The following is a 57,671-nucleotide window of genomic DNA, read 5'->3' as shown; positions in this document are numbered from 1 at the left end:
ACTCATAAGTAGGTTTGTAATGCACCTGTACACCAATTCCTGCATGAAGTAAGCTTTCAAAAAGTTCTTCTTTTTGACAATAAAATTCAGGAAAAAGCAAAATAGGATATAAATGTCTCGAGCTTTTTTTATAATCTTTGATTTTTATCGTGGAGAAATACGGATTTCTTTCAAATTCCTTATCATAAAAACTTGCGATTTCTTCTCTTTTTTTAAGATTGTGATCGAGTTTTTTAAGCTGGTTTATCCCTAAAGCACAAGCAACATCGCTTAAGCGGTAATTATAGCCAAGTTCTACCATATCGCTATCCCAAAGCCTTTTTTTAATTATGCCATGGCTTCTTAAAAGCTTGATTTTAGCGACAAGCTCTTCATTATCACTCACCACAGCCCCACCTTCAAAGGTGGTAATAGGCTTAACAGGGTGAAAAGAAAAGATAGAAAGATCAGCTTTTTTTCCTACTTTTTCACTTTTATACAAAGCGCCTAAAGCATGACTTGCATCATCGATTAAAGGGATATTGTATTTTTTAGCAAGGTTTGAAATTTCATCCATTTCAACGCTATTACCCGCAAAATCCACTACGCTAATAGCTCCTATATTTTCGCTATCTTTTAAAAGTCTTGCTTCTAGTTTTTTTTCATCGATATTGCCATCGTTTTTAATGTCGATAAACTCTACCTTAGCCCCAGCCATTAAGGCTGCATTAGCCGTAGCAGCGAAGGTTAAAGGAGTGGTTAAAACGATTTTTTCTTTGACACCTAGTGCTGTGTAAGCAAGATGAAGGGCTGAAGTAGCTGAGTTTAATACACAAGCGTGTTTTACGCCCACATATTCACAAAGGGCTTCTTCAAATTCATCTACCTTTTTACCCCCTGTTAAAATTTCATCTTTTAGGGCTTTTATAAGTGTATCTATATCGCTTTGATCGATGTTTTGATGAGAATAAGTAAGCATTTTAAAAACCTTCAGTGTGATTGATGATTTCTAAAAGTTCTTTTTCGCTTGCCCATAAAGGATTATTATCCGAACTATAAGAAAAACCATCTTTTACTTTTTGCCCTTTTTCGCCTAGGGCATTAATGCTAAAGTCATTATCTTTATCCACAAGTTTAATACTCGGGCTTATAGCATAGTAGTTTTCAAATTCGTAGGTTAAATGACTATCATCGCTTGAAATCATGATTTCATGTAGTTTTTCTCCTGCTCTTATACCTATGATTTTATGGCTTAAATTAGGAGCTAAAGCATGGGCTAGATCGGTGATTTTCATAGAAGGAATTTTAGGGATGAAAATTTCTCCTCCATGCATTCTTTCAAAATTACTCAGCACAAATTTCACTCCATCTTCAAGGCTGATCCAAAAACGAGTCATTCTTGTATCGGTGATAGGAAGTTCTTTAGCTCCTTCGCTGATGAGTTTTTTAAAGAAAGGCACTACTGAACCTCTTGAACCTACAACATTGCCATATCTTGTAACACCAAAGCGTGTTTGTTTGTTGCCTGCTATATTGTTTGCAGCGACAAAAAGTTTGTCGCTTGCAAGTTTAGTTGCACCGTATAAATTTACAGGATTGCAAGCCTTATCTGTACTAAGAGCGATACATTTTTTAACTCCATTTTCAAAACAAGCGTCGATGACATTTTGCGCACCGTGTATGTTTGTTTTTATACATTCCATAGGGTTATATTCAGCAATAGGCACATGCTTCATCGCAGCAGCATGTATAACAAAATCCACATCACGCATAGCAACACTTAAACGCTCTTTATCTCTTACATCTCCTATGAAATAACGCATACAAGGAGCGTTAAAAACGCTTGCCATTTCAAATTGTTTAAGCTCATCACGAGAATAAATGATGATTTTATTAGGTTTATAATTTTCTAGCAAAACCTTAGTATAGGTTTTTCCAAAAGAGCCTGTTCCGCCTGTGATTAAGATATTTTTTTTGTTAAACATTTTGCCTTCCTTTGCTTAAGTTTTTTTAAAATTAAAGCAACAAGTGTTCCTATTTTAAAATTCTTGGCAAGGTTATGCCAGTTTGGGCTTGATACTTGCCTTTTTTGTCTTTGTAAGTGGTGTCACATTTTTCATCGCCTTGTAAAAACAACACTTGTGCTATGCCTTCATTGGCATAAATTTTTGCAGGTAAAGGTGTAGTGTTTGAAATCTCTATAGTGATATGTCCTTCAAAACCTGGTTCAAAAGGAGTAACATTGACGATGATACCACATCTTGCATAAGTGCTTTTGCCAAGACAAATAGCTAAAACATCATCAGGCATTTTAAAATACTCTATAGTTCTAGCTAGGGCAAAAGAATTTGCAGGAACTATACATACATCACCTTCAAAATCTACTACATTTTCTTCTACGAAATTTTTTGGATCTACTACGGTTGAATTAACATTGGTAAAAATTTTAAACTCACGCCCTACGCGTATATCGTAGCCATAACTTGAAAGTCCATAGCTTATTACTCCTTTTCCTATATTTGCTTCGCAAAATGGCTCGATCATCTTGTATTCTAATGCCATTTTTCTTATCCAGTTATCTGCTTTTAAGCCCATTTTTAACCTTTTAATATTTGTAATTTTTTATAAGGATTATAACCTAAAAAATCTATATTTTTTATGATTTTTTTCTTTTTTAAAGTTAAATTTTAAGTTTTTTTATATAATACAAGATTAAGTTCTTAAATTTTAGGAGAATTTTATGACAAAAGAAGAAATTAAAGAGTTAGTAAACCTTTTTGCTGAAGCAAATATTAGTAAAATTAAGATCAAAGAACAAGATGGTTTTGAAATAGAACTTGAAAGAGATATGTGTTGCGATGTTCCAGCTCCTGTTTGTCCTCCAGTTCCAGCTCCACAACCTATCAATGTAAGTGTTGTAAATGAAGCTCAACCTAGCCAAAATGCAAAATCAAACAAGCCAAGTATAAACAGCCCTATGGTGGGAACTTTCTATCAAGCTCCAAGCCCAGGTGCAGCACCTTTTGTAAAAGTGGGTAGCACGGTTAAAAAAGGCGATACTATAGCTATTATCGAAGCGATGAAAATCATGAATGAAATTGAAGCGGAATTTGATTGCAGGATCGCTGAAATTTTAGTTGCTGATGGTCAGCCTGTAGAATTTGGAATGCCTTTATTTGCGGTGGAGAAATTATAAAATGGAAATTAAAAGCATATTAATTGCTAATCGTGGAGAAATAGCACTACGCGCTTTAAGAACGATTAAAGAAATGGGTAAAAAAGCAATTTGTGTGTATTCTGAAGCAGATAAAGATGCTTTATATTTAAAATACGCTGATGCAAGCATTTGTATAGGAAAAGCAAGAAGTTCTGAAAGTTATTTAAATATCCCAGCTATTATCACAGCAGCTGAAATTGCTGAAGCAGATGCGATTTTTCCAGGATATGGATTTTTAAGTGAAAATCAAAATTTTGTTGAAATTTGTGCTAAACATAACATCAAATTTATAGGTCCTTCTGTAGAAGCTATGAATTTAATGAGTGATAAATCAAAAGCTAAACAAGTCATGCAAAGAGCAGGCGTGCCTGTAATCCCAGGAAGTGATGGGGCTTTAGCAGGAGCTGAAGCAGCTAAAAAACTTGCTAAAGAAATAGGCTATCCTGTGATTTTAAAAGCAGCTGCAGGTGGTGGTGGTCGTGGTATGCGTGTGGTTGAAAATGAAAAAGATCTTGAGAAAGCGTATTGGTCGGCTGAAAGCGAGGCTATGACAGCATTTGGCGATGGAACTATGTATATGGAAAAATATATTCAAAATCCGCGCCATATAGAAGTGCAGGTTATAGGAGATAGTTTTGGTAATGTGATTCATGTGGGTGAAAGAGATTGTTCTATGCAAAGACGCCATCAAAAACTTATCGAAGAATCTCCCGCGATTTTGCTTGATGAAAAAACACGTACTAGGCTTCATGAAACTGCTATTAAGGCGGCCAAAGCTATAGGATATGAAGGTGCAGGAACTTTTGAGTTTTTAGTTGATAAAAATTTAGACTTTTATTTTATAGAAATGAATACGCGTTTGCAAGTTGAACACTGTGTAAGTGAAATGGTAAGTGGAATTGATATCATAGAACAAATGATTAAGGTAGCAGAAGGTTATGCCTTGCCATTTCAAGAAAGTATTAAGCTAAATGGGCATTCTATAGAATGTAGAATCACGGCAGAAGATTCTAAAACTTTCTTGCCAAGTCCAGGCAAGATTACTAAATACATTCCACCCGCAGGACGCAATGTCAGAATGGAAAGTCATTGTTATCAAGACTATAGCGTGCCTCCTTATTATGATTCTATGATAGGTAAGCTTGTAGTTTGGGCAGAAGATCGCAATAAAGCTATTGCAAAAATGAAAGTAGCTTTAGATGAGTTACTTATAAGTGGGATAAAAACAACCAAAGAATTTCATCTTTCTATGATGGAAAATCCTGATTTTATTAATAATAATTACGATACAAATTATCTTGCAAGACATTAAAATTTCCCTATTAAAGGGAAATTTTAATTGTAATTTTTATCTTAAATATTCTATATTGATTTTAGAGCGGAGTTTATCAAAATAATCCTGTATGAAATTTTGTCTTTGTTCGCTTACATAAGCGTTTAAAACTTCATTTTTAACTTGCTCATATTCAGGAGTTTGTGCTCCATCTTTGCTTTTAACTTCATAAAGTTCATAGCCATTTTTTCCATTTAAAACAGGGGAAAAGCCTCCAACAGGAATTTGCGATAAAAGCCCTAAAAGTCTTGGATCGGCATTGCTTGTGTTTAAAGATGCATTTTGTGGTTTAAGGATTGTTTTTTTTGTATTTTTGATATTTTCTAAAGTTTGAGGATTGTTTGATAAATAAATATTTGCATTAATTTGTGTATAAAAAGTGAATTTATCTTTATTTTGTTCGAAAAATTTTTTTGCTCCATCATCACTAAAATCAGTTTTTGCCATACTTGCGATTTTTTCATAAAGCTTTCTTTTTTCTAAATCTTTTTTTAAATTTGCACGAAATTGTTCATAGCTTTGATTTTTGGATTTTAAATTTGCTTTGAAAGCATTTAAAGTAGTTTTGTTTTGAGCAAGCATTTTATTTATAGCATCATCAAGCTCTAGATCATTGACTACAATACCCAGTTGTTTCATTTGTGAAATTTCCATTTTTTCATTGATGAGTACGCCTAAAGCTTGATTTCTATCAATTTTAAGTACTTTCATAGTTTGATCTATATCATAAGTTGTAATAGGCTCTTTGTCTACAACTACAGCTATAGCATTAATGGTATTTGCACTAGCTAAACTTGCAAAAAATGCAAAACTTAATAAAATTTTTTTCATTTCAAACCTTTATTTAAGTATAAATATCGCATTATATCAATAAAAATTTAAGAAAAGGCAAAAAATGCACGAAAAACTTACAACGCGTTTTGCTCCAAGCCCAACAGGGTATTTGCACATAGGTGGACTTAGAACAGCTCTTTATAATTATTTATACGCTAGAAAAAATGGTGGAAATTTTTTACTTCGTATTGAAGATACGGATTTAAAAAGAAATTCCAAAGAAGCTACTAAAGCAATTATCGAAGCTTTTAAATGGTGTGGTTTAGAACATGATGGAGAAGTAACTTACCAATCAGAGCGTTTTGATCTTTATAAAGAATATGTCAAAAAGCTTTTAGATGAAGACAAGGCGTATTATTGTTATATGAGTAAAGAAGAATTAGAAGAATTGCGCGCCAAGCAAGAAGCCGTCAAAGAGCGCCCAAGATATGATGGAAGATATAGAGAATTTAAAGGCACGCCACCTCAGGGTATAGAACCTGTTGTGCGTATTAAAGCACCTCAAAGCGGCGAGATTATTTTTGAAGACGGGATTAAAGGCGAGGTAAAATTTAAAGCAGAGGATATAATGGATGATTTTATCATTGCAAGAAGTGATGGAACTCCAACTTATAATTTTACTGTTGTTATTGATGATGCTTTAATGGGGGTAAGTGATGTGATTCGTGGGGATGATCATCTTTCAAATACTCCTAAACAAATTGTGCTTTATGAGGCATTGGGCTTTAAAATTCCTAAATTTTTTCATGTGGCTATGATACATGGAGAAGATGGTAAAAAGCTTTCAAAAAGACATGGGGCAACTGATGTTATGGAATACAAAGAAATGGGAATTTTACCTCAAGCTTTACTTAATTTTCTTGTGCGTTTAGGTTGGAGTCATGGTGATGATGAGGTTTTTTCACTAGAAGATTTGAAAAAACTTTTTGATCCTTATCATATCAATAAAAGTGCATCTTGTTATAATGCTAAAAAGCTTGAATGGCTTAATGCTCATTATATTAAAACTCTACCTTTTGAAGAGATTAACCGTCAGCTTAAAGATCTTGGCTTTGATTTATCTGTTTATGAAAAGGCAGGATTTTTACTTGATTTATTAAGAGAGCGTGCAAAAACCTTGCATGATATTATCAATGGTGCAAAAAGCATAGTTAATGCACCGCAAAATTATGATGAAAATGCAGTGCAAAAATTTGTTAACGAAAATAATTTAGAATTGCTCCAAGCATTTGCTAATACACTTAAAGATCAAAAAACAGGTAAAGATTTTGAAGATTTTACAAATGATTTTTTAGAAAAAAAAGAAGCAAAGTTAAAAGATTTGGCTCAGCCTATACGCATAGCTTTAACAGGGAGTGCGGTAAGTCCTAGTATTTTTGAAGTATTAGAATTTTTAGGGGTTGATGAGTGTAAAAAAAGAATAGAAAATTTTTTTAAAAGTTAGAGGAAAATAAAATGAATTTAAAAGAAGAAGCTTTAAAATACCATTTAGGTGGGAAAATTGATATTGTACCAAGTAAGCCGATGGCTACAAGTTATGATCTATCTTTGGCGTATAGCCCAGGAGTTGCAGAACCTTGCCTTGAAATCGCTAAAGATAATGAGCTTGCTTATACTTATACAAATAAGGCTAATTTGGTAGCTATAGTTAGCGATGGTTCTGCTGTTTTAGGACTTGGAAACATAGGAGCACAGGCTTCAAAACCTGTTATGGAAGGTAAGGCTTGTTTGTTTAAAAAATTTGCAAATGTTAATGCTTATGATATAGAAATTGATGTTCATAGTGTGGAAGAGATTGTAAATTTTTGCAAAGCTTTGGCTCCGACTGTGGGTGGGATAAATTTAGAAGATATAGCTGCTCCAAAATGTTTTGAAATTGAAGCGGCTTTGCAAGATTTAGGAATTCCTGTAATGCATGATGATCAGCATGGAACGGCTATTATTTCAACTGCGGGACTTATGAATGCTATGGAGATAAGCGGTAAAAAATTTAAAGACATTAAGGTGGTTGTAAGTGGCGCAGGTGCCGCAGGTATAGCAAGTGCTAAGATGTATAGAAATTTAGGGGTCGAAAATATTATTTTAGTAGATAGCAAAGGTGTTGTTTCTAAGGATAGAAATGACTTAACTCCTCAAAAGCTTGAATTTGCTGTTGATTCTAAGGAAAAGACTTTAAAAGAAGTTTTAAAAGGAGCTGATGTTTTCCTAGGACTTAGTGCGCCAAAAATTCTTGATGATGAAATGGTTTTAAGTATGGCAAAAGATCCTGTAATTTTTGCTTTGGCAAATCCTATCCCTGAAGTGATGCCTGAAGATGTGGCTAGACTTAGAAAAGATGCGATTGTAGGAACAGGAAGAAGTGATTATCCAAATCAAATCAATAATGTTTTAGGTTTTCCTTTTATTTTCCGTGGGGCTTTAGATGTGCGTGCAAGTAAAATCACTGAAAATATGAAAGTAGCTGCTGCTAAAGCATTAGCAGATCTTGCAAAACTTCCTGTAAGTGATGCGGTTAAAAAGGCTTATAATTTAAGCGCTTTAGAATTTGGAAGAGAATATGTTATACCAAAACCTTTTGATGAAAGAGTAAAAGCTGCAGTAAGTACAGCTGTAGCAGCAGCTGCGGTAAAAGATGGTGTGGCTAAGGTGAAAAATTTTAACGAGAAAGCTTATTTTGAAAGCTTAAAATGAAAAATATTCATTGTATCAATCATCCATTGATCGAACATAAATTAGGAATTTTAAGGGCTAAAGAGACAAAGCCCTTTCAATTTCGCATGTTAATCGATGAAATTTCATCTTTTTTGCTTTTTGAAGCGAGTAAAGATTTTTCTTTAAAAGAAATTGAAATTTCAACACCTATACAAAAAACTACAGTAAAAAAACTTGATGAAAAAATTATGATTTGCCCTATTTTAAGAGCTGCATTAGGAATGCTTGAAAGTGTTTTTAAGATGATTCCTGATGCAAGTGTTGGATTTTTGGGATTTGTAAGAAATGAAGAAACTTTAAAGGCGGATTTTTATTTTCAAAAACTTCCCAAAGATGCAAAACAACGCACCGCTATTGTCATAGATCCTATGTTTGCTACAGGTGGAACTGCTATAGAGGCTTGTAATTTTTTAAAAAGCCAAGGAGTTAAAAAAATAAAATTTATATCCATACTTGCTACTCCACAAGGTTTGCAAAAATTTAGCCAAATGCATGATGATGTAGAAGTTTTTGTGGCTTGTATTGATGAAGGTTTAAATGAAAAAGGTTATATTATACCAGGACTTGGAGATGCAGGAGATAGAGTGTTTAACACTCTTTAAAAGAGATGATTTTTGGAAAAATTGATTATATTAATCTTTTGCCTTTACATATATATCTTAAGAAATATCCCTTACCTAATGGTTATAAAGCAAGCATGGAGTATAAAAAAGGAGTTCCAAGTAAGCTAAATAAAGATTTATTTTATAGAAGAATTGATGCAGCTATCATTTCAAGCATAGAAAGTGCTAGAAAAAAATATAAAAATTTAGATTTGGGTATCTGTGCTAATAAAAGAGTTTTAAGTGTTTTAGTAGAAAAAAATACATCAAATGCTAAAGATCCAAGTTCAGCAACTTCAAATGCTTTAGCTAAAGTATTAAAACAAGATGGAAAAGTAATTATAGGTGACAAGGCTTTAAAGCTTTATCTAAAAGATCCTTCTAAATATATCGATTTATGTGCAAAATGGCACGAAAAAACAGGATTGCCTTTTGTTTTTGCTAGATTTTCTTGTGTGCAAAAAAAAGCTTTATATAAACAAATTTTGAAAAAATTTTCAAAAACAAAGATTAAAATTCCTTATTATATACTGCAAAATTATGCCAAAACAAGGGATTTGGATGTAAAAGATGTTAGATATTATTTAGATGAAGTTATATATCATAAAATTTCTACTAAAGAAAAAACAGCCTTAAAGCGTTTTGTAAAGGCTTGCAAGGCTTTAAATCTTACTTAGTATTCAAATTCTCTAAGTTCTTTAACTGTTCCAAGAAGTATTACAACATCTCCACTATAAACTGTTGTGGTTTCTAAATCAGGTAGTATTTCCCAGTCGCTATTTAATTTTTTATAAGAAATCACTTTCATATTTTGTGCTACATGTTTTAAAGAATTTCCTGCTAATTTTTCATCTATATTGATCTTAATAGCTCGTATAGTATTTGCTGAAAGATCAAAAACTTCATAATCGGCATCTTTGGTTAAAAATTCTTTTACTAGTCTTTTAGCGCTTTCTTTTTCAGGATAAATAACCTTTGTTGCGCCTAACTTAGAAAGAATTTGACCATGGATATTAGAGGTTGCTTTAGCAATGATGTTTTTAACGCCTATATCTTTAAGTGCCATAAGAGTAAGGATTGATTTTTCAACATTTTCTCCTATGCTAACAATAACAACTTCAACATCATGAAAGCCTGCTTCTTTTAGAGCTGAAATATTTGTAGAATCTAAAATATAAGCATAGCTTGGAGGATTTTGTATGCTTTTTAAAGTTTCCTCATCTTTATCCGCAACGATAACAGTATGACCTCCAGCAATGAGTTCATCTGCTACAACTGAGCCAAATTTTCCAAGTCCTATAATTCCATAATTAAGATTTTTCACGATTTTACCTTTATAAATTAACCTTTCCTTCAGGGAATTTTAAATGAATAGCTTTGTCTTGTTTGAATACCGAGAGTAAAAAAGCAAAAACACCTATCCTGCCACTTAGCATCATAATGATGATAATCACCTTGCTAGGATCACTAAACAAAGCGCATAAAGATAAAGTTCCACCATTTCCTACTGAAATTCCTACGGTTGCAAAAGCTGAAGAAGTTTCAAAAAGCAAGGCTATAAAATCAAAATTTGACTCTAGCAAGGAAAGCAAAATAACAGCTATTACTATATAAACAGCTGAACCTACAGCTATAATAAAAGCTTTAGATATAGTTTCTCTTGGAATTTCATGTCCAAAAATTCTAACTCTTCCATCTCGGATACTCCAATAAGCATAGAGTAATAAAACCATTACAGTTGTTACTTTCATACCCCCAGCTGTTCCTCCTGGTGCACCACCAATAACCATAAACAATGATCCAAAAAATAAGCTCGCATCATGCAAATGTCCCATATCTAAGGTGTTAAATCCTGCTGTGCGGTAATTAATAGCGATAAAATATGAGCTTAAAATTTTATCAAAAAATGAAAAATGTCCTATAGTTTGAGGATTTGAGTATTCAAAAGCAAAAATAATAAGCGTTGAAGAGAAAATAAGAAAAATACTTGCAATAACAACCATTTTTGTATGTAGGCTTAAATTTTGCAATTTTTTTCTTTGAAAAAAGTATAATTCAACCAAAACAAAATATCCAAGCCCTCCAATAATAATCAAAGAAGTGATAATAAGATTAATTGCTATATCATGTTTGTAAGCTATAAGTCCATGTTCAAATATGGTAAACCCAGAATTATTAAAAGCGCTAATAGAATGAAAAATTCCAAACCATAAAGCTTTCTTAAAATTCATTTCAAGGGCAAAACGCATGGTAAGAAGTATAGCACCTATCAATTCTATAGTAAAAATGAACAGTAAAACCTTTTTAAAAAATTTAAATAAACCATCCATTGATGGATAAAATAAAGACTCTTTTAGTAAATTTCTTGCACTAAATCCCACTTTTTTGCGTATGAGTATATAAACAAACAAACCTATACCCATATATCCCAAGCCTCCAATTTGCACCAAAGCCAAGATAATAATTTGTCCTGCTAAGGTAAAATCAACCGCAGTGTTCTTAACTGCTAATCCTGTCATACTAACAGCAGATGTGCTTGTAAAAAAGGCATCTAAAAAATCAATAGGAGTTGTATGTGCCCAGCTTGAATGTAGCAATAAAGCCCCAAACAATGCAATAATAATATAACCAGCTAGTAAAATTTTAAAAGTTCGTCTATCTAGTCCAAATTGTTTCAAAAAATTTCCATTTGATAATGATCTAAAGCGGGTATTCTATCTTATTAAAACTTTAAGGGAAATAAAATTTTATTTTTGTATTTAAACTTAAATTAAAGAAAAAAAGATATAATTACATTTTTACTTTCATCAAACTAAGTGGTTGGATAGCTCAGTCGGTAGAGCAGCAGACTGAAAATCTGCGTGTCGGCAGTTCGATTCTGCCTCTAACCACCACTTTATCTTTCAAAAAATCACATCACATATTTTTTTATACAAGACCGAAATATTTAAAGGACTAAAAATTATTATTTTAAAGAGAGAGTCTATAGCTTATAATAGAATGGTGGATTTAGCAGGACTCGAACCTGCGACCAACCGGTTATGAGCCGGTTGCTCTAACCAACTGAGCTATAAATCCGCCTAAAGTTGAATTAAAAGATAAAATTATATCTTATTAATGCTTAAAAATATTTTATTTAGCCTTTATATCCGTCCAAAAATATCTAAAAGTGATTAAATGCTGTAAAATTCCAAAAAAAATCATAAAAATAGTAAAAGAACTTCCACCATAACTAAAAAAAGGCAAAGGGATTCCAACTACTGGTGCAAAACCTATAGTCATTGAGATATTTACTGCTGCATAAATAAAAATAAATAATGCAACACAATTAATAGCAACTCTAGTAAAATAATCATCTTTAAGTTTATAATTTAAACTAAGTAGATGAAAAATAAGTAAAATATAAAATATAATTAATGTCAAACCCCCAATAAATCCAAATCTTTCTATCATGTAAGCGAAGATAAAATCACTTGTTGAAATAGGTAAAAATTTAAAATGAGTTTGCGTAGCTTCATCTTGAGATTTTCCAGTTAAACCACCATTTCCAATGGCTATCATTGATTGGGCTACTTGATAACTTGGTTTTTCTGAAATAAAATCATGAATTCTTTGCTTTTGGTAGGGCTTTAAAAGATGTGTATAAATAATAGGAGAACTAATGCTTATAGCTATAACAATACTTAACCAAATTTTATAATGAACTCCCATGATAAAAAGAACTCCAAAACCAACAAGTAGTAAAACCATAGCACTTCCTAAATCAGGTTCTTTTGCAATTAGCAAAAAAGGTAAGATGATGTAAAAGCTAAGTTTGATGAATTGTTTAAGTTTGTATCCATTTTTTGGAGGAGGATTTTGATAAATAAGATAAGCAAGCATTAAAATAAAACTAGGTTTAAAAATTTCAGAAGGTTGTATAGTAAAGTGAGTAAAAGGAATTTCAAGCCATCTTTTAGCACCTAATTTTTCAACCCCAAAAATATCTACGCTTAGCAATAAAAAAATATTAATCCAATAAGCAACAGGAATAATCCAAATAAATTTCCTTATGGGAAAGAAGAAAAAAACCATAAAAGCAAACAATCCCACACAGGCATAAACAAACTGTTTTTCTGCTAAAAAAGGATTAGCTTCAAAGATCAAGAAAAATGAAATAAGAATTATAGGTAAAAATAAAATGGGTTGCATATAGTCAAAATGAGTTAAAATTCTTCTATCTAATCTAAACAAAATTTGCCTTCAGTTAGTAATATAAAGCTATAATTATAAACTAAGATTTTAAATTTATCAAAACCTCCAAGGAAAAAATGCAAACTTTTTTAGTAGATGAAAATTCAAGGCTTGATGTGTTTTTGGCTAAAAAATTAAACCAAAGTCGCAATCAAGTTGCTTTACTTATAGAAAAAGATTGCGTACAGGTTAATGATAAAATTCAAGATAAAAATTCATTTAAGCTTAAAAATGGTGATATCATTTCTATTGCAAGCTTAAAGCTTTATGATGAGATAAAACCTCAGTTTGAAGTGGATTTTGATATTGATGTGTTATACGAAGATGAAGATTTGCTTGTTTTAAATAAACCTTCAAATTTAGTCGTTCATGGAGCAAGTAGTGTTAAAAATGCCACTTTAGTGGATTGGTTAATAGAAAAAAAATATACTTTATCAAATTTAGGAGGAGAGATAAGAGCTGGTCTTGTTCATAGATTAGATAAAGATACAAGCGGAGCTATACTAATAGCGAAAAATAATTTCACCCACCAAAGATTAAGCGAACAGCTTGCAGATAAAAGCATGGGAAGAATTTATCTTGCGTTAATTGATTTGCCACTAAAAGAAGATAAAATTATAGTAGAAAAATTTTTAATGCGTTCGCCTTCTAATGCTATTAAAAAAATAGCCATAGATAAGGAAAATAAATTCAGTAAAAATGCAAAATCAGCTTTCATAAATGTAGTAAAAACTGAAAATTTAACTCTGATGGCTGCTAAGCTTTTTACAGGAAGAACTCATCAAATTAGAGCGCATTTGGCTAGTTTAAATCGCCATATTTTGGGCGATAGTTTGTATGGTTATAAGGGTAAGTATGATTGTAGGATAATGTTGCATGCCTATTTTTTGTATTTTATCCATCCAAAAACTAAAGAGCAAATTTTTGTTAAAGCACCTTTGATGGAAGATTTTAAAAACATTATGTTTGAACAAATTAATTTAGGAGAGAATGATGAAAAGATTTCGCTTGAGTTTTTACTTGAGTTTTTTAACTCTTTTGCTTAGCGCTTGTAGTGTTTCGCAAATGAATTCGCTAGCTTCAAGTAAAGAGCCTGCCGTAAATGAAAGCTTACCAAAGGTTGAAAGTTTAAAAAGTCTTAGTGATATGAGTAATATTGCTTTTGAATGGGAGCCTTTATATAATGAAAATATCAAAGGATTTTATTTGTATCGTTCTAGTGATGAAAATCCTGATTTTAAACTTGTAGGCACTATTAAAGATAAGTTTCAAACTCATTATGTAGATACTAAATTAGAGCCTGGTACTAAGTATCGTTATATGATGAAAAGCTTTAATGAGCAAGGACAAATTTCAGAAGATGGCAAGGTTATAGAAGTGAGCACAGCTCCAAGACTTGAAGCTGTTCCTTTTATTCAAGCTGTGACCAATTTGCCTAATCGTATTAAACTTATTTGGCGTCCGCATCCTGATTTTAGGGTTGATTCTTATATTATTGAAAGAACTAAAGGTGATGATAAAGAATTTAAAAAAATTGCAGAAGTAAAAAATCGCTTAAACGCTGAATACATCGATAGTGATTTAAAACCTAATGAAAATTCAAGTTATAGAATTATTGCTGTGAGTTTTAATGGGATAAAGAGTGAGCCAAGTCAAGTTGTAAGTTCTACAAGCAAGGCTTTACCCCCTCAAGTTGAGCATTTAAGTGCTAGCACAGATGGTTCTAATAAAATCATTTTAACTTGGGATGCTCCTACATATGAAGATTTTTCTTATTATAAAGTTTATTCTACGAGCTCAAGCTTCCTTCCTTTTAGTGTTTTGGCAAAGACTGATAAAAATTCTTATGAGGATATAGTAGAAGGAGCAGGTAAAAGCAAGTATTATAAAGTAACAATAGTGGATAAAGATGGTCTTGAAAGTCCTATGCCAAAAGATGGTGTAGAGGGTAGAACTTTAGATAATCCTTTGGCTCCTAGTATTATTTTGGCTCAAAGCACAAGCGAAGGGATAAATTTAGAATGGAGTGATAATGATACTAGAGCTGTTGAATATGAAGTAAGACGCTATGGTGGAGAGCAAAATGCAGTTTTTAAAGGCATTAAAGAAAAGCGATTAAAAGATGTAAAAGCTTTACCAGGGGTGGAATATAGTTATGAAGTTATTGCTATTGATTCGGCTGGGCTTCGTTCAGAACCTTCAAGCAAAGTTAAGGCGGCTCAGTAGTGCCAAATTTTAGAAGCAAAAAGATCAAAGAAATGAATCTGCCTTATAGCAAGGATGATGTTGAATTTCTTTGGTTTGCTAAGAATGATAATGTTAGTCTTATTTATACAAAGGTTCAAGAAGAGAGTTTTTTTCTGCAGATTAAAAAAACACAAAATGGTTTTGTGATTAAAGGCGATAAACATATAAAACCTTCTAAAATAGGTTATCTACAAAAGGCTTTAAAAATCTTTAAAGAAGGTTTTTGTGAGGATATTATCAATGAAGCTTTTGGACTTAAAAACAATGCTTTAATTGAAAAAACACCATTTATTGTTGATAGCTTTGATGAACTTTTATCTAGACTTCAAGGTAAAATTTATATAGAAATAGGCTTTGGATCAGGAAGACATTTGCTTTATCAAGCAAAAGAAAATCCGAATGTTTTAATTTTAGGGGTGGAAATTTACAATCCAGCTTTAACTCAAGTAGCTAAACTTGCTAAGGCACAAAATGTAAATAATATTTTGCTAATCCAAAGTGATGCGAGATTGTTATTGAGTGTATTAAAATCAAAATCAGTTGAAAAAATTTTTTTACATTTTCCTGTTCCTTGGGACAAAAAGCCTCATAGGCGAGTTATTGGGAAGGATTTTTGCAAAGAATGTGCTAGGGTTTTAGTTCAAAATGGTCGTTTTGAACTTAGAACAGATAGTTTTGAGTATTTTAATTTTACTTTAAAGCAATTTTTGACTTTTCCTGCTCCAAAATTTAGTCTTAGAAAAAATGAAAATTTAGAAATTTCAAGCAAATATGAAGATAGATGGAAAAAGCAAGAAAAAAATATATATGATCTTTGGGTGTGGAATTTTAACCAAGAATGTAAAAACTATGAGTTAAATGAATTTAATCTCTCATCAGTTGAATTTTCTAAAGAGGATTTAAAAAAAATAGAGCAGAACTTTAAAAATATTACTATAAAAAAAGATGATTTTTTCTTGCATTTTGAAAGCATCTATAAACAAGATGAGAATTTGCTTTTAAAGGTTGCTTTTGGAGCTTTTAATAAGCCTGAACATTGTTATTTACATCTTGATAAAACGATTAATTTTGCTTTTAAAGAACCATTTAAAATTCAAGAAAATATTAAAGCGATAAATGAATTAAAAGAAATTTTAAAAGTTCAGTTTAAAATATAATTTTTCTTGAAGATTAAGCAAAAATAAAGCATAATTTAAAAATTTAAAAAGGGAAATTAAGGAAAAAGGATGCCTAATTTAATCCAAGCAAATAAACTTACTTTAGGTTATGATGAACTAGTTATTAAAGAAGCGAGTTTTGCTTTTAAGGATGATGATTTTGTTTTTATTACGGGTAAAAGTGGGAGTGGTAAGAGTACGCTTTTAAAGTCTTTTTATGGAGATTTAGAACCTATTTCTGGTAAGCTTGAAGTATGTGGATCTTTGATGAATAAAATTGGAAATTTAGAACTTTTAAAATTGCGTCAAAGAATAGGGATTATTTTTCAAGATTATAAACTTGTACAAGAATATAGTGTTGAAAAAAATGTTATGTTGCCTTTAATGATTAAAGGTTATAGTAAAAAAGTATGCCATGATCAAGCTGCTAAGCTTTTAAAGCATGTAAATTTAACTTTTAAAGCAGATAAATTGCCTAATCAACTTAGTGGTGGTGAGCAACAACGCGTCGCTATGGCTAGGGCTTTAGCTCATAATCCAAAGCTTTTGCTTTGCGATGAGCCAACGGGAAATTTGGACGAGTATTCTTCTGATATTATATGGACTCTTTTAAAGTCTGCTAGAGAACTTTTAGGAACTTGTGTTATAGTGGTAACACATAGAATTCCTAGCAATTTAAGAGTGGATTATCGTCGTTTTAATATAGAAAATGGAAAAATGAATGAAATTTTTTAAAACACATTTATCTTTAATTTTATCTTTATTGTTTATGATGTTTGCTTTTGAGTTTATTTTGATTACAAATGCAACTTTAAAACATTATGAAGAACTTGTTAATAAAGATTATAATATTATAGTTGTCAGTAAAACTGAACTTGATCAGAATGTGGTAAAAACAAAAGTACCATTTTTTGCTGGACTTGAATCTTTAGATCCTAAGGATTTAATCGATCGTTTGAAAAATGATGTTTCTGAAAAGAATTTGAAAGTTTTAAAAGATTCTCTGCCAAAATTTTATACTTTAAAATTAAATTCTTTGCCTGATCAAAATGAACTAAATTCAATTAAAAATCAACTTTTAAATATTGTAGGTGTTAGCAAGGTTGAAACTTTTTCTAAAACCCATGATAAGATATACTCTTTGCTTATTTTGATGAAATTTGTTTTTTGGTTGTTTTTATTTATCATTATTTTGCTTGCCTTTGTTTTGTTTTTAAAACAGATGAGAATTTGGCTTTATGAACATACCGATCGTATTGAAATTATGTGTTTATTTGGAGCTCCGTTTTGGTTTAGATCTTTTATGCTTTATAAGGTGGTTGTGGTTGATTGTTTTATTGCTTTTGTTATTTTACTTGCCTTTTTTACGCAAATTTTTGATCTTTCTATTATCCAAGAAAGTTTAAAGGCTGTAGATATTATTTTTCCACCTATTAATTTTATTTTACATTTGACTTTAATTTTTTTAGCTACTTTGTTTATTTGCTTGTTGTGTGTAAATACGGTTATGTTTAAGGTTAAAAGATGAGAAAAAATATTCTTATCTTTTTTTGTTTTTTTTTATTTGTTGATATAAGTTTAGCAAACGCTATAAATGAAAAAACAAAAAGTTTAGAAGAAAATAAACGCATACAAGAACAGCTAAATAAAAAACTTGAAGATTTGGCTAGTGATATTTTAAATGGTGAAAAAAGTTTGAAAGATTTAAGTTTGCAAATTGAAAGCTTAAATTCACAAACTTCTAAGCTTGAAGCAAGTGCTAAGGCTCAAAATCAAGAGTTAAACACCCTTACAAGCCAAAATGAAGATTTGCTTAAAAGTAAATCAAATATGGAAGGTAAGCTTATATCTTTAATGGCTAAAGATTTTGCTTATGATTTACCTATCCCTCAAGGCTATATTGAAAGTGAAGAAAGTTTTATGGCTTTTGAAATTTTAGGAAGTTTAAACAAAGTTTTAAATGAAGAAATTTTTAAAATTTCTAAAGATTATGAGGGAGTAAGCAGGCTTATTGATGATAAACAAGCTCAGATTAAGAAAATCAATGAAAGTCTTAAGGATTACAACGCTCAATTAGCCAAGCTTCAAAGTTTAAAACAAAAACAAATTAGCGAAATTAATAAACAAAAAACAGATCGAGCTATATATGCAAAAAAACTCGATGATTTGCAAGCTCAGCAAGAAGAGCTTAGAAAAACATTAAATCAATTAAAAATTATTAATGATAAAGAAGATGCAAATTCAAACAAAAATGATACTAAAATAGTAAAAAATAATCAACAAATAAGGCAATTAGGTTCAAGCTATCAAGGAAGTTCAGTCAAGCGTTACACAGGAAAAAAAACCATAGCTCCATTGGATTCTTTTACTGTGAAGCAAAAATTTGGAAATTATGTTGATCCTGTTTACAATCTTAAAATTTTTAACGAGAATGTAGTTTTAAGAAGCAATAAAAGCGATGCAGTTGTTAAAAATGTGCTAGATGGAAAAATAGTTTTTGCCAAAGATACTAGTATGTTAGCTCGAGTTGTTATTGTTGAACATGATAATGGCATACATACAATATACGCACATTTAGATAAGATTGCTCCTAATATTAAAGTTGGTAAGAATATCAAAAAAGGTGCCGTAGTGGGTAGAATAAAAAATGATCTTACTTTTGAAGTAACTCAAAAAAATTTTCATATCAATCCTTTGGAACTCATTAGCTTAAATTAGCTAAATTTAATGGAATTTAAAATATAATTTCAAGTTAAATAAGGAGAAATAATGCAAGAGAGAAAAAGAGTTTTAGTAAAATTTTCAGGAGAGGCTTTAGCAGGTGAAAATGGCTTTGGTATAGAAAATTCTATTTTAAAATTCATAGCTTCAGAGATTAAAGAACTTATAAAAAATCAAATAGAAGTAGGCATAGTTATAGGCGGTGGTAATATTATTCGCGGAGTAAGTGCTGCTAAGGGCGGATTGATTAAAAGGACAAGTGGAGATCATATGGGAATGCTTGCTACAGTTATCAATGCTATTGCCATTCAAGAAGCCTTGGAAAGCTCTGGGCTTGAAGTGAGGGTTCAAAGTGCTATTCAGATGGAAGCATTTTGTGAAACTTATATTATGAGAAGAGCACAAAGACACTTAGAAAAGGGTCGTGTTGTGGTTTTTGCTGCAGGCACTGGAAATCCTTATTTTACTACAGATACAACAGCTATTTTAAGAGCTGTAGAAATTGATGCAGATATGGTAATAAAAGCTACAAAAGTTAATGGAGTTTATGATAAAGATCCAAAAAAATTTGATGATGCAGTATTTTTAAATACTTTAAGTTATGATGAGGCTATGCAAGATAATATTAAAGTGATGGATGATACAGCGATAGCTTTAGCTAAAGACAACAAACTTCCTATAGTGGTTTGTAATATGTTTGAAGAGGGTAATTTGCTTAAAATTATACAAGGTGATACTAGCCTTTGTTCAATCGTTAAAAATAATTAAGGAGAAAATTATGGATAAAAGAATAGAAGAAGTAGCGGCAAAAGCTTTGGAAAAAATGGGCAATGATAGATATCGTCTTTCTTTAGTGGTGGCAAAAAGAGCAGAGCAATTAGCAAATGGTGCGACTCCTTTAGTGGATTTTGATAAAAATAAAAATAAACTTGCAGATATAGCTTTATATGAAATTGCAGAAAATAAAATCACTTTAGAGGGTTTAGTTGAAACCAATCGATGAAGAATTATTACTTGAACAATTAATCGATAATGTAAAAAATTGTAAAGATTTAGAAGCTGCTAAGGCTTTGCTTTTCGAAATTTGTGGCCATGATGCCATTCTTGAAAAAGCAGTAGATTACTGTATATTTTGCCATGAAGGGCAGTTTAGAAAAAGTGGAGAGCCTTATGCGGTACATCCTATTTTAGTAGCAACACTGGTTGGATTTTTAAGTGAAAATAAAAGCAATATTTTAGCTGCTTTATTGCATGATGTGATCGAAGATACAAACTGCACCGAAGAAGAACTTAGAGAGCAGTTTGGTTCTGAGGTTTTAAAACTTGTTTTAGGACTTACTAAAATTATAGAAATTAGAGAAGATAATCTCATTTCATCAAAATCTAAAAAAAGTTTAACTAAATCAGCCTTGACTTTCAGAAATATGCTTTTAGCAAGTATTGAAGATGTTGGGGTTTTGATTGTGAAGTTATGCGATAGGTTGCATAATATGCTTACTCTTGATATTCTAAGAGAAGATAAGCAAAAAAGAATCAGCGAAGAAACTTTAGTTGTATATGCCCCAATAGCTCATAGACTTGGTATTTCAAGCATAAAAAATTATTTGGAAGATCTTAGTTTTAAATATCTTATGCCAGATGAGTATAAGCTTATTGACAATTATATCAATTCCAATAATCAAGAAATGCAATTAGGTTTAAATGAATTTATTTCCAAAATCGAACTTTTATTTTTGAGCAATGGCTTTAGACAAGGTAGTTTTGAAATTCAAAAACGCATTAAGCATAGTTATTCTATTTATCTTAAAATGCAAAGAAAAGGCATTGGTATTGAAGAAGTTCTTGATTTACTTGGGGTAAGAATTTTGGTTGAAAAAGTAAGTGATTGTTACTTGGCTTTGGGAATTTTACATACGCATTTTAATCCCTTGGTTTCGCGTTTTAAGGATTATATAGCCTTGCCTAAACAAAATGGTTATCAAACCATACATACCACACTTTTTGATACTAAAAGTATTATAGAAGCACAAATTCGAACTTTTGATATGCATAAAATTGCGGAATTTGGTATAGCAGCGCATTGGAAATATAAAGAAGATGGCAGCGTGGTTGCACCTCGTCTTGATTGGCTTACAGATATTTCAATGCAAAGTATAAACAATCTTGAAAATGCAGAAGATTATAATGCTATTGAACTTTATGAATATGCTAAAGATAGTCTTTATGTTGAAGATGTTGCAGTTTATTCTCCTAAGGGAGAAATTTTCACTTTGCCTCGTGGTGCAACGGTTCTTGATTTTGCTTATGAAGTGCATACCAAAGTAGGGCTTCATGCAAAAAGCGCTTATGTAAATCGTATTAAAGTGCCTTTGTTAACTGAGCTTAAAAATGGCGATATTGTGCGAGTGGTTACTAGCAATGATAAATTTTATCGCTGTTCTTGGATAGATAGTGTTAAAACAGGAAAAGCAAAAGCAAGTATAAGGGAATTTTGTAAGCAAAAAATCAGAGAGATTAATCTAGCAAGTTCTATTAATATGTTAAGTTTTATTTTTGGAGTTGATAAAAACAGAATTGAAACTTGGATAGAAAAAGAAAATTTAGCCAGACGTATTAGACAAGTAGCAACAGATAGTGCTTATTTGAAAGATATAGTTAATGGTCTTAAAAAATACGCCAAGAAGTCATATTGGTTTGATAAATATGAGATTAAAGAACAAAAAATAGGAAATTTTACTCTATATTGTAACCATAAAATTGCTAATGTGGATTTTGATTTTTGCTGCCATCCAAAAAGAGGTGATGCTGTTTTAGCTTTTGTTAAAGGTGGTAACGCTATTGTCCATCATAAGCTTTGCGATAGAGCTGATAAAATGATAGATAATAATCAAGATATGGTATTTATAAAATGGGATTCTAACATCCCTAAATCTTATAAATTGATTTTTTCTTTGGAAAATAAAAAAGGTGTTTTAGCGGAATTTTTGGCATTTTTAGCTAAAATGCAGATAAATCTATTAACAATTAATTTATCAAGTGATTTAAATTCGGCGGTAGATTATTTTGAGATTACAATGGAAATTCCTGATAATATCAATCCAGATAGTGTCAAGGATAGGTTAAAATCTCGTTGTAAAATTTTAGATTTTACATCTTTAAATGATGCTTATAAAGAAGGTTAAAAAGGTTTATTATGGATATAAAAAAAATATTAGCAGAAGTTAAGCGTGGCTGTGCAGAGCTTATTGATGAAGAAAGAATAGAAAATTTAATTAAAAATTATTATGAAAAGGGTGAAAATTTCTTTATAAAGGCAGGGTTTGATCCTACAGCGCCTGATTTACATTTAGGCCATAGTGTGGTTTTAACAAAAATGGCTTTTTTGCAAAAACATGGAGCTATTGTGCAGTTTTTGATTGGAGATTTTACGGGACAAATTGGCGATCCAAGTGGAAAAAGTGCAACGCGTAAAAAGCTGGATAAAGAGCAAGTTTTAATCAATGCTAAAACTTATGAAACGCAGGTTTTTAAGGTTTTGGATAAAGAAAAAACACAGATTAAGTTTAATTCTACTTGGCTTAATGAACTTGGAGCTGCGGGTATAGTAGAGCTTACTTCAACTTTTAGTGTAGCTAGAATGCTTGAGCGTGACGATTTTACCAAGAGATTTAAAGAGCAAAGCCCTATTTCGATTTGCGAGTTTTTGTATCCTTTACTTCAAGGATATGATAGCGTGGCTTTAAAAAGCGATATTGAAATGGGCGGAACGGATCAAAAATTTAATCTTTTAATGGGAAGACAGCTTCAAAGGGTTTATAACATAGGAAAAGAACAAGCTGTGATTATGATGCCTTTACTCGAAGGTTTAGATGGTGTAAACAAAATGAGTAAGAGTTTAAATAATTACATTGGTGTTACAGAAAAAGCTAATGATATGTATGCTAAAATTTTAAGTATTAGCGATGAATTGATGTTTAGATATTATGAACTTTTAAGTCAAAAAAGCCTAGAAGAAATCGCGCAAATAAAAAAAGATATAGAACAAGGCAATTTACATCCTAAAAAAGCTAAAGAAAATTTAGCTTTAGAGATTACGGAGCGTTTTCACTCCAAAGAAGAGGCTAATAATGCTAAGTCTGAATTTGATAGAATTCATTCTCAAAATGCTTTACCAAGTGATATGGCTGAGTTTGAAATACAAGGAAAAATTTGGCTTGCTAAGGCTTTGGTTGAATGTGGTTTGGAAAGTTCTACTTCTGCGGCAAGAAGAAGCATCAGTGCTAATGCAGTAAGTGTAAATTCTCAAAAAGTTAGCGACGAGCAAATGCATTTAGAACGAGGAGAATACATCTTACAAATAGGTAAAAGAAAATTTGCAAAATTAAAGGTAAAAGAATGAATTTACAACCCTTACAAATAGGAAAACATACTATAAAATATCCCATTTTTCAAGGGGGAATGGGACTAGGCATAAGCTGGGATAGATTAGCTTCTGCAGTTTCTTTAAATGGTGGACTTGGGATCATTTCTTCTGTGGGAACAGGATATTATGAAGAAAGAAAGTATGCGAGTAAAGAATTAAACGCTAAGCCTTATGGAAGTGAAAATTTTTACTCACGCAAGGGTTTGCAAGCTTTAATTAATAATGCAAGAAAAGTTTGTGGCGATGCACCTTTGGGGTGTAATATCTTATGTGCAAGTAATGATTATGCAAGAATAGCACGCGATGCTTGTGAGGTTGGTTTTAATGTGATTGTTTCAGGCGCTGGACTTCCTACAAATTTACCTGAATTTACTGTAGATTTTCCTGATGTGGCTTTAGTGCCTATTATTTCATCTGCAAAGGCTTTAAAAATTATTTGCAAAAGATGGCAAAGCCGTTACAACCGCCTACCTGATGCAGTGGTTTTAGAAGGGCCAAAAAGTGGAGGTCATCAAGGTTTTACTTATGAGCAGTGCTTAGATCCAAATTATCAGCTAGAAAAATTAATCGCTCCTGTGGTAGAAGAGGCTAAAAATTGGGGATCTTTTCCTGTGATTGCTGCAGGTGGAATTTGGGATAAAAAAGATATAGAAAACGCTATTTCTTTAGGAGCTAGTGGTGTTCAAATGGGAACGCGTTTCATAGGAACTTTTGAATGTGATGCAAGTGAAGAGTTTAAAAGCGTTTTGCTAGCTTCTAAAGAAGAAGATATAGAGCTTATTAAATCTCCTGTGGGCTATCCTGCTCGTGGAGTTAGAACCAATCTTTTAAATTTGGTAGATAAAAGAATGGGTCCAAAGATCAATTGTATAAGCAATTGTGTAGCGCCTTGTGGACGCGGAAAAGAGGCGACTAAAGTAGGCTATTGTATAGCAGATAGGCTTTTTGATGCGTGGTCAGGTAAAAAAGAAACAGGACTTTTCTTTACAGGTGCAAATGGATATCGTTTAGATAAACTTATCAGCGTTAAAGAACTTATGGAAAAATTGGTTAATGGTGAATAATGGCTAAAATTTTTGTATTTTTAGTATTTGTTTTCACAACTCTTTTTGGAGCTTATGAAAATGAACTTGCAAATTTCGATAAAAATTTTATCAGTTCTAAAAGCGAAGTGCAAGTAAAATTTCATCATCAGCTAAAAAGCCTTTATATACAAAGTGTTATCAATGAAGATGAAAAAACTAAAATTGAAATCTTAAAAAGATTGATCATCAGTTCAAATACTTTAAATTTAGACGACAAGTCATATGCTAATGAGTTAAAAGAAAGTGGTATAAGTGAAGCAAGTATCAATGCTTTAAGAAAGGCTGTTATTAAAGATATTAAGGTTCAAAATATTTCTCAAGATACTGAAAAATCAACTTTTAAACCTGTAAAAACAGTTCAAAAAAGTGAAAAAAAATCACCTAATGAACAAATAAAAAATATAGAAAAAATAGATTCTAAAACTTCACAAGAGCCAAAGAGTAGTATCGTTTCTAAAACAAAAAGTGATGATAAAATTTATGTTTTAAAGTCAAGTAAAACAAGCCAAGGTGTAGAGCTTGAATTAAATACAAATTTAGATAAGAATCAATTAAAAAGTTTTGCTTTAGATGAAAAAGGAAACTATCGTTTTATTAGTGATTTTGATGGGGTTTTAGAAGGAGGTAAAAAAGAGTTTAAATTTGATGACTATCGTTTAGTGATTTCACAATTTAATCCCAAAACCATACGCATAGTGGTTTATGCTAAAGAAAAAATTCCTATTGAAATATCTTTTAAAGAAGAAAAAATAATTTTTTCAAAAGAAATTACTAGCCAAAAAAAGACTGAGCAAGTTAGTAAAATTTCAGAGAAAAAGCAAGATCAAAAAACAGAAATTAAAACCAAAGTTTTAGAAATAAAAAAACAAGATAAAAAAACCAATAACGAAAAAGAAGATCAAGGACCTTTATATGTTTTAGATGTGGATAAAATTTCTAACGCTGTGGTGTTAAATTTGAGCGATGATTTGGATGAAAAAGAAATAGCAATATTTGAAACCAAAGATCAAAAATTCCGATATATTGTAAGTTTTAAAGGTGTGTTAGAAGGTAATAGAAAAAGCTTTACCTTTGGACAAAATACAATTGTCGTTACGCAATATAATCCAAAAATTGTTCGTGTGGTTTTGAGTGCTCCTAAAGAATTTAAACTTTTAAAAAAGTTGGATAATAAAAATCTCACTTTAGGTTTTCATGCGCAAACTTCAAGTCAAAGTGTAGATAAAAAAGCAACTCAAAGCTTTAATAAAACCTTAAGTACGAGATACAAATCAGGAAAACTTATAGTTATCGATGCGGGGCATGGTGGAAAAGATAGCGGTGCTCTAAGTGATAAAAAAGGAAGTTTAAAAGAAAAAGATATAGTTTTAAGCGCGGCTTTAAAACTTGGAAATGAACTTAAAAAACGCGGTTATAAAGTGCTTTACACTAGAAGTTCGGATAAATTTATCAATCTTCGCGATAGAACTAAATATGCTAATGATAAAAGAGCGGATTTGTTTATCTCTATACATGCTAATGCAGCACCCAATGCTGCCAAGGCCAAAAGTAGCGAAGGCGTGGAAACTTTCTTTTTAAGTCCTGCAAGAAGCGAAAGAAGTAAAAAAGCAGCAGAAAAAGAAAATAAAGGGGATTTTGAAGAGATTAATTATTTCTCAAAACAAAGTATTTTAAATTTCTTAAATCGTGAAAAAATCGTTGCTTCAAATAAACTAGCCATTGATGTACAAAAAAATATACTCATTCAAACACGCAAAAAGTATAAAATTGTAGACGGCGGTGTAAGAGAAGCACCTTTTTGGGTTTTAGTGGGTGCGCAAATGCCTGCAATTTTGATTGAAATTGGCTATATTACACATCCAAATGAAGGTAAAAGAATCGCCAATAAAGTTTTTCAAGATTTATTGGTTAAGGGTATTGCTGATGGAGTTGAGAGTTATTTTTATAACAACCGATGAAAAAAGCTAAGCTAATTTTTAAGGATAATACTCCTTTTTCTTTGGATTTTGATGATTTTTATTTTAATTCCAAAGATGGCTTAAATGAAAGCAAATTTGTTTACACTCATTCTTTTGAATGGAAAAATCAAGAAAATTTCATTATCGCAGAGAGTGGTTTTGGCATAGGTTTAAATTTTTTTCTTACTTTGAAACGCTTTTTAGAAACCACTCCTTTTAAGCGTCCTAAAAAACTTTTTTATATCAGTATAGAAGCTTTTTATATTGAAAAAGAACAATTAAGAGAAATTTACCAAAAACTAGGATTTTATGAAGAGTTTAAAGAGCTTTTAGAGCAATTTTTAAAATTTTATCCTAAGGCTAAAGAAGGGATTTATCGTTTTTATTTTGAAGATTGTTTTTTAGACCTTGTTTTTGAAGATATTGCTATTTTAAAAGAATTGGATTTTAAAGCTGATATTTGGTATTTAGATGGATTTTCTCCAAATAAAAACTCGCAAATGTTTGATGAAAATTTAATTTTTGAAGTGGCAAGACTTTCTAAAAAAAATACACAAATTTGCACCTTTTCTTCGGCAAGTTTTTTGCAAAAAAATTTAAAAAAATATGGCTTTAGAGTAGAAAAAACCAAAGGTTTTAGAAAAAGAGAAATGATTAAAGCTTATTTGGAAAATGAGCTTGAGTTTAAAGATAAAGAAGCGTATTTTTCAAGAACATTTTCATCTTTAAAAAATAAAAAAGTAGCTATTATTGGTGCGGGTATATCAAGTGCTGTTCTAGCTTATGAGCTTAGTTTAAGGGGTTTTGAAATAGATGTTTTTGAAAAACATTTAGAACTAGGCAAGGGTGCAAGTGGAAATGAAAGTGGAATTTTAAGCTCTTTAATCTTAAAGCCTAAGGTAAATTTAGGGGAATTTTCAGAGCTTTCTTTTATAGAAGCAAGCCGTTTTTATAGACAAATTTTAGATTTAGAATTTAAGGGTGTGGTGGAGTTTGCACATAATGATTTGATGCAAGAAAGATTTGACACACAAAGAGAAAATGTTTTGTTTAAAATTTCAAAAAATCAAGCTTTTTTAGAAGAGGGTGGAGTGATTTTTCCAAAAAATTTGGTTAAAAATCTTTTTGAAAAAAGTAAAGCTTGTATATATTTTAATCATGAATTTCAAGCTTATAAATTTGAAAATGAATGTTTTACTTTAAAATTTAAAAATGATATTGTTAAAAGTGATTATGCGGTTTTGATTTATGCTATGGGTGCAGATACAAAAGATTTTGTTTTTTATGATGAGATGAAATTAAGCAAAGTAAGAGGTCAAGTTACACATCTAAAACCTTTTTTAGACTCTCCATTTCCTTTATCTTCTAAGGCTTATATTTGCCCTATAAAAGATGATTTGCAAGTGATTGGAGCAAGTTATGATAGGCTTGATACAAGTTTAGAATCAAAAGAAGAAGATGATAAACAAAATATAGAAAATATAGCCGAATTTATAGATAAAAATACAAAATTAGAAATCATAGGTTCTAAGGTAGGTTTTAGATCTTATTCGAGCGATCGCTTTATGATAGTTGGAAATGCTTATGATGAAGTGTTTTATAAAGAAGAATATAAAGCTTTATTATGGACAAAAAACAAGGAGCAAAAACCAGCTAAAATGTCTTGTAATTTGTATTTTAATTTTGCTCATGGATCAAGGGGTTTTAGCACAAGTGTTTTAGCGGCAAGGTATTTGTGTGCATTGATAAATAATGAACCCTTGTGTTTAGAAAAAAAATACATCCACGCTATTCACCCTGCAAGATTTTTGATTCGCAAACTCAAAAAAGGTTTATGATTAAACTTTAATTAAGATTGATACTAATATTTGCTTATGAGAGTAAGTTTTTAATTTTATTTTAACTTCCTTTATTTTATTATTATAGAGAATAAATTTCATGTTATAAAGGAAATATAATGATTGATTATCATCAAATAGAGTCGCGTTTATCGGCTCTTGAAAAGCTTCCTTCTTTAAAAGACAATGATAGCATTGCAAAAGCATTAGAAAAGTCAGGTTTTTCTAGAAGGGATTTTATGAAATGGGCAGGTGCTATGACGGCATTTTTGGCTTTACCAGCGAGTTTTACTCCTATGGTAGCAAAAGCTGCTGAGCTTGCTGATAGACTTCCTGTTGTGTGGCTTCATATGGCTGAGTGTACAGGCTGTAGTGAGAGTTTGTTAAGAAGTGATACTCCAACGATTGATAGTTTGATTTTTGATTATATTTCTTTAGAATATCACGAAACAGTGATGGCTGCAGCAGGTTGGCAAGCTGAAGAAAATTTAGAAAGTGCCATTCAAAAGCATAAAAATAAATACATTTTAATGGTTGAAGGTGGTATCCCTATGGGTGATACAGAGCATTTTTTAACCATAGGTGCACATGGAAAAACAGGCTATGAGCTTTCAAAAATGGCAAGTGAAAATGCTTTGGCTATTTTTGCTATAGGAACCTGTTCTAGCTTTGGAGGAATCCAAGCAGCAAGACCAAATCCTAGTAATGCGCAGCCTTTAAGCAAAGTAACAAGCAAAACTGTGATCAATGTTCCCGGCTGTCCTCCAAGTGAAAAAAATATAGTGGGTAATGTGCTTCATTATTTATTATTTGGTGAGTTACCAGCACTTGATGTATATAATAGGCCAAAATGGGCTTATGGCTTAAGAATTCATGATCTTTGTGAAAGACGCGGACATTTTGATGCGGGTGAATTTGTGCATGCCTTTGGAGATGAAGGAGCAAAACAAGGTTTTTGTCTTTATAAAGTAGGCTGTAAAGGGCCTTATACTTTCAATAACTGTTCAAGAGAGAGATTTAACCAGCACACTTCTTGGCCTATTCAAGCAGGGCATGGTTGTATAGGTTGTTCTGAGCCCGATTTTTGGGATACTATGGGACCTTTTGAAGAGCCTATGGCTAGTCGTAAATTTGATACTGTTTTTGGTTTGGGCGCGGATAGTGTTTCAGATAAAATCGGCATAGGCGTGCTTACGCTCACAGGCGTTGCTATAGCAGCGCACGCAGTTATATCTTCCATGCAAAAAGATAAGGAATAAAAATGAGTCAAAAAATAATCGTAGATCCTATTACAAGAATTGAAGGGCATTTAAGAGTTGAAGTTGTTGTTGATGATAACAATGTGGTAAAAGAAGCTTATGCTGGCTCTACTTTGTGGCGTGGTATTGAAACCATAGTAAAAGGGCGTGATCCAAGAGATGCGGGTTTTATGACACAAAGAATTTGTGGAGTTTGCACTTTTTCACATTATAAAGCAGGTATAGTTGCTGTTGAAAATGCTTTAGGTATTACTCCGCCTTTAAATGCCCTTTTAACAAGAACTTTAATGAATGCGGCTTTATTCTTACACGATCATATTGTACATTTTTATCAACTTCATGGGCTTGATTGGGCTGATGTGGTAAGTGCTTTAAGTGCTGATGTTAAAAAAGCAAGCGATGAAGCTTTTAAATACACTCCAAATCCTTATGCAACAGGTGCAGATAAACTTCTTGAAGTGCAACAAAGACTTAAAACTTTCGTAGATAAAGGAAATTTAGGACCTTTTGCTAATGCGTACTATGGTCACCCAACTTATCGTTTAAGTCCTGAGCAAAATTTAATCGTTCTTTCTCACTATTTAGAATGTTTAAGAATCCAAAGAATCATTGCTCAATGTATGGCGATTTTTGGAGCTAAAAATCCACATCCACAAAGCTTAACTGTTGGTGGTGTAACTTGCGTTATGGATTTACTTGATCCTGCAAGAATGGGTGAATATATGGTTAAATTCCAAGAAGTACAAGACTTTGTTAATCGTGCGTATTATCCTGATCTTGTGATGGCAGGAAAAGCTTATGCGCATGAAGCAAGTGTTTTAAACGATATAGGGGTAAATAATCTTTACACCTTTAAAGAATTCCAACTCGGAAGAGATGAATGGCTTTTTGAAAGTGGTATTATCAAAAATGGAGATTTAAGCAAGGTTTATGAAGTAGAAGAAGATAAGATTACTGAAGAGGCAACTCATTCTTGGTATGCAGACAATGAACCTTTACATCCTTATGATGGCAAAACAAATCCAAATTATACAGGACTTGTAGATGGAGAAAGCGTAGATCATCATGGAAATAATGTTCATTCTAAAGTGTTTGATACTAAGGGTAAATATAGCTGGATTAAAGCTCCACGCTATGAAGGAAACCCTATGCAAGTAGGACCTTTAGCAAATATCGTTGTAAATTATGCCAAAGGTAATCAAAATGTTGTTCCTGTGGTAGATGAGTTCTTAAAAGAAACAGGACTTCCTTTAAATGCTGTATTTAGCACACTTGGAAGAACAGCTGCGCGTTGTATTGAGGCAAAAATCGTTGCAAATAATGCTTTAAAAGCGTTTAATAATTTAGTTGAAAATTTAAAAGTAGATCAGAGTACTTGCGCGCCTTATGTGATCGATAATTCTAAAGAATACAAAGGACGCTATATGGGGCATGTGCCACGCGGAACATTAAGTCATTGGTGTAGAATTAAAAATGGCGTCATTGAAAACTGGCAAGCTGTGGTGCCTTCTACTTGGAATGCAAGTCCAAAAGACGCAAATGGCGTAGGTGGAAGTTATGAGCAATGTTTGATAGGACTTAAAATCGCTGATGTAAAACAACCGCTTGAAATTATTAGAAAAATTCACTCTTATGATCCTTGTATTGCTTGTGCGGTGCATGTAATGGATACTAAGGGCAATAATCTAAGCGAATATAAAGTGAATGTCAATTTATAAGGAGGCTTTCATGCAAAACAAAGAAGAAAAATTGCAAAGAAAAGCTGAATATGAATTTAGCATAGGTTTGCGTTTAACACACTGGATAAGAGCTATTGCTATAGTGATTCTTATTGGCACAGGGTATTATCTTTCTTATGTGTTTCAAAGTCCTATTAGTAACGGCGAACCTGTAAATTTTATGCAAGCAAAATACCGTTTAGTACATCAAGCGGTGGGTTTTGTTTTAATCGCTTGTATTATTTTTAAGGTGTATTTGTTTTTTTGCGATAAGGTAAGTGCAAAAGAACGCAGAAGTGCATGGGATATTTTTAATATCAAATTATGGATAGAACAAGTAAAATTTTACATTTTCTTAGGAAAACATCCACATTTAAAAGGGGTTTATAATCCTTTGCAATTTGTAACTTATTTTTTCTTTTATCTTGTGATGCTAGGTATCATTCTTACAGGGCTTATTCTTTATACTCATACTTACCATGAGGGCTTAGGTGGGCTTTTATATCATATTTTAAGACCACTTGAAGCTGCAATGGGCGGTTTGGCTGATGTAAGAACTTATCATAGAATTTTGATGTGGGTGATTATGATTTTTGTACCAGTACATATTTACATGGCGATTTTTAACGCAGTAAAAGGTAAAGATGGTGCTATGGATGCTATTATTAGCGGATATAAATTTGTAAAAGAAGAAAAGCATTGAAATTCTTAGTCCTTGGAATAGGCAATATCATGTTTGCAGATGAAGGCTTAGGCGTTCATCTTTGCAAACAACTTGAAAAAAACTACAAATTTACTCATCCTAAATTTACTTTAGATTTTATTGATGGTGGAACTTTGGCTTTGCAACTTAGCTATATCATCGCTAGGTACGATAGACTTATCGTTTTAGACTGCATAGAAGCGCAAGATGCGAGTATAGGAGATGTATTTTTCTTTCCTTATGATGCTATGCCTAATAAAATTAGCTGGAGTGGAAGTGCTCATGAAATAGAAATGCTTCAAACCTTACAATATATGGAACTTGCAGGAGATTTGCCTAAAACACACATCTTAGCTTGTGTGCCAAAGCGTATTGAAGCGATGAGTTTTAAGCTCTCAGATGAGCTTATACAAGGGGCTAAAATCATGGAAAAAACTTTACTTGATTTTTTAAGCAAGGAAGGTTTTATTTATGAAAAGATTGCGGATTTTTCTTTGCAAGAATTAGCCGATATTTCTTATAAAAATTTCTAAATTTTTGTTCTAAAATTCATAGCTTTATTTAAAGAGATTAAATCCACATTTTCTAAATTTACACCACTTGGAATTCCTTGAGCGATTTTACTAAAAGTTAGGTTTAAATCTTTAAATTTATCTTCTATAAAAAAGATAGTTGCATCAGAATTAATGCTATGTGTCAATGCAAAAATGAGCTCAGAGATATTTAGCTTAAGTATGATTTGCTTTAGTTTTTCAAGTTTTTCTTCATTTAACTCATCTAAAACAAAATATAGCCCATTGTAACTTTGACTCTCTTCGAGCGTTAGTATATCTTTTGGACTTTCAACTATACATAAAATGTTTTTATTTCTTTCTTCATCACTGCAAATTTCGCAAAGCTCATTTTCGCTTAAAGCACCGCATTGCTCACAAGGTTTTATAAAGCGGATAGCATTTTCTATATTGTGTGCGAGTTTCATACCATCGATTTGATTATTTATGCAAAGGTGATAAGCAAGCCTTATGGCGGTTTTTTTCCCTATGGTAGGTAAATTTGCAAAACTTTCAACAAGTTCGTTGAATTTTTCTAGGCCTTTTGCCATTATTTTTCTTTATCTCCAAAGAAAATTTTAAAGCAATGCTTTCCATCATCATAAAAATAAATCAAATCAAAATTATGCAGTTTACATACCTCTGAAACTATATAAAGTCCTAGTCCCATACCTTTGACCTGATTGTGTTTTTCTCTTGCGAAAGCTTCAAGATAATGTTCTATAGGCTCTGCTAAAGGCTTGCCTGGATTTTTAATGGTAAAACATTCTTTACAACAAAAAAGCTCACAAGTGCCATTGTTTGAGTATTTTAAGGCATTATCGATAAGATTTTTTAAAATTACAGAGAAAATTTCCATATCAACATTGATTAAAGCATCATCTCTGATATCGACTTTTACAACTTTATTAAAATCATCTCTCATAAGGTGTTCTTTAGCTTCCTCAAGTATAGTGCTAAAACGACTAGGTTTAAAGTGTAAGTTGTAGTTTTTTGAAAATAAATTTTCGATTTTGGCAAATTCATTGATCAAAGAATCCATACGTAAAAATATAGCGATAAGTCTTTCTTTTTGTCTGTCTTCTTTGATCATTTCAGAAATAATTCTCCCTTTTCCTATAGGGGTTTTTAACTCATGCATGATTGTTCTTAGGAAAAGTTGTCTTGATTGGATTAATTCTTGATTTTTTTTAAAAGCTTTTTGAAATTCAAAGGCGATTTTTCCTACTTCATCTTCTTGATAATCTAAAAAATCAGGTTGCTCCCCATTTGCAACTTTAGCAACTTGCCTTCTTAATTTTTTTAAAGGTTCTAAAGATTTTAATACCGAAAAATACATAAAAACAACCAACAAAGAAAAAGAAAAAAATCCTATTAATAAAAGATTATAAACTCTATCGCTAGTATTTTCTTCATATAAGCCATCAAAATCTTTACATTGAACATCAAAATAAAGATTGCTATGATATTTTAAAGAAGAAAGGGTGCAAAATTCTCCATTTGCTTTAAAAAGTGATTGTCCATTATTTCTTATGCTTTTTACAAGATAGGGATTTTGTATAGTATTAAAACCGCTATTTTCAAGATAGGATCCTATTTTAGCACCTGAAGTGTTTTCATAGGAGATGAGTAAATTTTTTATAAGATTTTCTTGTTTTAAACTTTCTTCTTCGTTGTAAGCACTTCCTTCTATTTTCAAAAGAACGATAAAAAGCACACAAACTAAGAAAAAAGTAACAACAAATAAAATAATTAGCTTGGTATAAATAGAATAATTTTTTGTCATCCTATTAGTTTATATCCTATACCTCTAACAGAAAAAATATGTTTTGGAGATTTTGAACTATCTCCTATTTTTACTCTTAATCGACCAATGATAACATCAAGACTTTTAGAATCTTTATCTTTTAGATTTTTACAGCGACTTACAAGCTGTTCTCTTGAAACGCTATATCCGTGCTGCTGGATAAGGTATTCTAAAATTTCAAACTCAGCAGGAGTAAGTGTTAAAACCTTATCTTCATAGGTGATCTCATGCCTTCTCTCATCGATTTTGAAAGCAGAATTAATATTTTCATTATTTGCGTGTTCAACTCTTTTTGTGCGACGAATAAGACTCATAATCCTTGCATACATTTCTTTTGGATCGTAAGGCTTTGGTAGGTAATCATCAGCACCAATTTGAAGCCCTACAACCTTATCGCTTAAGTCGCCTCTAGCTGATGAGATAATAATGGGAATATTGCTTTTTTGTCTGATTTCTCTACAAACTTCAAGACCATCAATTCCTGGTAAAGTTAAATCCAAGATTAGGCAATCATAGCCTTGAACGCCTACATTTAAGGCGCTTTTAGGATTTTCAAAATTTGTGATTTTAATATTAAACTGCGCTAAATACTCAGATAATAATTGCGCAAAATCAGGATCATCTTCTATCATCAACACATTAATCATTTTAGTATCCTTTAAATTTTATCTAAGATTTATAATATTTGCATAATTTTATTTAAAATTTGATAAATTATTGATTTTATTTTTGCTAAAATTAGATTTTTGAATTTTTAAGATTAAAATTCTAGCAAAATTTTAAATTTTTTAAAGGAATAATGTGGAAATAAGTTATTATGAAATTCTTGAAATCACGCAAAGTGCTGATAAAGAAACCATAAAAAAAGCCTATAGAAAAATGGCTTTAAAATACCATCCCGATAGAAACCAAGGCGATAAAGAAGCAGAAGATAAATTCAAGCTTGTTAATGAAGCCTATGAAGTTTTAAGCAATGATGAAAAGCGAGCTATTTATGATAGATATGGAAAAGATGCTTTAAAAGGCGGTGGATTTGGTTCTAATAGCTCAGGTTTTGGTGGTTTTGAGGATTTAGGAGATATATTTTCTAGTTTTTTTGGAGAAGGCTTTGGCTCATCATCGCGTCGTAGAAAGAGTTCAAATGATGAGAAAATCCCTTCCGATTTTATCGTTAATTTAAAATTAAGTTTTAAAGAAGCGGTTTTTGGTTGCAAGAAAAATATAGATTTTACTTATAAATGTTCTTGTAAAACTTGTAATGGAACAGGGGCTAAAGATGGAAAACTTCAAACTTGTCCAAAGTGTCAAGGTAGAGGACAGGTTGGAATTTCTCAAGGTTTTATCACTTTTGCACAAACTTGCCCTGATTGTCAAGGAAGTGGAGAAAAGGCTAGTGAAAAATGTAGCGATTGTAAAGGTTTAGGTTATAATGAAAGCAAAGATAGTGTAGAACTTAATATCCCAGAAGGTGTAGATACAGGTATGAAACTTCGTGTCAATGCTAAAGGCAATATCTTAAAAAATGGCACTAGAGGGGATATGTATGTTAAGATCATTGCTGCCGAAGATGATACTTTTATCAGAGATGATGACGATATATATATAGAATTTCCAGTGTTTTTTACTCAAGCTATCTTAGGAGAGAGTATAAAAGTACCTACCATACGCGGTGAAGCAAGTTTAAATTTACCAAAGGGTGCTAAAGATGGGCAAAGATTTGTTCTTGAAAAAGAAGGAGTAAAAGATGTTCATAGTTCTCGCATAGGAAATCAAATCGTTCAAATTTCTATCAAATTCCCAACTTCTTTAAACGATGAACAAAAAGAACTTTTAGAAAAACTAAGTGAAAGTTTTGGTATCAAAGATGGTATGCATCAAGAGCAAAAAGGGCTTTTTGAAAAAATCGCTAATTGGTTTAAGTCCTAATTTTCCTAAAGCTTTTTAGCTTGGGAAAATCTTTTTTTATATAAATTTAAGTTTTAAAAATCAGGCATAAAAAAAGGCGGGGTAAAACCCCGCCTTAAAGTTAAACTTGAAAACCCCTTAGAATTTGTAAAGAGCTTGAAGTCTTACAGCATCGTGATGAGTGCTTTCAGGATCTGTATTAACATTTACATAAGAGTAGAATGCTGAGAAGTTAAGTTTTGGAGAGTATTTGTAATCTACTCTTGCAACAGCTTCAAGTTTCTTACCACCATTGCCAATTTCCCCTGTTTTTGTTCCACCGTATACAAAGTCAGCACCAACGCGAACTGTTTCATTAAAAGTATATCCAGCAGTTACATAACCAAAGATATTTCTACCAATATCGCCATTTAAATTAGAACCATTAGTATAGAAAATTTCTTCACCTGCAAGCAAAGAGCCAAGATTACCTTGATCTTCAATTGTGGTTAAAGTAACTTTATCTTTTTTACCATAGTATAAACCACCAAGGCTAGCATCCCAACCATTTAATTCAACACTACCTCTTAAAGCGAAGAAATTACCGTTAGCTGCTTGATTTGAAAGTGCATTTTTAAGTTTGCTATCCAAGGAATTTCCTAGGTAAGCTCCTTCAAGAGTCCAGTTGATTCCATCAAAGATAGTTGTGCTATAAGCTGCATCTAAAGCATATAAGAATGCATTATCACTCATATAAGCTAACCATAATTGTGGGTTGAATTGTCCGCCAGCGATATCATAAGAGCCGATAGCTGCAGCACCATAAAGATTTTTACCCCAGTTTAAAGCACCACTTGTATCGCTATCACCTTGAGGATTTCCATGGTTGAATTCAACTCCTGTAATTTTCATACTTATAGGATCTTGAGTGATTGTTACAGTAGAGTCTGAAGCTTCGTTGAAACTATCTACTGCAAAAGCAGCTAGAGTTAAACCATCGATGCTGTTGTTTACTACTTTAATACCTGTTCCCACTAAACCATCAACTCCATTATCAGTCCAGATAGTGTTTAGTTGTTGTTTACCAGCGATTACGCTTGTTGCAACATCTTCATTTGTATAAGTTAAATATAATTGGCGAACACTTAAGGTATCACTTGTGTTGCTGATGCTATTTTCACCATAACCACCATCTTTCGAATTATAGTCAAATTGAACAAAAGCTTTGAAGTTATCAGCTATAGCGGCATTAAAGTTAACTTGTGCTCTGTATTTATGATCTTGTTTACCAGAAATACCAGAACCATAATTATCATTGCTCCATGGATTGCTACTTTCATATCTGTATCTTAATACTCCAGATACATCGATATCTTTGATCGCTTCTTCAAGTGGAGTAGCGTTAGCTGCTGAAAAAGCACCTGCAGCAAGAGCTGCAACTAAACTAAGTTTAACTAGTTTCATGAGAATTCTCCTTGTCAAAAATTAATAAAACATCGTAATTGTAGCACATAAATTTGGAGTTTTTTCTTAAGAAGCACTTAAAATAGTAAAAATTTTAAATCTGAAGGATAAAAACATCTAAAGAAAAGCCTAGCTAAAGGGATTTAAGCTAGGCGTGTAATTTTAAGGAGTTTTTCTTATGAATGTTTTTCGGTTCGTTTAGAAGTATAAGTCTAAAAAGTAAACGAGAAGTAATGTATAGTTGTTTTAAATTATTTTGATAAAAAAACAAGTAAATTTTTACAAGCTAGGGATAAAATTTTATAAGTTTCATCAAAATTCCCACTATACCAAGGATCAGGGACTTCATTATAGTTTAGACTAGGACTAAAATCAGTGATTTTTAAAACTTTGTTTTGGGTGTTGGTGAAGTTTTTTAAAACATTTTTGAAGTTGGAATTGTCCATGGTGATTAAAAAATCGCTTTCATCGCAAAGCTTTTGAGTGAGTTTTTTGCTTATGAAATTTTTGTGTTCTATGTTAAGTTGGGCAAGCTTGTTTTTGGTACCATAGTGCATACCTTCTCCATCGTGTTCTCCTGAAGTTCCAGCACTGCTTATAAAAAATTCTTTTTCTAAATTTGCTTTTTTGACAAGATCTTTCATGATAAATTCTGCCATAGGTGAACGGCATATATTGCCTAAGCATATAAAGAGTATTTTTTTCATTTTTATCCTTGAGTTTTAATTAAAAATTATAAAAAATATCATACAATAAATCCATGGAAAATTTCAATAGAACTTTGCTTGTGTGTTGGTTTGGTGTTTTTACCACAAGTATGGGGCTTAGTCAAATCGCTCCGATTTTGCCTTTTTATATCAAAGAGCTAGGACATGTTAATACGAGTGAAATAGCGTTTTATTCAGGACTTGCTTTTGGGATCACTCCGCTTTTTATGGCTGTTTTTTCGCCTTTATGGGCTTTTTTGGGTGCAAAGTATGGTTATAAAAATATGCTTCTTCGTGCAAGTTTTGGGATGTCGGTTTTAACCTTATGGCTCAGTTTTGCTCATAGTGCTTTAGAAGTGGTTTTTGTGCGAGGTTTAACAGGGATAATTTCAGGTTTTACTTCTGCTGCTGTTGTGTTTATCGCTGTGATAGCACCTAAAGAAAAAGTGGCTTATGCTTTAGGAACTCTTTCTACGGCTTCTATAAGTGGAAGTTTGCTTGGGCCTTTGTTTGGTGGCTTTGTGGCTGAATTTTTTAGCATTAGTGCGGTTTTTGATGTGGTGGCTTTTTTGATCGCTTGTTCTTTTGTGACGATTTATTTTTTCATCCATGAGAGAAAAATTCAAAAAGAGGCGAAGAAAAATACCCAAAAAGTAAAAGAAAACAAAACCCTTATCATCGTTCTTTTTATCACTACTTTTGTGATACAATTTGGTACTTTTGGAGTGATGCCGATTTTAAGTATCTATGTTGAGCAAATTCATCAAGGTGGAAATTTGGCTCTTTGGGCAGGTATAGTGGTGGCTGCAAGTGGGATTAGCAATCTTTTTTTCGCACCAAAACTTGGAAAAATCGCCGATAAGATAGGGCCTAGTAAGATTATTTTGATAGCTTTGATATTTTGTGGAATTTGCTTTTACTTGCAGGCTGTAGCAAGTAATGTTTATACGCTTATTTTCGTGCGTTTGCTTATAGGTGTAGGACTTGGAGGGCTTTTGCCTTGTGTGAATGCCTTGCTTAAAAAAAGTGTGAGTGCTAAAAATTTAAGTGTGATTTTTGGTTTTAATCAAACTTGTCAATTTTTGGGAAATTTTTGTGGAGCTTTTGGCGGAGGGATTATGGCTTCACATTTTAGTGTGGAATTTGTTTTTACTTTTGTGTGTTTGATTTTTATCATTAATGCTTTTATTTTCTTAGCGTTTGAGAAAAAATATATCTTTTCAAATCAAGGTTTATAAATTTAGAAAGGTTTAGAATGGAAATGATTTTATTTGTTTTAGCGGTGATTTTACTTGTACTTTTGTTTGTAGTGCTTTTTAGGCAGTATAAAAGCCCTAAAATAGAAGAAAAAAGCACGCAAAGTTTTAGCGATATCATGCAGCTTAAATCCATAGGAGAATTAAGTGTTTTTCAAGTTTTTAGTAAAGAGATTGTCACTAAAAAAGATAGCGCTTTTAATGGAATTTGGAAAAATCTTTTAGGATGGTCTTTGAGTGAAAGACAGATTGCTTTGATTTTTGAATTTGAGATCACTTTCTTGTATGATTTAAGGGATAAAAACTTTGATATTTTGCCTTTAGGGGACGATGCTTATAAGATCATCATGCCAGAGTGTAGATATAAACACAGCATCATAGATATGAAATTTTATGATGAAAAAAATGCTAAATTTTTACCTTTTTTACTACCTGATTCTATCAATAGTACGGGGATTAGTTTTAGCGAAAGTGATAAAAACAAACTCATAAAAGAAGCCAAAGATGAGGTTAAAGACTTGTCTTTAAATCTTATCCAAAATTTAGAAAGCAAAATTCATAAAAGCGCTAAGGATACTTTAGAAGCAATTGCTAAAGGTTTTGGAGCTAAGAGAGTGGAATTTGAATTTAAGGATAACACACAAAAGTTAGATGTAAACTAGCTTTTTTTCTTTTCTTGCTTGGGCGATGCTTAGTTTGCTATTTTGTAAATTTTTTGATTATTTCATAGTTTTGTAAAAGCTGTTCAAAAGAAAAATTTAAATTTGCAGGAGAAGTTGAGGGTAGGGCTATGGCTTTTAAATGAGAGTGAAATTTAGTAAAAAATTTATAAGCACTTTGTCCGGTGGTAAAAATGGCTTGGATTTTGGCTTGAGAAAGGATCAGGTTTAAATCATTGGCTTTTGCATAGCTTATGGTTTTATCATCTGAATTTTTTATCTTGCAACTTTGAAGTACATCCCAAAGAGCGATATGTTTTTTTCTTAAAAAGGCTTGTTGTTCTGTGATATTTTCTAATTTTACATCAAAAAGTGTTTCTAGTATAGGCCAAAAACGATTTCTTGGGTGTTGATAATAAAAGCCGTCTTGTCTTGATTTGATAGAAGGAAAAGAGCCCAAAATTAAGATTTTAGAATCCTTGTCAAAAAAAGGCTCAAAAGGGTGAGTTAGAAATTCACTCACTCGCACAAATCCACAGAAATTTTTCCGTTTTTAATTTCGCTGATTTTAACTTTTAAGCTTTGGTTTTCGCTTAAATTAAGATGCTTGCTTTTTGAACTATGCAATAAACCATCAACACCATTTTTAAGTTCCACAAAGGCTCCAAAAGGAGCGATTTTTTTAACAATACCTTGAAATTCTTGCCCAAGTTCAAAGTCTGATATATCTTTGTCTTTAGAGCCTTTTTTAGTTCCTTTTTGAGAGCTTGTGATATTTATGATGTAGTCTTTTGCGGCTTTGATTTGCTCGTTTTGATTACCTGCTATTTTTACTTCACCTTTTTCGCGATCTAAGTCTATAGAAACGCCAAATTTTTCTATGATTTCTTTGATGGTTTTTCCAGCTTGCCCTATGATATCAACGATTTTTGAAGGATCAACGCTAAAAAGCTCAAGTTTAGGTAAAACTTCTTCATTGACTACGATTTCTTTGGCAGCTTCTTCCATGATATTTAGGATGTGAATTCTTCCTTCTTTGGCTTGGTATAAAGCTTGTTTTAGTGTTTCTTGATCGATTCCGCCTAGTTTTATATCCATTTGAAGAGCAGTAACGCCGTCTTTGCTTCCTGCTACTTTAAAGTCCATATCCCCATCATGATCTTCAAGTCCCATGATATCTGTTAAAACAGCAAATTTGCTATCTTCAAAGATAAGCCCCATGGCTACTCCTGCAACAAGTTTTAAGCTTGGCACTCCTGCTGCTTTTAGGGCTAAAGATCCGCCACAAACCGTTGCCATAGAACTTGAGCCATTGCTTTCTAAAATTTCACTGACTAAGCGGATTACATAAGGATAGTTTTCATCTATGCTTGGATAAAGTGCTCTTTTGGCTAAATTTCCATGTCCTAGCTCTCTTCTTCCTGGAGCTTTGATAGGACTTGCTTCGCCTACTGAAAAACCTGGAAAATTATAATTTACCATAAAGCGTTCGCTTATAGGATTTTTTTCTGTAAGCAAGTCTATCATTTGAGCATCGTTTTCTCCGCCTAAGGTTGCAACCACTAGAGCTTGAGTTTGTCCACGAGTGAAAAGACAAGAGCCATGAGCGTTTGGCAAGAGATTGGTTTCTATACTGATAGGACGAACCTCGTTTAAACTTCTACCATCAGCTCTTTTGCCTTCATTTAAAATTTGCTCACGAATAAGTTTGCGTTTGACTTTAGCTAAGGTATTTAATACACTTTCTTCACTCCAGTCTTTAGCGATTTCAAGATTTAAAATTTCTTTAGCGATTTTATTTAGTTCGCTTGCTCTTTCACTTTTTGCCATTTGGTTGATGGCTTCTTTGATTTGTTTTTGGAAATTATTTTCTATAAAAGCTAAAATTTCAGGATGTTCAATCTCATTTTTTAGTTCGATTTGAGAATTTTTTTTGTGTTTGCTAAAGGCTTCTTCATAAGCATTTGAACCATTTAATATAGCTTTTTGAGCTAAATTTAGAGCTTCTAAAATTTCATCTTCGCTAAGTTCATTCATATTTTGTGAAGTGGTTTGAGTTAAAACATCAGCATAAGGAGCTTCGATAAAAATTTCATTTTCTTTTTGATCAGGCAAGGCTCTCATTTCTATCATCAAAAGCTCATCTTTTACACCTGCTACATAGAGATCTAGAGTGCTATTTTGAAGCTCTTCATTGTTTGGATTGAGTATGAAATTTCCATCTATCTTTCCTATGCGAACACCACATACTGGAGCTTTCATAGGTATATCACTAAGATAAAGAGCTACGCTTGCGGCATTTAAGCTCATTACTTGCAAATCTACTTTAGGATCAGCTGAGAGAACCATCACAACGATTTGAGTTGGATAAGCATAGCCTTTTGGAAAAAGAGGGCGTAAGCTTCTATCGATAATACGTGCTGTTAAGGTTTCTGCATCGCTTGGCTTGGTTTCTCTTTTGACATAACCACCAGGGATTTTTCCCGCGGCATAAGCTTTTTCGATGTATTGGACGGTTAGGGGTAAAAAATCTTCTTCAACTTGTTTTTCTTCTCTTGCAACTGTAGCTAGAACAACGCTTTTGCCTTGTCTCATTAAAACAGCACCAGCAGCTTGTTTGGCGACTTTATCTATATCAAATATTTCTGTATTTTTGTTAATTTCTATGCTGTATTGCATTATTTTTCCTTTTTTACCAGATAATAAATTCGTAAAATTTTTTAAAATATTTAGCAAATTTCATCCTTTTTAAATTTTGTTTTCACTTTCTGCTAAAGAGAAATCGTATTTTACTCCTCCTAAAGGATAGAAGTTGAAAATAAAATAAACTCCGCTTTGATTTTTAGCTGTGATACCACCACTTGTGAGTTGTGGATCGATTCTTTCTCTATACATTAAAGAATAGTTCCAACATTTTCTTTGGTAGGTATAGCCAAGTTCCCACATGTTTGCATGAGCTCTTTGAGTATCAAACCAAATTCCACCAAATAAATTGTAATTAGGTGTGGCAATATAATTTGCTCTTGTGCCAATAAAGCTATATTTTCCATACTCATCGTTTTGATAAGCATGAGAAAACATCCAATTAAATTTTGAATTTGTATTGACTTCTATTTGGCTGATGACATTGGTAAAGCGACTTTGCTCATAAGAGTAAAGCACTTCGCTGTTGAGATTGATGTTTTCATTAAAATAATAAGTTAAAAGATTTTCAAGTTCATAGAATTTATTTTGTTTATTGAGATAGTCAAGTGAAAATCTGTGTTTGAGTTTTTTTTGTCCTTCGTTGTTATAGAAATATTGCACAGCATAAAGACTTGTATGTTCGTTTTCTTTGTCGTATTCTTCAAGATAATCTTGCGTGATTTTACCTGATTTTGCTCCTGGTAAAATGTAATTCACTCCTAAATTTAAAGTATGAAAGAAATTTTCATAAGCTTTTGAAAGATCGGTGTAGAGATTAAAATCATGAGTGTTTCTAAAATAATGCTCATGGTTTCTTTCGGGATCGTTGCTATAATTTACAAAAGAAGCATAAAATCTTTCTGTAAAAGTAAAGTGTAAAAAGTCTCCAAAAAAAGCATTGTGATACGAGATAGGCAAGTCTAAATTTAACTCATTTGCATAAGAACCAGCAGGTCGATAAAAATTATGAAATGAAGCATCAAATGAATAACGCAAGCGTTCATCAAAAAGGTTATTTAAAAATCTATGATATTGAAAGCTTGGATATTCTTGCAAGGTTGTATTGTTGCTAAGTTTAGATGTGTCGATATAATATCTTGCATAAGCTCCATAAAAATTGTTTTCATCGGCTAAAAAATAATTGATTTTGGAGGTTACAAGCGAGTTAAGATCTCGATAATCTCTACTTCCTAAATTTAAATAATCCACATCGTTGAGATAGGTTGCATCTATCCATAGGCCTTCTTGAAAATTATCACTGAGTAAAGATTTGATTAAATCATCTCTTGAGTATTTTAGTTCTATTCCATAGTGGGTTTGGTTTTTCAAATTTTCATCGTGAAAATAGGAGCTATTTTCTCTAAAAGCACCAAAATTTAATTCTCCTATTGAATATGGAGAATCAAGAAATCTTAAAGTAGAATAAAGTCCAAAACCACGGTTTGTTCGAATTTGTGGATCAAGTTCTAAATCCCAATTTTCTTGAGTGGCAATATAAATAGGTTGTTCATAGTATAAGCCTTCGCTACTTTTTAAAACGATTTTTGGGATTAAAAGTCCGCTTTGTCTATGAGTATCAGCACTAAATCCAAAATAAGGTAGATAAAAAACCGGGGTATTTTTAACATATAATCTTGCATTGTAAAGATGAACAAAATTGGTTTCCCGGTTAAGCCAGCCTTTTGAAAAACGAATTTCCCAATCAGGATCTTCAACATTGCAGCTTGAAACTGCTGAAATTTTACTTTCAAAGACTTTATCATTTAGATGGCTTGTTTTGCTTTGAAACCATACTTCAAGATTATTATTGGAAAAGAAAAAATTACTAAAATCGGCTTGATTGGAATTTAGGTTGATTTTAGCATAATCAGAATGTGATCTTTCGTTTTGTCCTCTTAGGATGTTAACATCGCCAAAAAGCTCAACATCTCCGGTTTTTTCATTGTAAATTGCTTTATTGGCAGTGATGAAATAAAAATCAGAAAAAATAATAACATCATTGTTCGCAGTAAGAATATCACCTTCTTTTTTTGCATCAAGAGCGTAAATATCAACTTGTGCTGCACTTAAAGCTATGCTAGTTCCTAGCAATAAGGAAAATTTACGCCACATCGACTACTATTGTCCTTGCTAGATAATCCTCCCAAGCTTTGCGCAAATCATTACTTAAAGCCCAAGCAAATCCAAGCATAAATACCATAGCACTAACCTGTCTTATGGCAGATCTGATGCAACTTTGGATGAGATTGGGTTTGTCAAGAAGATTTTCATCCAAGATGATAATTTTGCATAATATTTTTCCCAAACTTGCCCCATAAAGATAAGTAAAAATTGCTTGATAACTAAAATGAAGCAAGATGAAGCCAAGATAAAAATTTCCTATAATTTGAGTTGTTTCAAATAAATCTTTTGCTTGGATTAGACGATCATAAAAAATGATAAACACAATCAAAGAAATAATCATATCATCGATTAAAAAAGCTAGAACTCTTTTTCCAAAACTTGCTATTTTTAGATTTTCACGCTCTAAGCGGTCTTGTAAATTTTCTTTCATTTAAGAACCTGATGAGCGATGTCTTTTCTGTATTGCTTTCCTTTGAAATTTACATTATCACAAAGTTTATAAGCATTTTTTTGCGCTTCTTCTATACTTTTTCCTGTGCCAACACAAACCAAAACTCTTCCACCATCAGCCATTAATTTGCCATCTTCTAGGCTTACTCCAGCATAAGAGATATGAGAGTTTTCAGGAATGTTATTTACAGTAATTTCACTTTTTGGTGAACTTTTGTAAGGATAGTTTTCACTCGCGCATACAACCCCTACTGCAAATTCTTTTTTGATTTTGATTTTTGTGTGTCTTAAGCGTCTTTGAGTAGCAGCTAAAATAAGCTCCAAAGGATTTTCGATTAAAGGCATTAAAACTTCACATTCAGGATCGCCAAAGCGAACATTAAATTCTAATACATAAGGTTTATTTCCAACGATCATAGCGCCTATAAATAAAACACCACAAAATTCCGCTCCTTCTTTTTTCATGCCTGCTAAAGTCGGTAAAATAATATCTTTTTGAACTTTTCTAAGCAAGCTTTCATTCGCTAAAGAGCTAGGAGCGTAAGCACCCATTCCGCCAGTATTTGGCCCTTGATCATTATCGAGTAATTTTTTGTGATCTTGTGCTACAGGAAGTAAAACAAAATCATTGCCATCACATACTGCAAAAATGCTTAATTCATAACCATCTAAAAATTCTTCAATTACAACGAGTTTTCCAGCATCTCCAAAGCTTTCTCCGCTCAGCATTTTAGCTGTTTCTTCTATGGCTTCTTCATGAGTCTTAGCTATGATAACACCTTTTCCTGCGCAAAGTCCATCGGCTTTTACTACTATAGGAGGGGTTAAACTATGTATAAAATTTTTTGCTTTTTCAATATCATTTGTGTTTAAAAATTTGGCTGTTTTGATACGGTATTTTTTAAGAAAGCTTTTCATAAAAGATTTTGAGGTTTCAAGCATTGCAGCAGCTTTACTTGGCCCAAAAATAGCAAGTCCTTGTTGTTTAAAAATATCTACAACACCTTCAGCTAAAAAACTTTCACTTCCTACTATACAAAGATCAAAACCTTTTTCTTTCGCATAGGTTGCTAAAACTACTGGATCTTTTAGGTTTAAATTTGTTCCAAGACTTTCGGTAGCGCCATTTCCAGGAGCAAAATAAAACTCTAAATTTTTGTCTACTCTTCTTAAGGCTAAAGCAATAGAATATTCTCTTGCACCACTACCCAAAATCATTATTTTCATTTATATCTCCTTTTAAACCCAAACAGCCGTTTAACAAAGATTGACCCCAAAAAGTCAAAGAAAACCGCTAGGTAATTTTTAAAGGCTGCAACTTCTCGCTTTTTTCAAAGCTCAAACGATGCCACAGAACACGGTAAATCACACAATCGCAGTTAATAAAAATGTGTTGGATCACTTTAAATACCACAAACTGTTTAGGCAAGGAAATTATAACTTAATTTAGCTTAAATTTCTATGTCTTAAATCAGTTTAAATTTAGTTTTTCCTGATTTGTCAAAATGCTTTCCTTGTAAAATAATATCGGCAACATTTTCCCAAACATGTTTTTCATCAATATAGACTATATCAAAGGTGTTATCACGCATTAAAGACTGATAATTCACTTTTTTAGGTGCGTATTTTACTAAATAATATGGATTTTGTGAAAAGTTTTCAATCTTTAATTTACATAATAAATCTAAATCCGATGTGACAACTAAAAATTTTTTTCTTTGTTCTTTTGTAATTTTTTGAATATACACTAAAAGTTTTTGATCAAAAGGATTTAGAGCGGATTTATTTAAGCGACTTAAGTAATGTTCTGCAAAAGAAAGAGAACAGAAAGAATTTTCTATATTACTCATAGTAAAATAAGAATTTTTAACCCCTGATGATTTTAAAGATAAGTGCCAAATTTTAACATCCATTATGGTTGCACATAGATTTAAACCTGTGACAATTTTTTTAAAGAGCTTTTCTCGTGAAAGCTTAAAAGCATTTTCGAAAATATTGTAATTTTTCTTATAAAAATCTTCCCTTATAGCATCAAGTCTTTTTAGTGTTGTTCTGTAGTATTCTGCTTCTTTTTGTAGCTTAGCCAATCTTTCTTGCCGTGCTTTAAGTTTTTCAGGGTCTGCATTGGCCGCATTACTTTTAAGATTTATTTCAGATTGTAAAGTTTTCATTTGTGCTTCAAGTGAGGCTAGACGATTTTTTCTTGTATCTATGGTGGCTACTAAAGCTTGGTAATGACACTGCAAAGATAAAAAAGTTTCGTTAAAAATTTTAGTGATATTTGGTTTTTGATCAGCTATCATTTGCTTATATGAATTCTCTAAATGCATCATGATGCTTTTTAACGCGCTAAATTGGGTTTGGTCTATGCTATTATCCATAAAAACTAAGGTATCATAAGCTTTAAATAAAAATCTTTTAAGTATAAGATAATCAAGTATGCAAGGAATTTCCTTTTCATCTTGTAGATTGGCTTGAAGTGTTTCTACGGATAAAATTTCATGGGCAAAATATTTTTGTATAGCTTGAGGTATAGTAAAAGAAAGAGGAATTTTTTCTATACTGTCAAAGTCTGTTGTTCTATAGAGTTCTGTTATATAAGCACTTCTTCTTGAGTTTTGCAAGTCTTCTAATTCATCATCATTATCAGTTTTCCAAAAATCATGCTCAGTGATAAAATCCCCTTCTTTAAATTCTTGAAATTTTGAAGGTTTTATACCCGTTATGGTTTTGCTTGTTTGAACGGGCTTGCCGTCTTCTGCTTTTTTTTCGCTAGAAAGAGTTCTAAATTCCACAAGCATACCAACACTTGGCATACTTTTTTTATCATTCCAAATTTGGCGATTGAAGTCAAAAAAGGTATTTGCTGAGTTTGTAACGGTTCCACGTCCTGTAGAATCCATATAAATAGCTATTTTTCCATGCATATTTCTTCCTTGAAATTTCTTAAATAAATTCTAGCCTTATTTTTATAAAAATTTTATAATAAAAATAAGAGCTAGAAAAAATGGATCATTCCCATTCTATGGTTGCAGGTGGTTTGCTTGAGATATCATAAACAACGCGGTTTATACCTTCTACTTCATTGATGATACGGCGACTTATGTTTTCTAAAACTTCGTAAGGTAAATGCGAGAAAGTAGCTGTCATACCATCACTTGCATCTACAACGCGTATGCAAACTGCATTATCATAAGTGCGGTTATCCCCCATAACCCCAACACTTTTAACATTTAAAAGCACACAAAATGCTTGCCAAGTTTTATCATACCAACCTGTGCTTTTAAGTTCTTCAAGTAAAATTACATCAGCCTTACGCAATAGTTCTAAGCTAGCGCGATTTACTTCTCCCATAATGCGTATAGCAAGACCTGGCCCAGGGAAAGGATGACGATAAACTACTTCTTTGCTAAGTCCAAGCTCAAGTCCTAAGGCACGCACTTCATCTTTAAAAATTTCTTTTAAAGGCTCTATGAGTTTAAGATTCATTTTTTCAGGTAAGCCCCCTACATTATGATGGCTTTTAATGGTTTTGCTTACACCTATAACAGAACTTTCTATGATATCAGTATAAAGTGTGCCTTGAGCCAGATATTTTACATCTTTATGTTTTTTTGCTTCTTCTTCAAAAACTTCTATAAAGGTATTTCCTATGATTTTTCTTTTTTGCTCAGGATCTCTAACATTAGCCAAGCGACTTAAGAAAATTTCACTTGCATCAATGCTGATAAGATCGATACCTAAGGTATTTTTAAACATAAATTCAACTTGTTCTTTTTCTCCGCTCCTTAAAAGTCCATTGTCTACAAAAACTACTATAACTTGCTCTTTTATAGCACTGGCTAAAAGTGCAGCAACTACACTACTATCTACTCCGCCACTTACAGCACAAAGCACTTTATCACTGCCTACTTCTTCACGGATTTTTTCTGCTTGAGTTTTTGCAAAAGAACCCATATTCCAAACACTTTCACAATTACAAGCGTATTTAGCAAAATTTTTTAAGATATTTTTGCCAAATTCACTGTGTTGCACTTCTGGGTGAAATTGTAAGGCAAAAAATTTCTTATCTTCATTTCCAAAAACACAAAAAGGGCTATTTTCACTTGTGGCTAAAACTTCAAAACCTTGAGGTAAATTTTCTACTTTATCAGAATGACTCATCCAAACAGTTTGCTTTTTTGGAAGATTTTTAAATAAAGCGCTATCTTTTTTAACTTCTATGTTTGCTTTACCGTATTCTTTATGTCCTGCAGGTGCAACTGTAGCTTTGTAATGATGCGCCATAAGCTGCATACCATAACAAATTCCAAGAATAGGTAAACCTAAATCAAATATGCCTTTATCGCAAAAATACGCATCAGTTGCATATACGCTTGCTGGACCTCCGCTTAAAATAATACCTTTTGGTTCTTTTGCTTTAATATCGGCTAAGCTTACATTAAAAGGTAAAATTTCTGCATAAACTCCTTGTTCCCTTAAGCGTCTTGCTATAAGCTGAGTGTATTGAGAGCCAAAGTCTAAAACTAAAATATCTGCTTTTTTCATTATTTACCACCTATGTAATTGTTCGTATTTTTTAATGGTTTTTACCGAACCATTTTGTTCATAGCTTGTGTATTGAGGGTTGCCTTTATATCCGCAAGCACAGAAGAAAATTAAGAAAAGAAATGCTAAAATCATCTTATGAGAAAAAGAAATAATATTAAGATGACTAAAAACGCTAGTGCTGTTATTAATGAATTGATGGATAAACCTCATTATAAGCCTTTAAAAACCTTATTTTTTTGCAAAGATTTTTTAAGTTCTTTTCCGCTTGCCAAGCAACGTTTGATTGCTAAAATTTATGTAAAAAATCATATTTTAAATATAATAACCTTACATCCAGCAGCTTATCAAGAATTAAATCATGATGATAGCAAAATTTATATTAAATTTCTCATAAAAGCATATGGACAGAAATATCCTTTAAGTGGATTTGTTGATATAAAAGATATAAAAATCTTTTCTCAAAAATACACTTATGCAGTAAATAAAAACAAAAATGATGAAAAACTCTCTAAAAATTCTTATTTGGAGCTTTCTAAGGGTGAATTTAAAAATTGCTTTAAAGATGAAAAATTATTTAAGAAATTTGAAGATTTAAGAGAACTTATAAAAAAAGGTTCTAATCTTGACTAAAGAGAATTTAGAAAATGAGCTAAAAACTCTTCCCAATAGTGCTGGAGTTTATCAATACTTCAATCAAGAAGGAAAACTTTTATATGTAGGTAAGGCTAAAAATCTTAAAAATCGTATCAAATCTTATTTTGCTTTTACTCCAAATTTACATGCAAATCCAAGAAATTCTTTAAGAATTCAAAAAATGATTGAAGAAACAGTGCATTTGGAATTTATCACTACTAATTCAGAAGCCGATGCTTTGATTTTAGAAAATTCTTTTATCAAACAACTGCATCCAAAATATAATATTTTATTAAGAGATGATAAAACTTATCCTTATATTTATGTGAATTTTGAAGAAGAATTTCCACGCTTTGAGATTACTAGAAAATTGGTAAAAAAAAGCAAAATCAAATATTTTGGCCCTTTTTTTAAAGGCGCTAGAGAGCTTTTAGATGCGCTTTATTTATACTATCCTTTAAAGCAAAAAGCAAGTTGTAAATCCCCTTGTATTTTTTATCAAATTTCTCGTTGTCTCGCGCCTTGCGATAAACGCATCAGCAGGGAAAAATACCTTGAAATTTTAGATGAGGCTATGCACGCACTTTTAAATCCTAGTATTTTAATAAAAAATTTAGAAAAACAAATGCTTGTTTTAGCGCAAAATGAAAATTACGAAGAAGCAGCTAAAGTAAGGGATCAGATTGCAACGATTAAAGATTTGGAAGTTAGAGTTGAAATAGATATTGCAAAATTAGAAGATTTTGAAGTATTTGCTTTAGCCTTTGAAAATTCCATGCTTTCAACCTTACGTTTTGTGGTGCAAAATGGAAAAATTATCAGTGCAAATTCTAAGATTACTCCTATAAAAAATGATATACAATGGGATAAAAATGAAATTTATAAGCAATTGATTTTAGAAAATTTTAGTATGGACATTCCTTTGCTTGCAAATGTTATTTATGTTTATGAAGAATTTGAAGATAGAGTGCTTTTAGAAGAAATTTTAAGCCAAAGATTTGATAAAAAAATCAGTATTAAAATCCCTAAAATAGGAGAAAAAAGAAGAATTTGTGATTTGGCTTTTCAAAATGCATTTTTAAATATAGAAAAAGAGCAAAAAAATCATGGTTTTACTATACAAAAAGAATTAAAGTCTTATTTTGAGCTTGAAAATTTACCAAATGATATAGAAATTTTTGATAATTCTCATTTGCAAGGCGTGGCAAATGTTGGAGCTATGGTAAATTATAGTGCAAATTCTTGGGATAAGTCAAAATATCGCAAATTTCATTTAAAACATAAAAATGATTATGATCAAATGCGTGAAGTTTTAATGCGTAGGGCTTTGGACTTTGATAAAAATCCACCCCCTGACTTATGGCTTATAGATGGAGGAAAGACTTTGCTTGATTTGGCTAAAGAAATCATTGTAAGTAGTGGGGCAAATGTCGATATTTTAGCTATTTCAAAAGAAAAAATCGATGCAAAAGCACATAGGGCTAAAGGAGGTGCTAAGGATAAAATTCATTCCTTAAAAGGAGAATTTAGCTTAAGTATTAACGATAAAAAACTACAATTCTTACAGAAATTAAGAGATGAAGCGCACCGTTTTGCTATCAGCTTTCATCAAAATACTAAGAAAAAACAGGACTTGAAAAGTTCTAAGCTTGCAAATTTAGGACTTAGTTCAGGGGTTATACAAAAACTTTTAGCGTATTATGGAAATTTTGAATCTATATATAAGGCTGATTTTAAAGATCTTGCAATGCTTGTGGGTAAGAAAGCGGCGCAAAAGATAAAGGAAAATTGATTTGATATTAGCGGGGATAATTTTTATTTTTAATCTAATTTTAGCGTATTTAAGTATTGATATCTTAAAGCTTGATAGTGTTACTGAGCAACTGAAAATAGGTATGTTTTCTAGCATTTTTGTTTTATCTTTAACACTTTTTATTTTTGCTTTTAGACAAAATAGAAATATAAACAAAATATATCAAAAAATTTTTTGTATGCAAAATGATTTTTTAAATTTTCAAAAAAAGATTGATGTTGATAGTGCGCTTGATTTGTTAAAGGAAAAATTTGAAACTACGGGACAAAATTTAACTAAAATATCCCATGAAAAAGACAGATATTTGCATTTATTAGAAGAAAATTTATATCAGCTTGGAAATATATCCAATGCAATGCGTTGCTTAAATGAAGGGTATAATAAAGAAATTAATTCTTTGATTTTAAATGCCTTAAATTCTCAAAAAGATCAAATTAGATTAGAATTAAATGAGGCTTTAGAGCATCATAAAAGCATTATAGGGACATCTCACGGAAAGGTTTTGCAATTTGAGGCAAGTGTGGCTATAGTTAATAATGATGAGCTTGAGAATTTTTTACTTGCAAATTTACTTTCGTATTTTGGCATAGAAAGTACTTGTTTTAAAAATTTAAGTTTTGATGTTAATGACTTTCACTTGATTTTTATCAAGGATAAAATTTTAAATGAAAATGTAAAGAAAAACTATGATTTTATAGTGATGGGTCGCCATAAAAATACACATTATGAGTATTTTTTAACTTCACCTTTTGAAAAAAAAGATCTTGAAAATATTTTGCAAAACAAGCTTGATAAGGTTTGCACTTTAAAATTTAAAACCCCTTATCAAAATAATGTATTGCTTTTTAAACAAAATGATTTTGATGCAACCTTATTTTTTAATATAATAGAAAAACAATGCGATAAAAATGTATGTATAAATTCTTTTAGTCAATTAAAACAAGAATTAAGTAAAGAGACTTATCGTTTGATTTTGCTTGATTATGAATTAATTAAATTTGATCTTGAGCAAATGAGAAATTTGCTAAGTGCTTATAAAAAAAAGCATCCACAAAGCCATATCATCTTTTTTTCAAAGGAAAAAGTTAGGGATTTTGATTGTGTGAGTGAAGTTTTAAGTGATGTAAGTAGAAATGATCTTATAACTTTACTTAGAAAGTATTTACCAAAGGCCTAAACTTTATAAAATTTAACTCCAGCTAAATCGAGAATTTTTACCTTTTTTTCTTTGATAAGTTGATTTAAGAGAGTTTTGGATTGTTCATCAAATTTTACTTCAATGTCTATTTCGCTTTGTGAGCGTAAATGAAGCATTTTTAATAATTCTTCTTCATTGAAGCTTAGTTTTTCACCTTCATAATGTCTTTTGGCTAAGAGTACAGGAGTAGAATCTATAAGTTTAGAAAGTTCTAAAAGTTTTTCTTCGCTTACTTTTTTAACGGCATAAGCGGGAGGTCTATCTATGGTACTTAGATCAACTCTTAAAGGCATGATTTTTTTTAAAGCTTGATTGAGTGCTTTAAATTCTTCTTCATTGTCGTTAAGATCTTTAACAACTAGAATTTCCATAATCAAATCTCCATTAAATCTAGCTCTAAAATCTGCCATTTTTTCTATCATTTTTTCTAAGTCAATGTTTTTTAAAGCTCTATCAATACGATAAAAAGTTTTAGCAACTGCACTATCTAGGCTAAATTTGACTACATTTAGTTTTAGCAAAGCATTAAATTTGTCTTCATCTAATACAGCTGTACCATTGCTTAAAATAAGCAATTTTTTATCTTTAGCAATGCTGCGTAAAGACAAAATAAGCTCATTTAAATGAGGATAAAGACTAGGCTCTCCGTTGGCAGTAAGGGTAAGAAAATCAAATTCAACATTTTTTTCAAGCATAGCTTTAACTTCGGAGATAATTTTGTCTATGCTGATAATTTCATCTTGTTTTTCTTGGGCTTTTTTTGGATCAAGCTCACAATAAACACAATCAAAATTGCATTGTTTTTTGCTAGGGCTTAAATCTATACCCAAAGATCTTCCAAAACGCCTTGAGCTAACAGGACCAAAGAGTATTTTCATTTAGCTGAACTTTCTTGTACAAGCTTGATAAAATATTTTGCATTTTCAACAGGAATATCAGGCAAGATCCCATGTCCTAAGTTGAAAATATGAGCTTTATTTTGCATGGTTTTTAGTATTTTTTCCACTCCTTCTTTGATGGCATTTTTATCATAAAGTCTACAAGGCTCCATGTTGCCTTGAAGAGTGTATTTGTGTGATAGTTTATCACGTGCTAAATCAAGCGGGGTGCTCCAATCAACCCCAAAAACATCAAAATTACCATCGATTCTATCCAAATAACCGCTAATGCCTTTAGGGAATAAAATTACAGGTATATTTGAGTATTTGCTTTTAATAAAATTTGAAATTTCAAGCATATAATTAAAAGAGAATTCAAAAAACTTATCGTATTCTAAAGCACTTGCCCAGCTATCAAAAATTTGTACAGCATTGGCACCTGCTTTAATTTGCTCTTCTAAATAAAGTTTTAAAACTTGAGTTAGTTTGTTTAGAATTTTATGTAAAAGTTCTGGGTTTTGATAAAGCATTTTTTTACACTTTGCATAATTTTTACTTCCACTTCCTTCTATCATATAGGTAGCTATAGTCCAAGGGCTTCCGCAAAATCCTATTAAAGCCTTGTTTTGGGATAATTTTTCTCTTGTAAGCTTTAAGGCATCATAGACATAATTTAATTTTTTATGCGCATTTTGATCGTCAAGTTTTTCTAAGTCTTCTAGGGTTGAAATAGGATTATCAAAAACAGGTCCTTCTCCTTTTTCAAAATGTAAATTCATGCCCATTTCGAGAGGAACAACTAAGATATCTGAAAAAATGATTGCTGCATCTACATCTAAAATATCAATAGGCTGTAAAGAAACTTCAGAAGCTTTTTTATAGTCTTTACACAAAGAGAGAAAATCGCCCGCTTGTTTTCTTACTTCCATATATTCTGGCAAATATCTTCCTGCTTGACGCATCATCCAAATAGGGGTATAGGGTGTAGGTTTTTTAAAGCAAGCATCAATAAAAATCATTATTTTCCTTTGTTTTTGGCAAAATTATAACAGAAATTGATAAATTAAATTGGTCAATTTTTCTATATTTGCTTCATATAAAGGAAATAATAAATTTTTTCATCTTATCTGGAGTTATTAGAAAATTTACGAGAATTATTGGAATTCTCGTTTATGTAATTTGAGTTTTGATTGATTTGTATATTAAGCCTTTGTATTGTTTGTGGCATTTCCTGCGTCAATTGTAGCAAAAAGCTTATTTAGCAAAGTCTCCTCATTTTTTTTGTATTGATCTTCTCTCATTTTTTGCCAAGCATAAGATCTAAAATCTTCTCTAACAACACCAAGATCAATGTCTTCATTAGTAAATTTGCTTGAGCTTGTTTTTTCTTCTTCCTTTTCTTCTTTGTTTTTTACTTCATTTAATGTGGCTTGAAATTCATCTGCTGAAGTATTTTTCTCTTTAACCTTTGTTGTGGTGCTAAAAATAGCATTTGATGTTTTTTGAGTATTATCTACTACCATTTTCTCCTCCTTTATTTAACTTTACATTAAACAAAAAAGCAATTTCTATTCCAATTTATATCTTTTTTAAACTTTTTCTTTGAAATTTTTTATAATTTAATTTATCTTTGGCAAAAAGTAAGGCAAAAATCAAAGCAGGGCTTACAAAAAGTGCCGAAAATAAAGCATTAAATTCTATGCCCAATCCTGCTAAAACAATCCCACCTAAAAAACTTGCTAAAGCTATACCTACATTAAAAGCTGCTTCATTTACACTTACTGTGCTGTCTATGACTTTATAAGTATGGCGTTTAGCTTTAGCAATGCTAAGCATTTTTAGCGCAGGTATAGTGGAAAAGGCAAAAAATCCTATCAAAGCTACGCTAAAAATGATTAAAATTTTAGAATGCATGGTGAGAAATACGCTTAAAAATACTAGAACTTGTATGCTTAAAATAAGACGCAAGGAAAAAATAGCACCTTTTTTATCTACTATTTTTCCGCCCCATAAATTCCCGCAAATTGCACAAATTCCATATAAGAGCAAGATATAAGCTGTATCTTGGACTTTAAAACTGCTTATTTCTACGAGTAATTTTTGCAAATAAGTATAAAGAACAAATTGAGCCCCACAGCTACAAATGGTTATAGTATAAGTTTTTAACAAATTTTGATGCGAAAAAGCAGGGATTAGATTTTTAAGACTTGTTGGACTAGGATGTAAATTTTTGGGCATCATATGCCATACTCCAAAAAATGCTAGGCTTGTAATGATAAAAATAAGTAAAAAGATAAATTTAAAGCCAAAATAATGCCCTATGAAAGTTCCAAGTGGCACTCCAGTAACCAAGGCTACAGTAAGTCCTGTGACCATTATAGCTAGAGCGCTTGATTTTTTATCATCTGGGGTTATAGCACTTACAGCTAAGGTAGCAATGACAAAAAATACTCCATGTTGTGTTCCTGCTACAAAACGCGCAAACGCTGTAAGATAGAAATTTTGGCTAAAAAAGATAATGAAATTTGCTAAAGCAAAAATTCCAAGATTGATTAAAAGTTGTGTATGTCTGTGAAAACGACTTAAAGGTATAGTAATAAGAGGAGCACCTATAACAACACCTATAGCATATAAGGTTGTAAGATAGCCCGCAGTTTTTGCATCTACGCTAAAATACGCTTCAACATCAACCAAAACTCCTGCCATAACAAATTCGGTTACACCCATACAAAAAGCACTAAGAGCTAGTGCAAAAAGAGCTTTTTTGTAATTTTGCATTTTAATTTCCTTATAAAAATAAAAACGCATTATAATAAAATAAAAATTTTTAAATGTAAATAATGAAAAAAATTATTTTATTGCTTGGTTTAAGTTTGATGAGTTTAGGGGCTTTGAGTTTTGATGAGCTTATTTATAAAGATGAAGTAAAACCTAGTTTTGATTGCTCTAAAATCAAAGATGATGGCAAAAGTGATGATGAGCTTATGATATG

Annotated in this window: 51 protein-coding genes, 2 tRNA genes and 2 pseudogenes (2 of these 55 cut by a window edge); 31 read left to right on the top strand and 24 right to left on the bottom strand. The window is 31.7% G+C overall.

Annotated features, from left to right (window positions below; all coding sequences use genetic code 11):
- The 3 genes in view from pseC to dcd are tightly spaced (at most 49 nt apart) and all read right to left on the bottom strand, a layout consistent with a single transcriptional unit that may run on beyond the window.
- Positions 1 to 958 carry the 5' portion of a UDP-4-amino-4,6-dideoxy-N-acetyl-beta-L-altrosamine transaminase gene (gene pseC / locus AJ888_RS02015; RefSeq protein WP_002861985.1) on the bottom strand. 173 nt of this gene lie to the left of the window's left edge, so 958 of the gene's 1,131 nt are visible here — the first part of the coding sequence; it begins with the start codon at positions 956 to 958; its stop codon lies off the left edge, out of view.
- Between the two features lies 1 nt (position 959).
- Complete coding sequence (gene pseB, locus AJ888_RS02010; protein WP_002861984.1) at positions 960 to 1,964, bottom strand: UDP-N-acetylglucosamine 4,6-dehydratase (inverting); 1,005 nt, start codon at positions 1,962 to 1,964, stop codon at positions 960 to 962.
- A gap of 49 nt (positions 1,965 to 2,013) precedes the next feature.
- The gene (dcd, locus tag AJ888_RS02005; protein ID WP_002861983.1) at positions 2,014 to 2,574 is read right to left on the bottom strand and encodes a dCTP deaminase; all 561 of its coding nucleotides are present in this window, start codon (positions 2,572 to 2,574) and stop codon (positions 2,014 to 2,016) included.
- Between the two features lie 145 nt (positions 2,575 to 2,719).
- Here dcd and accB point away from each other — a divergent pair, with 145 nt between their 5' ends.
- Both accB and AJ888_RS01995 read left to right on the top strand, forming a co-directional pair.
- Positions 2,720 to 3,175: an acetyl-CoA carboxylase biotin carboxyl carrier protein gene (accB, locus tag AJ888_RS02000; RefSeq protein ID WP_002861982.1), complete on the top strand. Its 456-nt coding sequence runs from the start codon at positions 2,720 to 2,722 to the stop codon at positions 3,173 to 3,175.
- A 1-nt stretch (position 3,176) separates the two neighbouring features.
- Positions 3,177 to 4,508: an acetyl-CoA carboxylase biotin carboxylase subunit gene (locus tag AJ888_RS01995; RefSeq protein WP_002861981.1), complete on the top strand. Its 1,332-nt coding sequence runs from the start codon at positions 3,177 to 3,179 to the stop codon at positions 4,506 to 4,508.
- A gap of 36 nt (positions 4,509 to 4,544) precedes the next feature.
- Here AJ888_RS01995 and salC read toward each other — a convergent pair whose 3' ends face one another.
- A complete protein-coding gene (gene salC, locus AJ888_RS01990) occupies positions 4,545 to 5,360 on the bottom strand; it encodes a peptidylprolyl isomerase SalC (RefSeq protein ID WP_002861980.1) in 816 nt (271 codons plus the stop codon).
- Between the two features lie 64 nt (positions 5,361 to 5,424).
- Here salC and gltX point away from each other — a divergent pair.
- The 4 genes and pseudogenes from gltX to AJ888_RS01970 all read left to right on the top strand — a co-directional run bounded on the left by gltX (position 5,425) and on the right by AJ888_RS01970 (position 9,354).
- Positions 5,425 to 6,817, top strand: a pseudogene (gene gltX / locus AJ888_RS01985) (glutamate--tRNA ligase).
- Between the two features lies 1 nt (position 6,818).
- Complete coding sequence (locus AJ888_RS01980; RefSeq protein WP_002861978.1) at positions 6,819 to 8,054, top strand: malic enzyme-like NAD(P)-binding protein; 1,236 nt, start codon at positions 6,819 to 6,821, stop codon at positions 8,052 to 8,054.
- On the top strand, positions 8,051 to 8,677 hold the full coding sequence (gene upp / locus AJ888_RS01975) for a uracil phosphoribosyltransferase (RefSeq protein ID WP_002861977.1): 627 nt from the start codon (positions 8,051 to 8,053) through the stop codon (positions 8,675 to 8,677). The genes AJ888_RS01980 and upp overlap by 4 nt, the downstream gene beginning before the upstream one ends.
- Before the next feature lie 5 nt (positions 8,678 to 8,682).
- Entirely contained in the window at positions 8,683 to 9,354 is a 672-nt protein-coding gene (locus AJ888_RS01970) for an MqnA/MqnD/SBP family protein (protein ID WP_002861976.1), read from the top strand.
- On the opposite strand, the gene AJ888_RS01965 is transcribed toward AJ888_RS01970, so the two are convergent.
- A complete protein-coding gene (locus tag AJ888_RS01965) occupies positions 9,351 to 10,001 on the bottom strand; it encodes a potassium channel family protein (RefSeq protein ID WP_002861975.1) in 651 nt (216 codons plus the stop codon). The genes AJ888_RS01970 and AJ888_RS01965 overlap by 4 nt on opposite strands.
- 10 nt (positions 10,002 to 10,011) lie before the next feature.
- Positions 10,012 to 11,355, bottom strand: coding sequence for a TrkH family potassium uptake protein (locus tag AJ888_RS01960; RefSeq protein ID WP_002861974.1), 1,344 nt, complete (start codon positions 11,353 to 11,355; stop codon positions 10,012 to 10,014).
- Between the two features lie 140 nt (positions 11,356 to 11,495).
- On the opposite strand from AJ888_RS01960, the gene AJ888_RS01955 reads away from it, so the two are divergent.
- Positions 11,496 to 11,571 (top strand) — tRNA-Phe (locus AJ888_RS01955).
- A 107-nt stretch (positions 11,572 to 11,678) separates the two neighbouring features.
- Here AJ888_RS01955 and AJ888_RS01950 read toward each other — a convergent pair.
- Both AJ888_RS01950 and AJ888_RS01945 read right to left on the bottom strand, forming a co-directional pair.
- A tRNA-Ile gene (locus tag AJ888_RS01950) sits at positions 11,679 to 11,755 on the bottom strand.
- 54 nt (positions 11,756 to 11,809) lie between these two features.
- The gene (locus tag AJ888_RS01945; protein ID WP_002861973.1) at positions 11,810 to 12,910 is read right to left on the bottom strand and encodes an FtsW/RodA/SpoVE family cell cycle protein; all 1,101 of its coding nucleotides are present in this window, start codon (positions 12,908 to 12,910) and stop codon (positions 11,810 to 11,812) included.
- Between the two features lie 77 nt (positions 12,911 to 12,987).
- On the opposite strand from AJ888_RS01945, the gene AJ888_RS01940 reads away from it, so the two are divergent.
- The 17 genes from AJ888_RS01940 (at position 12,988) to AJ888_RS01860 (ending at position 32,552) form a co-directional block, all read left to right on the top strand.
- A complete protein-coding gene (locus tag AJ888_RS01940) occupies positions 12,988 to 13,956 on the top strand; it encodes an RluA family pseudouridine synthase (RefSeq protein ID WP_002861972.1) in 969 nt (322 codons plus the stop codon).
- Positions 13,901 to 15,136: a fibronectin type III domain-containing protein gene (locus AJ888_RS01935; protein WP_074470159.1), complete on the top strand. Its 1,236-nt coding sequence runs from the start codon at positions 13,901 to 13,903 to the stop codon at positions 15,134 to 15,136. Before AJ888_RS01940 ends, AJ888_RS01935 begins: the two co-directional genes overlap by 56 nt.
- Positions 15,136 to 16,314 (top strand): tRNA (guanosine(46)-N7)-methyltransferase TrmB, encoded by a 1,179-nt coding sequence (trmB, locus tag AJ888_RS01930; RefSeq protein WP_002861970.1) that lies wholly within the window; start codon positions 15,136 to 15,138, stop codon positions 16,312 to 16,314. Before AJ888_RS01935 ends, trmB begins: the two co-directional genes overlap by 1 nt.
- Before the next feature lie 69 nt (positions 16,315 to 16,383).
- Positions 16,384 to 17,049, top strand: coding sequence for a cell division ATP-binding protein FtsE (locus AJ888_RS01925; RefSeq protein WP_002856386.1), 666 nt, complete (start codon positions 16,384 to 16,386; stop codon positions 17,047 to 17,049).
- Positions 17,036 to 17,842, top strand: coding sequence for an FtsX-like permease family protein (locus AJ888_RS01920; RefSeq protein WP_002861969.1), 807 nt, complete (start codon positions 17,036 to 17,038; stop codon positions 17,840 to 17,842). Before AJ888_RS01925 ends, AJ888_RS01920 begins: the two co-directional genes overlap by 14 nt.
- Positions 17,839 to 19,032 (top strand): murein hydrolase activator EnvC family protein, encoded by a 1,194-nt coding sequence (locus AJ888_RS01915; RefSeq protein ID WP_002861968.1) that lies wholly within the window; start codon positions 17,839 to 17,841, stop codon positions 19,030 to 19,032. The genes AJ888_RS01920 and AJ888_RS01915 overlap by 4 nt, the downstream gene beginning before the upstream one ends.
- A gap of 51 nt (positions 19,033 to 19,083) precedes the next feature.
- Positions 19,084 to 19,803 (top strand): UMP kinase, encoded by a 720-nt coding sequence (gene pyrH / locus AJ888_RS01910; protein ID WP_002861967.1) that lies wholly within the window; start codon positions 19,084 to 19,086, stop codon positions 19,801 to 19,803.
- A gap of 10 nt (positions 19,804 to 19,813) precedes the next feature.
- Entirely contained in the window at positions 19,814 to 20,038 is a 225-nt protein-coding gene (locus AJ888_RS01905) for a DNA-directed RNA polymerase subunit omega (RefSeq protein WP_002853464.1), read from the top strand.
- Positions 20,022 to 22,217, top strand: a complete 2,196-nt coding sequence (locus AJ888_RS01900; protein WP_002861966.1) for a RelA/SpoT family protein — start codon at positions 20,022 to 20,024, stop codon at positions 22,215 to 22,217. Before AJ888_RS01905 ends, AJ888_RS01900 begins: the two co-directional genes overlap by 17 nt.
- 11 nt (positions 22,218 to 22,228) lie before the next feature.
- The gene (gene tyrS / locus AJ888_RS01895; RefSeq protein WP_002861965.1) at positions 22,229 to 23,434 is read left to right on the top strand and encodes a tyrosine--tRNA ligase; all 1,206 of its coding nucleotides are present in this window, start codon (positions 22,229 to 22,231) and stop codon (positions 23,432 to 23,434) included.
- Positions 23,431 to 24,522 (top strand): nitronate monooxygenase, encoded by a 1,092-nt coding sequence (locus AJ888_RS01890; RefSeq protein ID WP_002861964.1) that lies wholly within the window; start codon positions 23,431 to 23,433, stop codon positions 24,520 to 24,522. The genes tyrS and AJ888_RS01890 overlap by 4 nt, the downstream gene beginning before the upstream one ends.
- Complete coding sequence (locus tag AJ888_RS01885; RefSeq protein ID WP_002861963.1) at positions 24,522 to 26,501, top strand: N-acetylmuramoyl-L-alanine amidase; 1,980 nt, start codon at positions 24,522 to 24,524, stop codon at positions 26,499 to 26,501. The genes AJ888_RS01890 and AJ888_RS01885 overlap by 1 nt, the downstream gene beginning before the upstream one ends.
- Positions 26,498 to 28,339, top strand: coding sequence for a bifunctional tRNA (5-methylaminomethyl-2-thiouridine)(34)-methyltransferase MnmD/FAD-dependent 5-carboxymethylaminomethyl-2-thiouridine(34) oxidoreductase MnmC (gene mnmC / locus AJ888_RS01880; RefSeq protein WP_002861962.1), 1,842 nt, complete (start codon positions 26,498 to 26,500; stop codon positions 28,337 to 28,339). The genes AJ888_RS01885 and mnmC overlap by 4 nt, the downstream gene beginning before the upstream one ends.
- Positions 28,340 to 28,458: 119 nt before the next feature.
- The gene (locus AJ888_RS01875; protein ID WP_002861961.1) at positions 28,459 to 29,598 is read left to right on the top strand and encodes a hydrogenase small subunit; all 1,140 of its coding nucleotides are present in this window, start codon (positions 28,459 to 28,461) and stop codon (positions 29,596 to 29,598) included.
- A gap of 2 nt (positions 29,599 to 29,600) precedes the next feature.
- On the top strand, positions 29,601 to 31,316 hold the full coding sequence (locus AJ888_RS01870; RefSeq protein WP_002861960.1) for a nickel-dependent hydrogenase large subunit: 1,716 nt from the start codon (positions 29,601 to 29,603) through the stop codon (positions 31,314 to 31,316).
- Between the two features lie 10 nt (positions 31,317 to 31,326).
- Complete coding sequence (cybH, locus tag AJ888_RS01865) at positions 31,327 to 32,019, top strand: Ni/Fe-hydrogenase, b-type cytochrome subunit (protein WP_002861959.1); 693 nt, start codon at positions 31,327 to 31,329, stop codon at positions 32,017 to 32,019.
- Complete coding sequence (locus tag AJ888_RS01860; RefSeq protein ID WP_032603353.1) at positions 32,016 to 32,552, top strand: HyaD/HybD family hydrogenase maturation endopeptidase; 537 nt, start codon at positions 32,016 to 32,018, stop codon at positions 32,550 to 32,552. Before cybH ends, AJ888_RS01860 begins: the two co-directional genes overlap by 4 nt.
- Here the strand turns inward: AJ888_RS01860 and recR are convergent.
- Genes recR through AJ888_RS01845 form a run of 3 tightly spaced genes read right to left on the bottom strand, consistent with a single transcriptional unit; the run spans position 32,549 to position 35,024 of the window.
- Complete coding sequence (gene recR / locus AJ888_RS01855) at positions 32,549 to 33,121, bottom strand: recombination mediator RecR (protein WP_002861957.1); 573 nt, start codon at positions 33,119 to 33,121, stop codon at positions 32,549 to 32,551. The genes AJ888_RS01860 and recR overlap by 4 nt on opposite strands.
- Entirely contained in the window at positions 33,121 to 34,356 is a 1,236-nt protein-coding gene (locus AJ888_RS01850) for an ArsS family sensor histidine kinase (protein ID WP_002861956.1), read from the bottom strand. Before AJ888_RS01850 ends, recR begins: the two co-directional genes overlap by 1 nt.
- Positions 34,353 to 35,024 (bottom strand): response regulator transcription factor, encoded by a 672-nt coding sequence (locus AJ888_RS01845; protein WP_002861955.1) that lies wholly within the window; start codon positions 35,022 to 35,024, stop codon positions 34,353 to 34,355. The genes AJ888_RS01850 and AJ888_RS01845 overlap by 4 nt, the downstream gene beginning before the upstream one ends.
- Before the next feature lie 154 nt (positions 35,025 to 35,178).
- Here AJ888_RS01845 and dnaJ point away from each other — a divergent pair, with 154 nt between their 5' ends.
- The gene (gene dnaJ, locus AJ888_RS01840) at positions 35,179 to 36,303 is read left to right on the top strand and encodes a molecular chaperone DnaJ (protein WP_002861954.1); all 1,125 of its coding nucleotides are present in this window, start codon (positions 35,179 to 35,181) and stop codon (positions 36,301 to 36,303) included.
- 117 nt (positions 36,304 to 36,420) lie between these two features.
- On the opposite strand, the gene AJ888_RS01835 is transcribed toward dnaJ, so the two are convergent.
- Together AJ888_RS01835 and AJ888_RS01830 are read right to left on the bottom strand one after the other, a co-directional pair.
- The gene (locus AJ888_RS01835; protein WP_070296105.1) at positions 36,421 to 37,725 is read right to left on the bottom strand and encodes a major outer membrane protein; all 1,305 of its coding nucleotides are present in this window, start codon (positions 37,723 to 37,725) and stop codon (positions 36,421 to 36,423) included.
- 251 nt (positions 37,726 to 37,976) lie between these two features.
- Entirely contained in the window at positions 37,977 to 38,432 is a 456-nt protein-coding gene (locus AJ888_RS01830; protein ID WP_002861952.1) for a low molecular weight protein-tyrosine-phosphatase, read from the bottom strand.
- 53 nt (positions 38,433 to 38,485) lie between these two features.
- On the opposite strand from AJ888_RS01830, the gene AJ888_RS01825 reads away from it, so the two are divergent.
- Together AJ888_RS01825 and AJ888_RS01820 are read left to right on the top strand one after the other, a co-directional pair.
- Positions 38,486 to 39,670 carry an MFS transporter gene (locus tag AJ888_RS01825; RefSeq protein WP_002861951.1) on the top strand — a complete coding sequence of 395 codons (1,185 nt, stop codon included), beginning with the start codon at positions 38,486 to 38,488 and terminating at the stop codon, positions 39,668 to 39,670.
- Positions 39,671 to 39,687: 17 nt separating this feature from the next.
- Complete coding sequence (locus AJ888_RS01820; RefSeq protein ID WP_002861950.1) at positions 39,688 to 40,350, top strand: DUF4230 domain-containing protein; 663 nt, start codon at positions 39,688 to 39,690, stop codon at positions 40,348 to 40,350.
- 37 nt (positions 40,351 to 40,387) lie between these two features.
- Here AJ888_RS01820 and AJ888_RS01815 read toward each other — a convergent pair whose 3' ends face one another.
- The 7 genes from AJ888_RS01815 to guaA form a co-directional block, all read right to left on the bottom strand.
- Positions 40,388 to 40,870, bottom strand: a complete 483-nt coding sequence (locus AJ888_RS01815) for a DNA-deoxyinosine glycosylase (protein ID WP_002861949.1) — start codon at positions 40,868 to 40,870, stop codon at positions 40,388 to 40,390.
- Positions 40,867 to 43,026 carry a polyribonucleotide nucleotidyltransferase gene (locus AJ888_RS01810; protein WP_002861948.1) on the bottom strand — a complete coding sequence of 720 codons (2,160 nt, stop codon included), beginning with the start codon at positions 43,024 to 43,026 and terminating at the stop codon, positions 40,867 to 40,869. The genes AJ888_RS01815 and AJ888_RS01810 overlap by 4 nt, the downstream gene beginning before the upstream one ends.
- 69 nt (positions 43,027 to 43,095) lie before the next feature.
- Positions 43,096 to 45,144 (bottom strand): LPS-assembly protein LptD, encoded by a 2,049-nt coding sequence (locus AJ888_RS01805; protein WP_002861947.1) that lies wholly within the window; start codon positions 45,142 to 45,144, stop codon positions 43,096 to 43,098.
- Positions 45,134 to 45,586, bottom strand: a complete 453-nt coding sequence (locus tag AJ888_RS01800) for an RDD family protein (RefSeq protein ID WP_002861946.1) — start codon at positions 45,584 to 45,586, stop codon at positions 45,134 to 45,136. The genes AJ888_RS01805 and AJ888_RS01800 overlap by 11 nt, the downstream gene beginning before the upstream one ends.
- Positions 45,583 to 46,833, bottom strand: a complete 1,251-nt coding sequence (purD, locus tag AJ888_RS01795) for a phosphoribosylamine--glycine ligase (RefSeq protein WP_002861945.1) — start codon at positions 46,831 to 46,833, stop codon at positions 45,583 to 45,585. Before purD ends, AJ888_RS01800 begins: the two co-directional genes overlap by 4 nt.
- A 239-nt stretch (positions 46,834 to 47,072) precedes the next feature.
- Positions 47,073 to 48,533 carry a hypothetical protein gene (locus tag AJ888_RS01790; protein WP_002861944.1) on the bottom strand — a complete coding sequence of 487 codons (1,461 nt, stop codon included), beginning with the start codon at positions 48,531 to 48,533 and terminating at the stop codon, positions 47,073 to 47,075.
- A gap of 85 nt (positions 48,534 to 48,618) precedes the next feature.
- Positions 48,619 to 50,154 (bottom strand): glutamine-hydrolyzing GMP synthase, encoded by a 1,536-nt coding sequence (gene guaA, locus AJ888_RS01785; protein WP_002861943.1) that lies wholly within the window; start codon positions 50,152 to 50,154, stop codon positions 48,619 to 48,621.
- Between the two features lie 138 nt (positions 50,155 to 50,292).
- Here guaA and AJ888_RS01780 point away from each other — a divergent pair, with 138 nt between their 5' ends.
- Genes AJ888_RS01780 through AJ888_RS01770 form a run of 3 tightly spaced genes read left to right on the top strand, consistent with a single transcriptional unit; the run spans position 50,293 to position 53,780 of the window.
- On the top strand, positions 50,293 to 50,787 hold the full coding sequence (locus AJ888_RS01780; protein WP_004305626.1) for a hypothetical protein: 495 nt from the start codon (positions 50,293 to 50,295) through the stop codon (positions 50,785 to 50,787).
- The gene (gene uvrC / locus AJ888_RS01775; protein WP_002861941.1) at positions 50,780 to 52,582 is read left to right on the top strand and encodes an excinuclease ABC subunit UvrC; all 1,803 of its coding nucleotides are present in this window, start codon (positions 50,780 to 50,782) and stop codon (positions 52,580 to 52,582) included. The genes AJ888_RS01780 and uvrC overlap by 8 nt, the downstream gene beginning before the upstream one ends.
- Before the next feature lies 1 nt (position 52,583).
- Positions 52,584 to 53,780: a hypothetical protein gene (locus tag AJ888_RS01770; protein ID WP_002861940.1), complete on the top strand. Its 1,197-nt coding sequence runs from the start codon at positions 52,584 to 52,586 to the stop codon at positions 53,778 to 53,780.
- Here the strand turns inward: AJ888_RS01770 and AJ888_RS01765 are convergent.
- The 4 genes from AJ888_RS01765 to AJ888_RS01750 all read right to left on the bottom strand — a co-directional run bounded on the left by AJ888_RS01765 (position 53,777) and on the right by AJ888_RS01750 (position 57,457).
- The gene (locus tag AJ888_RS01765) at positions 53,777 to 54,679 is read right to left on the bottom strand and encodes a radical SAM protein (RefSeq protein ID WP_002861939.1); all 903 of its coding nucleotides are present in this window, start codon (positions 54,677 to 54,679) and stop codon (positions 53,777 to 53,779) included. The genes AJ888_RS01770 and AJ888_RS01765 overlap by 4 nt on opposite strands.
- On the bottom strand, positions 54,676 to 55,698 hold the full coding sequence (hemE, locus tag AJ888_RS01760) for a uroporphyrinogen decarboxylase (protein WP_002861938.1): 1,023 nt from the start codon (positions 55,696 to 55,698) through the stop codon (positions 54,676 to 54,678). Before hemE ends, AJ888_RS01765 begins: the two co-directional genes overlap by 4 nt.
- Positions 55,699 to 55,881: 183 nt before the next feature.
- Entirely contained in the window at positions 55,882 to 56,202 is a 321-nt protein-coding gene (gene ciaC, locus AJ888_RS01755; protein ID WP_002861937.1) for an invasion antigen CiaC, read from the bottom strand.
- A 55-nt stretch (positions 56,203 to 56,257) separates the two neighbouring features.
- Positions 56,258 to 57,457: an MFS transporter gene (locus tag AJ888_RS01750; protein WP_002861936.1), complete on the bottom strand. Its 1,200-nt coding sequence runs from the start codon at positions 57,455 to 57,457 to the stop codon at positions 56,258 to 56,260.
- A 62-nt stretch (positions 57,458 to 57,519) separates the two neighbouring features.
- Between AJ888_RS01750 and AJ888_RS01745 the strand changes: the two are divergent.
- Positions 57,520 to 57,671 (top strand): annotated as a pseudogene (locus tag AJ888_RS01745) (hypothetical protein); it runs 426 nt beyond the window's last position.

Origin of the sequence: Campylobacter sp. BCW_6467, assembly GCF_001762855.1 — a bacterium.
GTDB classification, from domain to species: Bacteria; Campylobacterota; Campylobacteria; order Campylobacterales; family Campylobacteraceae; genus Campylobacter_D; species Campylobacter_D jejuni.
The sequence above is the reverse complement of the archived record's forward strand: the minus strand, read 5'-3'. Positions and strand labels throughout refer to the sequence as shown.

Excerpts from the sequence above, each read along its gene's own strand:
- AJ888_RS01765 (WP_002861939.1), bottom strand. The coding sequence starts at position 54,679 with ATGAAAATACTCTTTGGTCCTGTTAGCTCAAGGCGTTTTGGAAGATCT.
- AJ888_RS01885 (WP_002861963.1), top strand. The coding sequence starts at position 24,522 with ATGGCTAAAATTTTTGTATTTTTAGTATTTGTTTTCACAACTCTTTTT.
- AJ888_RS01890 (WP_002861964.1), top strand. The coding sequence starts at position 23,431 with ATGAATTTACAACCCTTACAAATAGGAAAACATACTATAAAATATCCC.
- pseB (WP_002861984.1), bottom strand. The coding sequence starts at position 1,964 with ATGTTTAACAAAAAAAATATCTTAATCACAGGCGGAACAGGCTCTTTT.
- AJ888_RS01980 (WP_002861978.1), top strand. The coding sequence starts at position 6,819 with ATGAATTTAAAAGAAGAAGCTTTAAAATACCATTTAGGTGGGAAAATT.
- ciaC (WP_002861937.1), bottom strand. The coding sequence starts at position 56,202 with ATGGTAGTAGATAATACTCAAAAAACATCAAATGCTATTTTTAGCACC.
- AJ888_RS01800 (WP_002861946.1), bottom strand. The coding sequence starts at position 45,586 with ATGAAAGAAAATTTACAAGACCGCTTAGAGCGTGAAAATCTAAAAATA.
- guaA (WP_002861943.1), bottom strand. The coding sequence starts at position 50,154 with ATGAAAAAAGCAGATATTTTAGTTTTAGACTTTGGCTCTCAATACACT.
- AJ888_RS01780 (WP_004305626.1), top strand. The coding sequence starts at position 50,293 with ATGAGAAAAAGAAATAATATTAAGATGACTAAAAACGCTAGTGCTGTT.
- accB (WP_002861982.1), top strand. The coding sequence starts at position 2,720 with ATGACAAAAGAAGAAATTAAAGAGTTAGTAAACCTTTTTGCTGAAGCA.
- purD (WP_002861945.1), bottom strand. The coding sequence starts at position 46,833 with ATGAAAATAATGATTTTGGGTAGTGGTGCAAGAGAATATTCTATTGCT.
- recR (WP_002861957.1), bottom strand. The coding sequence starts at position 33,121 with ATGGCAAAAGGCCTAGAAAAATTCAACGAACTTGTTGAAAGTTTTGCA.
- AJ888_RS01870 (WP_002861960.1), top strand. The coding sequence starts at position 29,601 with ATGAGTCAAAAAATAATCGTAGATCCTATTACAAGAATTGAAGGGCAT.
- salC (WP_002861980.1), bottom strand. The coding sequence starts at position 5,360 with ATGAAAAAAATTTTATTAAGTTTTGCATTTTTTGCAAGTTTAGCTAGT.
- AJ888_RS01920 (WP_002861969.1), top strand. The coding sequence starts at position 17,036 with ATGAAATTTTTTAAAACACATTTATCTTTAATTTTATCTTTATTGTTT.
- AJ888_RS01805 (WP_002861947.1), bottom strand. The coding sequence starts at position 45,144 with ATGTGGCGTAAATTTTCCTTATTGCTAGGAACTAGCATAGCTTTAAGT.
- AJ888_RS01835 (WP_070296105.1), bottom strand. The coding sequence starts at position 37,725 with ATGAAACTAGTTAAACTTAGTTTAGTTGCAGCTCTTGCTGCAGGTGCT.
- AJ888_RS01915 (WP_002861968.1), top strand. The coding sequence starts at position 17,839 with ATGAGAAAAAATATTCTTATCTTTTTTTGTTTTTTTTTATTTGTTGAT.
- AJ888_RS01935 (WP_074470159.1), top strand. The coding sequence starts at position 13,901 with ATGATGAAAAGATTTCGCTTGAGTTTTTACTTGAGTTTTTTAACTCTT.
- AJ888_RS01850 (WP_002861956.1), bottom strand. The coding sequence starts at position 34,356 with ATGACAAAAAATTATTCTATTTATACCAAGCTAATTATTTTATTTGTT.
- AJ888_RS01995 (WP_002861981.1), top strand. The coding sequence starts at position 3,177 with ATGGAAATTAAAAGCATATTAATTGCTAATCGTGGAGAAATAGCACTA.
- hemE (WP_002861938.1), bottom strand. The coding sequence starts at position 55,698 with ATGATTTTTATTGATGCTTGCTTTAAAAAACCTACACCCTATACCCCT.
- dcd (WP_002861983.1), bottom strand. The coding sequence starts at position 2,574 with ATGGGCTTAAAAGCAGATAACTGGATAAGAAAAATGGCATTAGAATAC.
- mnmC (WP_002861962.1), top strand. The coding sequence starts at position 26,498 with ATGAAAAAAGCTAAGCTAATTTTTAAGGATAATACTCCTTTTTCTTTG.
- AJ888_RS01875 (WP_002861961.1), top strand. The coding sequence starts at position 28,459 with ATGATTGATTATCATCAAATAGAGTCGCGTTTATCGGCTCTTGAAAAG.
- AJ888_RS01940 (WP_002861972.1), top strand. The coding sequence starts at position 12,988 with ATGCAAACTTTTTTAGTAGATGAAAATTCAAGGCTTGATGTGTTTTTG.
- AJ888_RS01825 (WP_002861951.1), top strand. The coding sequence starts at position 38,486 with ATGGAAAATTTCAATAGAACTTTGCTTGTGTGTTGGTTTGGTGTTTTT.
- AJ888_RS01905 (WP_002853464.1), top strand. The coding sequence starts at position 19,814 with ATGGATAAAAGAATAGAAGAAGTAGCGGCAAAAGCTTTGGAAAAAATG.
- pyrH (WP_002861967.1), top strand. The coding sequence starts at position 19,084 with ATGCAAGAGAGAAAAAGAGTTTTAGTAAAATTTTCAGGAGAGGCTTTA.
- AJ888_RS01830 (WP_002861952.1), bottom strand. The coding sequence starts at position 38,432 with ATGAAAAAAATACTCTTTATATGCTTAGGCAATATATGCCGTTCACCT.
- AJ888_RS01820 (WP_002861950.1), top strand. The coding sequence starts at position 39,688 with ATGGAAATGATTTTATTTGTTTTAGCGGTGATTTTACTTGTACTTTTG.
- AJ888_RS01925 (WP_002856386.1), top strand. The coding sequence starts at position 16,384 with ATGCCTAATTTAATCCAAGCAAATAAACTTACTTTAGGTTATGATGAA.
- AJ888_RS01750 (WP_002861936.1), bottom strand. The coding sequence starts at position 57,457 with ATGCAAAATTACAAAAAAGCTCTTTTTGCACTAGCTCTTAGTGCTTTT.
- AJ888_RS01970 (WP_002861976.1), top strand. The coding sequence starts at position 8,683 with ATGATTTTTGGAAAAATTGATTATATTAATCTTTTGCCTTTACATATA.
- cybH (WP_002861959.1), top strand. The coding sequence starts at position 31,327 with ATGCAAAACAAAGAAGAAAAATTGCAAAGAAAAGCTGAATATGAATTT.
- AJ888_RS01845 (WP_002861955.1), bottom strand. The coding sequence starts at position 35,024 with ATGATTAATGTGTTGATGATAGAAGATGATCCTGATTTTGCGCAATTA.
- AJ888_RS01790 (WP_002861944.1), bottom strand. The coding sequence starts at position 48,533 with ATGCATGGAAAAATAGCTATTTATATGGATTCTACAGGACGTGGAACC.
- upp (WP_002861977.1), top strand. The coding sequence starts at position 8,051 with ATGAAAAATATTCATTGTATCAATCATCCATTGATCGAACATAAATTA.
- tyrS (WP_002861965.1), top strand. The coding sequence starts at position 22,229 with ATGGATATAAAAAAAATATTAGCAGAAGTTAAGCGTGGCTGTGCAGAG.
- AJ888_RS01810 (WP_002861948.1), bottom strand. The coding sequence starts at position 43,026 with ATGCAATACAGCATAGAAATTAACAAAAATACAGAAATATTTGATATA.